Source organism: Brenneria sp. g21c3 (assembly GCF_040240345.1).
Classification (GTDB): Bacteria; Pseudomonadota; Gammaproteobacteria; order Enterobacterales; family Enterobacteriaceae; genus Brenneria.
Genome location: NZ_JBEIAB010000026.1, coordinates 1 through 46,475, shown reverse-complemented (window position 1 = coordinate 46,475; position 46,475 = coordinate 1). Strand labels below are relative to the sequence as shown.

35 protein-coding genes and 2 tRNA genes are annotated in these 46,475 nt (G+C 55.4%); 13 read left to right on the top strand and 24 right to left on the bottom strand.

What is annotated here, in order from left to right; genetic code table 11:
* Window positions 1–67: 67 nt before the first annotated feature.
* From ABRZ28_RS22780 to ABRZ28_RS22735, 10 genes are all read right to left on the bottom strand, one after another.
* On the bottom strand, window positions 68–1,294 hold the full coding sequence (locus ABRZ28_RS22780; protein WP_330521640.1) for a tyrosine-type recombinase/integrase: 1,227 nt from the start codon (window positions 1,292–1,294) through the stop codon (window positions 68–70).
* Between the two features lie 195 nt (window positions 1,295–1,489).
* Window positions 1,490–1,566: transfer RNA gene (locus ABRZ28_RS22775), tRNA-Arg, on the bottom strand.
* Window positions 1,567–1,798: 232 nt separating this feature from the next.
* On the bottom strand, window positions 1,799–4,162 hold the full coding sequence (locus ABRZ28_RS22770; RefSeq protein ID WP_330521639.1) for a penicillin acylase family protein: 2,364 nt from the start codon (window positions 4,160–4,162) through the stop codon (window positions 1,799–1,801).
* 10 nt (window positions 4,163–4,172) lie between these two features.
* Entirely contained in the window at window positions 4,173–5,150 is a 978-nt protein-coding gene (locus ABRZ28_RS22765; RefSeq protein WP_330521638.1) for an ABC transporter ATP-binding protein, read from the bottom strand.
* Window positions 5,147–6,139, bottom strand: coding sequence for an ABC transporter ATP-binding protein (locus ABRZ28_RS22760; protein ID WP_330521637.1), 993 nt, complete (start codon window positions 6,137–6,139; stop codon window positions 5,147–5,149). The genes ABRZ28_RS22765 and ABRZ28_RS22760 overlap by 4 nt, the downstream gene beginning before the upstream one ends.
* An 18-nt stretch (window positions 6,140–6,157) precedes the next feature.
* Window positions 6,158–6,940: an SDR family NAD(P)-dependent oxidoreductase gene (locus ABRZ28_RS22755; RefSeq protein ID WP_330521636.1), complete on the bottom strand. Its 783-nt coding sequence runs from the start codon at window positions 6,938–6,940 to the stop codon at window positions 6,158–6,160.
* A gap of 8 nt (window positions 6,941–6,948) precedes the next feature.
* Window positions 6,949–7,812 carry an ABC transporter permease gene (locus ABRZ28_RS22750; protein WP_330521635.1) on the bottom strand — a complete coding sequence of 288 codons (864 nt, stop codon included), beginning with the start codon at window positions 7,810–7,812 and terminating at the stop codon, window positions 6,949–6,951.
* A gap of 11 nt (window positions 7,813–7,823) precedes the next feature.
* The gene (locus ABRZ28_RS22745) at window positions 7,824–8,744 is read right to left on the bottom strand and encodes an ABC transporter permease (RefSeq protein ID WP_319605879.1); all 921 of its coding nucleotides are present in this window, start codon (window positions 8,742–8,744) and stop codon (window positions 7,824–7,826) included.
* A gap of 15 nt (window positions 8,745–8,759) precedes the next feature.
* Window positions 8,760–10,256 (bottom strand): ABC transporter substrate-binding protein, encoded by a 1,497-nt coding sequence (locus tag ABRZ28_RS22740; RefSeq protein ID WP_330521634.1) that lies wholly within the window; start codon window positions 10,254–10,256, stop codon window positions 8,760–8,762.
* Between the two features lie 58 nt (window positions 10,257–10,314).
* Window positions 10,315–11,247, bottom strand: a complete 933-nt coding sequence (locus ABRZ28_RS22735; protein ID WP_319605881.1) for a polysaccharide deacetylase family protein — start codon at window positions 11,245–11,247, stop codon at window positions 10,315–10,317.
* 493 nt (window positions 11,248–11,740) lie between these two features.
* Between ABRZ28_RS22735 and ABRZ28_RS22730 the strand changes: the two genes are divergently transcribed.
* Window positions 11,741–14,185 carry a DUF3772 domain-containing protein gene (locus tag ABRZ28_RS22730; RefSeq protein WP_319605882.1) on the top strand — a complete coding sequence of 815 codons (2,445 nt, stop codon included), beginning with the start codon at window positions 11,741–11,743 and terminating at the stop codon, window positions 14,183–14,185.
* Between the two features lie 54 nt (window positions 14,186–14,239).
* Here the strand turns inward: ABRZ28_RS22730 and ABRZ28_RS22725 are convergent, their stop codons facing one another.
* The 6 genes from ABRZ28_RS22725 to ABRZ28_RS22700 form a co-directional block, all read right to left on the bottom strand.
* Window positions 14,240–15,100, bottom strand: a complete 861-nt coding sequence (locus tag ABRZ28_RS22725) for a D-amino-acid transaminase (protein ID WP_319605883.1) — start codon at window positions 15,098–15,100, stop codon at window positions 14,240–14,242.
* 49 nt (window positions 15,101–15,149) lie between these two features.
* Complete coding sequence (gene dgcA / locus ABRZ28_RS22720; protein WP_319605884.1) at window positions 15,150–16,130, bottom strand: N-acetyl-D-Glu racemase DgcA; 981 nt, start codon at window positions 16,128–16,130, stop codon at window positions 15,150–15,152.
* A complete protein-coding gene (gene dgcN / locus ABRZ28_RS22715) occupies window positions 16,127–17,128 on the bottom strand; it encodes an N-acetyltransferase DgcN (protein ID WP_319605885.1) in 1,002 nt (333 codons plus the stop codon). Before dgcN ends, dgcA begins: the two co-directional genes overlap by 4 nt.
* 590 nt (window positions 17,129–17,718) lie before the next feature.
* Window positions 17,719–18,237, bottom strand: coding sequence for a phenolic acid decarboxylase (locus tag ABRZ28_RS22710; RefSeq protein WP_319605886.1), 519 nt, complete (start codon window positions 18,235–18,237; stop codon window positions 17,719–17,721).
* A gap of 199 nt (window positions 18,238–18,436) precedes the next feature.
* Window positions 18,437–19,903 (bottom strand): coniferyl aldehyde dehydrogenase, encoded by a 1,467-nt coding sequence (locus ABRZ28_RS22705; RefSeq protein WP_330521633.1) that lies wholly within the window; start codon window positions 19,901–19,903, stop codon window positions 18,437–18,439.
* A gap of 65 nt (window positions 19,904–19,968) precedes the next feature.
* Complete coding sequence (locus tag ABRZ28_RS22700) at window positions 19,969–20,997, bottom strand: zinc-binding dehydrogenase (protein WP_319605888.1); 1,029 nt, start codon at window positions 20,995–20,997, stop codon at window positions 19,969–19,971.
* Between the two features lie 222 nt (window positions 20,998–21,219).
* On the opposite strand from ABRZ28_RS22700, the gene ABRZ28_RS22695 reads away from it, so the two are divergent.
* From ABRZ28_RS22695 to ABRZ28_RS22685, 3 genes are all read left to right on the top strand, one after another.
* Window positions 21,220–22,101, top strand: a complete 882-nt coding sequence (locus ABRZ28_RS22695) for a LysR family transcriptional regulator (protein ID WP_319605889.1) — start codon at window positions 21,220–21,222, stop codon at window positions 22,099–22,101.
* Window positions 22,102–22,670: 569 nt separating this feature from the next.
* A complete protein-coding gene (gene alaC, locus ABRZ28_RS22690; protein ID WP_319605890.1) occupies window positions 22,671–23,885 on the top strand; it encodes an alanine transaminase in 1,215 nt (404 codons plus the stop codon).
* Between the two features lie 187 nt (window positions 23,886–24,072).
* Window positions 24,073–24,897, top strand: coding sequence for a prepilin peptidase (locus ABRZ28_RS22685; protein ID WP_330521632.1), 825 nt, complete (start codon window positions 24,073–24,075; stop codon window positions 24,895–24,897).
* Between the two features lie 177 nt (window positions 24,898–25,074).
* Here the strand turns inward: ABRZ28_RS22685 and ypdK are convergent, their stop codons facing one another.
* Window positions 25,075–25,149 carry a membrane protein YpdK gene (ypdK, locus tag ABRZ28_RS22680; protein ID WP_349824368.1) on the bottom strand — a complete coding sequence of 25 codons (75 nt, stop codon included), beginning with the start codon at window positions 25,147–25,149 and terminating at the stop codon, window positions 25,075–25,077.
* A 185-nt stretch (window positions 25,150–25,334) separates the two neighbouring features.
* Between ypdK and ABRZ28_RS22675 the strand changes: the two genes are divergently transcribed.
* From ABRZ28_RS22675 to ABRZ28_RS22655, 5 genes are all read left to right on the top strand, one after another.
* On the top strand, window positions 25,335–25,592 hold the full coding sequence (locus ABRZ28_RS22675) for a hypothetical protein (protein ID WP_319605892.1): 258 nt from the start codon (window positions 25,335–25,337) through the stop codon (window positions 25,590–25,592).
* A gap of 48 nt (window positions 25,593–25,640) precedes the next feature.
* On the top strand, window positions 25,641–27,023 hold the full coding sequence (gene dbpA, locus ABRZ28_RS22670) for an ATP-dependent RNA helicase DbpA (RefSeq protein WP_330521631.1): 1,383 nt from the start codon (window positions 25,641–25,643) through the stop codon (window positions 27,021–27,023).
* Window positions 27,024–28,223: 1,200 nt separating this feature from the next.
* The gene (locus ABRZ28_RS22665) at window positions 28,224–30,434 is read left to right on the top strand and encodes an EAL domain-containing protein (protein ID WP_330521630.1); all 2,211 of its coding nucleotides are present in this window, start codon (window positions 28,224–28,226) and stop codon (window positions 30,432–30,434) included.
* A gap of 4 nt (window positions 30,435–30,438) precedes the next feature.
* Window positions 30,439–31,416, top strand: coding sequence for an amino acid ABC transporter substrate-binding protein (locus ABRZ28_RS22660; RefSeq protein WP_330521629.1), 978 nt, complete (start codon window positions 30,439–30,441; stop codon window positions 31,414–31,416).
* 14 nt (window positions 31,417–31,430) lie between these two features.
* A complete protein-coding gene (locus ABRZ28_RS22655) occupies window positions 31,431–32,345 on the top strand; it encodes an amino acid ABC transporter substrate-binding protein (RefSeq protein ID WP_330521628.1) in 915 nt (304 codons plus the stop codon).
* 22 nt (window positions 32,346–32,367) lie between these two features.
* Here the strand turns inward: ABRZ28_RS22655 and ABRZ28_RS22650 are convergent, their stop codons facing one another.
* Window positions 32,368–33,768, bottom strand: a complete 1,401-nt coding sequence (locus tag ABRZ28_RS22650) for an aminotransferase-like domain-containing protein (protein ID WP_319605897.1) — start codon at window positions 33,766–33,768, stop codon at window positions 32,368–32,370.
* Between the two features lie 172 nt (window positions 33,769–33,940).
* Between ABRZ28_RS22650 and glyA the strand changes: the two genes are divergently transcribed.
* Entirely contained in the window at window positions 33,941–35,212 is a 1,272-nt protein-coding gene (gene glyA / locus ABRZ28_RS22645) for a serine hydroxymethyltransferase (protein WP_330521627.1), read from the top strand.
* Between the two features lie 141 nt (window positions 35,213–35,353).
* Here the strand turns inward: glyA and ABRZ28_RS22640 are convergent, their stop codons facing one another.
* Window positions 35,354–35,776: a SemiSWEET family sugar transporter gene (locus ABRZ28_RS22640; protein ID WP_319605899.1), complete on the bottom strand. Its 423-nt coding sequence runs from the start codon at window positions 35,774–35,776 to the stop codon at window positions 35,354–35,356.
* 1 nt (window position 35,777) lies between these two features.
* Window positions 35,778–37,187 carry a D-arabinitol 4-dehydrogenase gene (gene dalD / locus ABRZ28_RS22635; RefSeq protein ID WP_330521626.1) on the bottom strand — a complete coding sequence of 470 codons (1,410 nt, stop codon included), beginning with the start codon at window positions 37,185–37,187 and terminating at the stop codon, window positions 35,778–35,780.
* A 431-nt stretch (window positions 37,188–37,618) separates the two neighbouring features.
* Here dalD and ABRZ28_RS22630 point away from each other — a divergent pair, with 431 nt between their 5' ends.
* A complete protein-coding gene (locus tag ABRZ28_RS22630) occupies window positions 37,619–38,527 on the top strand; it encodes a DUF808 family protein (protein ID WP_330521625.1) in 909 nt (302 codons plus the stop codon).
* Window positions 38,528–38,928: 401 nt separating this feature from the next.
* Here the strand turns inward: ABRZ28_RS22630 and ABRZ28_RS22625 are convergent, their stop codons facing one another.
* From ABRZ28_RS22625 to ABRZ28_RS22610, 4 genes are all read right to left on the bottom strand, one after another.
* Window positions 38,929–40,503: a carboxylesterase/lipase family protein gene (locus ABRZ28_RS22625; protein WP_330521624.1), complete on the bottom strand. Its 1,575-nt coding sequence runs from the start codon at window positions 40,501–40,503 to the stop codon at window positions 38,929–38,931.
* Between the two features lie 224 nt (window positions 40,504–40,727).
* Window positions 40,728–41,126 (bottom strand): H-NS family histone-like protein, encoded by a 399-nt coding sequence (locus ABRZ28_RS22620; protein WP_319605903.1) that lies wholly within the window; start codon window positions 41,124–41,126, stop codon window positions 40,728–40,730.
* 652 nt (window positions 41,127–41,778) lie between these two features.
* Window positions 41,779–41,853 (bottom strand) — tRNA-Arg (locus ABRZ28_RS22615).
* A 107-nt stretch (window positions 41,854–41,960) separates the two neighbouring features.
* Window positions 41,961–42,890: a formate/nitrite transporter family protein gene (locus tag ABRZ28_RS22610; RefSeq protein ID WP_319605904.1), complete on the bottom strand. Its 930-nt coding sequence runs from the start codon at window positions 42,888–42,890 to the stop codon at window positions 41,961–41,963.
* Window positions 42,891–43,262: 372 nt separating this feature from the next.
* Between ABRZ28_RS22610 and mlaA the strand changes: the two genes are divergently transcribed.
* On the top strand, window positions 43,263–44,024 hold the full coding sequence (gene mlaA, locus ABRZ28_RS22605; protein ID WP_319605905.1) for a phospholipid-binding lipoprotein MlaA: 762 nt from the start codon (window positions 43,263–43,265) through the stop codon (window positions 44,022–44,024).
* Between the two features lie 370 nt (window positions 44,025–44,394).
* On the top strand, window positions 44,395–45,984 hold the full coding sequence (gene mqo / locus ABRZ28_RS22600) for a malate dehydrogenase (quinone) (protein WP_319605906.1): 1,590 nt from the start codon (window positions 44,395–44,397) through the stop codon (window positions 45,982–45,984).
* Window positions 45,985–46,475: the final 491 nt, after the last annotated feature.

The following is a 46,475-nucleotide window of genomic DNA, read 5'->3' as shown; positions in this document are numbered from 1 at the left end:
GCTGGCGAAACTCCGGGGTATATTGATTACGGGATGTCTTCTTCACAGATTTTGCTTGCGTCATGGTTCACCTTGTTAACGATTTTACTCGCTTAACAGCGTGTCCACCATTCGTGGGTAGGATCACCAGGCTATCAATAAAATCTCCATACCACTGCAACATCCCCCTCCGTTGTTCCAAATACTGAGCATGGTTGTACGTACCACGAATGGTGTTCTTATCCACATGAGCAAGCTGCAATTCAATCCAGGCGGTGTTATACCCTTGTTCGTGTAGTATGGTGCTCATCGTGTGGCGAAAGCCGTGGCCTGTCGCTTTACCGTGATAACCAATCCGTTTCAGTACTTGATTAATACTGGCTTCACTCATTGGTTTGGTAATGTCGTTACGTCCAGGGAAAACCAGGTTATAGCGTCCGGTAACCGCATAGAGTTGTTGCAGCGCATCAATCACTTGATCAGAGAGAGGAACGAGGTGAGGGCGGCGCATTTTCATGCGTTCTTTCGGCACTTCCCAGAGTCGTTTGTCAAAATCAAACTCTTTCCATTCTGACTGCCGTAATTCAATGGTACGAACGCCGGTCAGCATCAGGATGCGGGTTGCCAGTTGCGTGATTTTACTACCGGAGTAAGACGATAGGGCACGCAGGAAATCCGGTAATTCATCAGTCAGCAGGTGAGGGAAGTGTTCTGCTTTGGGCGGGGTTAACGCGCTGGCGAGTTCCGAGACCGGATTGTTTTCCGCTCTGCCGGTGACGATGGCGTAGCGAAATACCTGACTACAAGCCTGTCGGATCTTGCGTAGCTTATCGAGCACGCCGCGTTTTTCCAGTTTGCGTAGTGTGGTCAGCATTTCCAGCGGTTTGATCTCGGCGACAGGACGTTTACCGATATCAGGGAAGATATCGTTTTCAAACGCTTCCATCAGATCGTCAGCGTAGCCTTTAGACCAGTTAGGTCGTTTGTATTCATGCCACTCCAGTGCGACGGCCTTGAAGTTGTTTTCAATACCGGTTTGACGAGCCTGTTTTTCCAGCTTTTTTTGTTCACCGGGATCGATGCCATTGGCGATCTGCTTTCTGGCCTCATCCTTGCGCTGACGGGCCTCGGATAATGTGACTTGAGGATAAACGCCCAGTGCCAGCATGCGCTGTTTACCATCAAAGCGATATTGCAGACGCCAGTACTTTGAACCGTTAGGATGCACCATTAAATGCATTCCTTCCCCATCAGTGAGTTTGTAGGGTTTATCTGTGGGTTTTGAACTTCTCACCTTTACATCGGTAAGCGCCATATGCTGCCCTCCGTTGCTGGTTGTTGGTATAAGAATTCATTGAACGGGCTTGTACCATCACTTATACCAACAAATCCTACTTGATGTACGTAGATGTCGGTAGAGTCTGGTTGACTGAAAACAGCGAATTTATAGATAATTCACTGAATTTTAGGCATAAAAAAAGACGTCGGTTGACGTCTGTTTACTTCGAAATGGTACGCCCTACAGGATTCGAACCTGTGACCTACGGCTTAGAAGGCCGTTGCTCTATCCAACTGAGCTAAGGGCGCATACAGGCAGGGTTGCTGTGTAATGCGGTTTGGATTATACGGAGCGGGTAGGTTGAGTCAATGGCTTTTCTGCTTGTTGCTCAGATGGTAAGCAACAAGCAGATTATTTAGTCGTTTGTCCGCGGGAACGGTTGTCTTCAGGCAGCCCGGACAGCTATCGCTTTTGTTGCGAAACGATACCGATGTCTGTGGGCTGCCGGATGAATACGCTGCGGCATGGTGGACTCGCGCATTAACCCGGTTGCAGCACAATTCTTTGGCGGGTGTGGGCGGCGATCTTTTCCTCGCTGTAGAGCAGCGGAACGTATTCTCCCTTCGACCAGGGGCGCGCTAAATCCCGGTAATGGGCAGAGCGCGGATCGCCGGACTGGCCGGGGGCGTTGATACATACCGAGTTGTCCCAGTCGCCGACATCAATCACCAGGCGCACCGAAGCGCCCGCGGTCACTTTAAAATCGTTGATGCGATAACTGGCCAGCATCGGCGTCGAACGACTGCCGCCCAGCGGCAGCGGACCGGTGTTCCATTGCCGATCGGTTCCATGCCGGGTGCGGCTAACCGCATGTTCGAACAGCGTCTGGTGCAGCCGGCCCCATCGCCATTGCCGCGCCTTCTCGCCCATATGCCGGCGACATTCGTCCCCGGCGGCGCTCAGGCTATCGAATATCAGCCGGTTGCGCGCCCGTTCGGCATTGTCGCCGAAACGCGCGTCCGGCGTTTCAATCAGTTGCAATAGGCTGTCCAGATCGCCTGGCTGTAGCAGTACCCGTAACTCGGGATCCGGCGCCAGACGGGCAAGCAGCGCCGGACGCAGATGTTTCATCCACCAGACTTCAAACAGCGCCGCCGGGGCGCTGTCGGCGTCGATCTTATAATCCCAGTCTGCCAGCAGTCGGGTCGCCTGCCGCAGCGGCGCGCTGAGGTATTTTGGCCGTTCGATCTGCGCCAGCAGTCGGCACAGTCGCTGTGCCGGCAGCGAAAAAGTATCGTTTTGCAGCGCCTGTGCGGCCGTAATTGAATGCGCGCGATCGTCGGCCAGCACTTGCTTGATGCGCGCCGCCCGGCTGCCTTCAGCCCATTCGTGGCCGATGGACGGCGCGTCGGCGTCGCGGTCGGCCGGGATATTCATTTCGTTGGCGGTGGCGAAGAAGCCCGCGGGCGGATTGATGCTGCGCGGCAGCCGATCGGCCGGCAGATAACCGTCCCACTCGTAGCGCCCATCGCCCGGCACCGGCAGCAGACCGTGCCAATTGTGCCTGACCGGGGTAAATCCGGCGGTAAACCAGCCAATATTGCCCGCCGCGTCGGCGCAAACGTGATTCACCGACGGCGTTCCCCATGACGCCAGCGCCGCGCCAAACTCCGCCACGCTGGCGGCGCGCATGGCGGACAGGCTGCCGAGATAGGCGGCGGCTCCCTGCGACAGCCACACCGAGCGCAGGGCGATAGCGCGCTGGCGGGCCGGATCTTCAAATAATATCGGGCCATGACGGGTGAACGCGAGGGGCAGGGTCTGCGGGGCGTGGCCTTTGACGGCAAAGCTCTCTTCCACGCGTTCGATCTGCTGCCAACCGTCCTGATAACGGTAGCGATCCGCATCGCCCGGCTGAGTCTGATAGACGTACACATCTTCCTGATCGGCGCCGAAAATGGTCAGGCCGAAAGCGGTTTGACCATTATGGCCGAGGGAAATGCCGGGCGCGCTGGGTTCGCCGGCGCCGATGGCGTTAAATCCCGGCGCATGCAGATGCACCAGATAGCGCAAGGAGGGCGCCGCGTGGGCGCGATGGGGATCGCTCGCCAGCAGCGGCCGGCCGCTGGCGGTGCGGCTGCCGTGGACGACCCAGTTGTTGGAGCCTTCTTCGCTGACGGCTCGGACAATATCGCCCAGATCGGTGACTTCGCTCCACGCCGAGGCCTGATCCAGGGCGGCGTTCAGCCGGTCATCGGCAAAGCTTACCGGGGCGGTGGCCAGTTTGAACAGCTTCAGCGCCTCAAGAGGAATATCCGCCGCCGACAGCCCGTCCGCCAGTTGGGGTTCCACCGGCGGCGCGATGCCTGCGCGCAGTAAGTCGGTGGCGGCGTCGCTGCGCGCCAGCACGTTCGCGCGCAAAATCTCCGACGCGGCGTTGCGCGTCAGCGCGTGGGTGCGGATGCGCACCACGTCCTCCGGCAGCCAGCGCGCCGGTTGGGTGCCGAACAGGGCAAACTCCGGCGGCAGCCGCTCCGGTTGGCGTTCGCACAGGGCAATCCAGGCGTTGATGCCGGCAACGAAAGCGGTGCAGATCTCGCGGGCATCCTCGGCATAGGCGCGCCACTCGGCCGCCATATCGCCGCGAAACAGAAAATGGCGGGCGGCATGATCCTGCGCCAGATAGCCGGGGCCGAAATCGGCGGCCAGCAGACCGAGGCCGCGTTTGCGCCACAGATCCAACTGCCAGAGGCGATCGCGCGCGGCGTTAACGCCCTGAGCAAAAAACAGATCCTGTTGGTTGTCGGCGCGAATATGGCTGATGCCCCAGCGGTCGATGCGCAGTTCGCAGGCCGCCTTCAGTCCCGGCAGTGACAGCGTTTCAGTGTCGATAACGTGATTCATGGCAATCTCCTCAGGCATGATGACAGGCGACGCGGGCGCCGTCCGGCCGTGGCGTCAGCTCGGGGCGCTGCCGGGCGCAGAGCTCGGTGGCCATCGGGCAGCGGGTATGAAAAGCGCAGCCCGGCGGAATGCGGGCTGGACTCGGCAGTTCGCCGCTCAGGATAAAGCCCGGCCTGTTGCGCTGTAGGTCGGGATCGGCCTGCGGCACCGCCGCCATCAGCGCCCGGCTGTAAGGGTGTTTGGGGTCGGCGAAAAAGGTATCGCGCCGGGCGATTTCGACGAAGCGGCCGAGATACATCACCACCACCCGATCGCAGATATGGCGTACCACCGCCAGATCGTGCGAAATGAATAAATAGGCGACGCCGGTACGCCGCTGCAACGCGACCAGCAGATTGAGGATCTGCGCGCGCACGGAGACATCCAGCGCCGACACCGGCTCATCGCAAATCACCAGCGCCGGCTCCAGCGCCAGCGCCCGGGCGATCACCACCCGCTGACGCTGGCCGCCGGAAAACTGATGCGGATAGCGATCGGCATGCTCCGGCCGCAGACCCACCTGTATCAACAGCTTCTCCACCCGGGCGCGCAATGCGCCGCCGCGCGCCAGACCACAGGCCAGCAAGGGTTCGCCAATCGCCGCGCCGATGGTGGCGCGCGGGTCGAGGGAGAGCGCCGGATCCTGAAAAATCATCTGTACCTGACGGCGTATCGCCTTCAGCGCTTTGGGCGTCGCTCCCACCACCTGTTCGCCGCCGATCAGCACGCTGCCGGCTACCGGTTTTTGCAGGCCGACCAGCGTATTGGCCAACGTGGATTTGCCGCAGCCGGATTCTCCCACCAGCGCCACGGTTTCGCCGGCGGCGATATCCAGATCGACGCCGTTGACCGCCCGCACCACCGGCGCGGGCTTGCCGAACAGGTTGCTGCGGCGGCCGAAATGCACTTCCACATCCCGTACTTGCAGGATCTTTTCGCCGTCGCTCATCGCGCTACCCCGCTGATTTCCTTTATCCGTTCGCTATGCCAGCAGGCGGAGCGATGGCCATCGCCGCAATCAAACAGCGGCGGTCGTTCATCCCGGCAGATTGACGTCGCCAGCGGGCAACGATCGACGAAACGGCAGCCTTGAATAAATTGCTCCGCCGCCGGCACGCTGCCTTCGATCGTCGCCAGCAGGGACTTAGGCTCATCGTCGAGGCGCGGAACGCTGGCCAGCAGCAACGCGGTATAGGGGTGCGCCGGCGAGCGAAAGAGGGCATGCACCGGCGCGATCTCGGCAATACGGCCGGCATACATCACCGCGACATGGTCCGCCATATCCGCTACCACCCCCATATCATGGGTAATCAGGACGATAGAGGTTCCTCGTTCGGCCACCAGCCGCTTCATCAGATCCAGGATCTGCGCCTGTATGGTCACGTCCAGCGCGGTGGTCGGTTCGTCCGCCACCAGCACTCTTGGGTCGCAGATGAGCGCGATGGAGATCATAATGCGCTGACACATGCCGCCCGACAGTTCGAAAGGATACTGATGCAGACGGCGCTCGGGATCGGCGATACCGACCGCCTCCAACATCTGTCGCGCCCGTTCCAGCGCCGCCGGGCGCGAAACCTGATGATGAACGCGGTAGGCGGCGGCGATCTGTTCTCCCACCGTGGTCAACGGATCCAGGCAGGCGCCCGGCTCCTGAAAGATAATGGAAATATCCTTGCCGCGCGCGCGGCGCAACCGGCGTTCGGGCAGGGCGGCCAAATCCGTCTGCGCCAGCATGATGCGTCCGCCGATACGTCGCGCCGCCGGCGGTAAAAGGCCGAGCATGGCATAGGCGCTCAGCGACTTGCCGCAGCCGGATTCCCCCACCAGCGCCATCACCTCTCCGGGCGCGACGGCAAAGGAGACATCGTCCAGCACCCTCGCCCCGCCGATTTCAATCGACAGATTCTCTACCCGCAGCAGCGGCTCGCTAAGCGTCATATCTGTTCCTCTGTCGATTTAGCTCTGATCCGCGGCTGGCCGGGGGCGCTGATAGGCGCCGATAGCGTTGCCGCCGTCCACGCTGAGCACCGCCCCGGTAATGAAACCGGCGCGCTCGGAACACAGATAGCCAATGGCCGCCGGGGCGTCTTCCGGCCCGCTGGCTCGCCCCAGCGGGATGCGCGCCAGCATCGCCTCGACATAATCCGCTGACAACCGGCTGACTTCGCTGCCCGGCGCAAAGCCCGGCTCGACCACGTTAACGCGGATGCCGTACTCGGCCAATTCCAGCGCGAAGCCTTTGGATAACCGCTCCAGCGCGCTTTTGGACGTGCAGTAAGGCACCGAATTCTGGTTCATCTTGCGCGCGGCGCCGGAGGAAATGTTGACAATACTGCCTTGTCGTCCGGCGTCGATCATTAGCCGGGCCATTTCCCGCGTCAGCACGAACGGCGCGCGCAGATTGACATCGAATACGCGATCCCAATCGGCCAGATCCATCTCCAGCAGAGCGAAGCGCGTATAAATGCCGGCGTTATTAATCAGGATATCCGGCGCGCCCCAGGCCTGACGCACCAGAGCCACCAGATCCAACAGCGAGCGGTCATCGGTCAGTTCGGTGGCATGGCGTAACGTGGTCGCCGTATCCAACCCCAGCTCGCGCACCGCAGCCTCAAGCGCTTCGGCGCGGTTATCGCTCAGACAGAGATGGGCGCCCTCGCGGGCGAACCAGGCGGCAATCCAGCGACCGAAAATACCGGCGGCGCCGGTGATCACCACTTTTTTATTTGCAAATTCCATGTCAGACCTCAACGCAGACGGGAACGGGGGTCGAGCTGGTCGCGCAGCCAGTCGCCCAGCACGTTAACGGAAAAAACCAGCAGGAACAGGCAGGCGCCGGGAAACGCGACGATCCACCAGGCTCGCTCGATATACTGTCGGCCGACGCTCATGATCGAACCCCAACTGGACGCCGGCGGCTGGATGCCCAGTCCGAGAAACGACAGGCCGGCTTCCATCAGGATCATCAGGCCGAATTCCGCGGTAGCGACAATCAGCAGCGGACCGGCGATATTCGGTAAAATATGGCGCAGCAGAATACGCGTCGCGCCGGCGCCGGCCAGTTCGGACGCCTTGATAAACGGCAGATTGGCGATCTGTAGCGTCTGGGCATAGGCGACGCGGGTATAGCGCGGCCAGCGGGTCAACGCCAGTACCAGCACCAGCTTGAGAAAGCCCGGCCCCAGCACCGCCACGGTCAATACCGCCAGCAGGATCGCCGGGATAGACATCATGATATCCACCAGACGCATGATCAGCGTTTCGACGGCGCCGCGGAACCAGCCGGCCATCATGCCGAGCGTCACCCCGACCAGGGTCGACACCGTGACCGACAGGGCCGCCACGCTCAGCGAGACGCCGGCGCCGTACAGGGTGCGCGATAGCAGGTCGCGGCCCAGATCGTCGGTGCCGAACCAGAATGTTATTCCTCTGGCTTCAAAGCCCGGCGGCTTCAGCCGCGCCAGCAGGTTCTGCCGCGCCGGATCCAGCGGGGCTATCCAGGGGGCGAGGATCGCCAGCAGCACGATAACCGTCAGGATTAGCGCGACGATCAGCACGGAAAGCGGCACTGTTCGTCTGCGGCGTCCGACTGCCGGGTAAACGGATTGCATAGTACGGCTCCTCAGCGCGCCAGCCGGATGCGCGGATCGACCAGCGCATACACCAGATCGGCGAGAATACTGGTCATCACATAAACAAAGGAAATCAGCAGCACAATGACCTGAACCACCAGAAAATCCCGCGACTGAATCGATTGGATAGCCAGCTGGCCGATGCCGGGCCAGGCGAAAACCGTTTCGATAATCACCGCGCCGGCCAGCAGATTGCCGATTTCCAGCGCGGCGATGGTGATCACCGGAATGGCGGCGTTGCGCAGCACATGGCGCCGGACGATGACGGCGCGAGACAGCCCGCGGGCCAGCGCGGCCCGGACATACTCTTTGCCCAATTCGTCCAGCACCGCGATACGCGTCATGCGGGCGAAGGTCGACATCGAAATCGCGCCGAGCGCGATAGCGGGCATGATCAGCGCGGACCACTCCTGCGAGCCGGAGGTCGGCAGCCAGCGCAGCGTGACGGCGAAAACGAAAATCAACAAAATGCCCGACAGAAAGGTGGGTACGCTTTGTCCGGTGACCACAATGGCGGTCAATAGCCGCTCCAGCCAACCGCCGCGCCGTACCGCCATCAGAATGCCGATCGGAATGCCGAGACCGATGGCCACCAGCAGCGCGCCGGCGGCCAGCATCAAGGTATAGGGCAGTCTGGAGGCGACGATATCCAGCGCCGGCACGCGCTGCACCACGGAAATACCGAAATCCAGATGGGCCAGATCCTTGAGATAGGCCAGATACTGCACCCCCAACGGCCGGTCAAAACCAAGCTGATGGCGCAGGGCGGCAATCATTTCCGCGGACGCATCCTGCGGCACCAGCAGCAGGGTGGGATCGCCCGACAGGTGCATAATCATAAATACGATGGTCAGCACCCCGAGGATGGCGATAGCGGCATGCAACAGCCGTCCGGCGATGTATCTCAACATGGCGAGCCTCTCCCGCTAGGGCTTCCAGCGCATATCCGTCACGAACATCGCTTCGTTGGCGCTCGGCCGCCAGTCTAGATGTTTACTGGCGCCGTATACCACATAGGACTGATAGAGACCGATGCCGGGTACGTCGTCACGCAGGATCTGATAGGCCTGACGATATTTTTCCAGCCGCTGCGGAACATCAAGGATTGAGCGGGCGCTGTCCACCAGCGCATCGAATTCGGCGTTGTGGTATTTGGCCCACAGGCTGCCGCTGCGAAACAGCGGGAAGATCACGCCGTCCGCATCCTGACAGGCGCAGGACCAGGCGCCGAGCGCCAGACTGCCGGCATTGCCCGCTTCGCCCTGACGGCGTTTAAGGAAGGTCGGCTGATCGCTGGACTGAATTTCCACTTTAAGCCCGACATCGTTAATCATCTGCTGGATGGCTTCGACCATGGCGCGGCTGTAAACCGGCGAGGTCAGAAAGGTGACGACGGCGCCTTCGGCGTTGGCGGCTTTGACCAGCTCGCGCGCCTTATCCGGATCGAACGGATAGCCCTGCACCCGATCGGTATAGCCGAAGACCGGCGGCGCGCCGAGCACGTTCACCGGCGCGCCGTAGCCTTCCAGCAACGCATCGATCAGCGCCTGACGGTCGATAGCGTAGGCGATCGCCTGACGGACGCGGACATCGCGGGTCGGCCCCGCCTCGGCATTGATAAACAGATAGCCGATACGTTCGGTGGGCGCCGAGAGTACCTGCGTATCGGCGTTGGCTTTTACCGCTTGCGCCTGATCCGGCGGCAGATCGCGGATCAGATCCGCTTTGCCGGTCTGTAGGTCGGCGATACGGGTCGCCACATCGGGCACCGCCCGGAATACCACGCGCGGGAATGGCGGCGTCACCCGCCAGTAACGCTCGTTAGCCTGGAGTTCAATCTGTACGCCCTTTTGCCAGTTCACCAGGCGATAGGGGCCGCTGCCCAGAGGCTGCTGATTGAATTGCTGATCGCCGACCTTTTCCACATAAGCCTGCGGAACGATGGACAGCTTAACCAACTGCGCCAGCAGCGCCGGGTAAGGCGATTTGGTGGTTATCCGCACCCGGTTGGGGGCGATGACTTCGGCGCCGTCGATCTGATCGAACTGCGACAGCTGCGGGCTTTTCAGCGCCGGGTTGGTAATACGCTTGATGCTGTAGACCACGTCGGCGGCGCTGAGCTTGCTGCCGTCCTGAAAGCTGACATCCTCGCGGATGTCGAAATCGATAGTCGTATCGTTGACATAGGTCCAGGCGCTGGCGATTTGCGGTACGATCTTGCCCTCGGCGTCACGGGTCAGCAAGTTATCGAAGATATTGCGATAAACGCTATAACTGTCGGTATTCCACTGGAGATGGGGATCGAGCGTCGCCGCATCGCCCGGTAAATCAATGGTCAGGGTCTCTTTCACCGGCTGAGCGACGGCCAGCGTCGCCGCCAGCGCCAGGGCGGTCGCGGCGGCCCATTTTATTATCATAGACATGTTCGTTACTCTCTTCAGACCAGAAAACAGGGTTATATTCGCCGGCATGGCCGGAGGGTTACCGCGGCGTGTTGCGCGCCAGACCGGCGCCGGCGGCGCAGAACGCCGCCAGTTCCGCGTGGGTGGTAAACCAGACGTCGCCTTTGGACTGCGCCAGCCGGATGATCTCCTCCAGCAGGAACAAGCGCGAGCGATGGCCGGAATGGTGGGGATGAAGGGTCAACTGAAACAGGCCGCCTTCCTGATAGGCCATCTCCAATTCACGCTGAAAAATGCCCAGCACCATAAGGGGATCGCCATAGGGCCGGGCGGCGCTCGTCCGGTCCATGGCGAAATAGGGCGCGTCGTCGCGGATCCACTCCACCGGAATTTCGACGATGCCGGTCGGCAGACCATCCTCCAGCAGTTCGTAGGGCTCGTCGTCGGCCATCAGCGACGAGTCGTAAAGCAGCGCCATTTCGCGGGCGATGCCCAGCGTGGCCGGACTGAAATCCCAGGAGGCGGTACGCATGCCCACCGGCCGGCGGCCTGATAAGCGATCCAGCACATCGGCGGCCCGCAGCGCCAGATCGCGTTCGGCGACGGCGTCAAGGCGGGAATTAGACTCATGAATCCAGCTGTGCATAGCGATTTCATGACCCGCCGCCGCGACGGCGCGCACTTCGTCGGCGTTGATCAGCGCCGATACCGCCGGCACAAAAAAGGATGCCGGCACGTCGTATTTTTCCAGCAGGCGCAGGATACGCGGCATGCCGGCGCGCGCGCCGTACTGTCCCTGACTCAGACGTCCCGCCGACAGCCCGCCGTTACGCAACTCAAACGTCTCATGATCGGCATCAAAAGAGAGGGCGACGGCCATGCGTGCGCCGTTTTTCCAGACGGCGGGCTTCAACGACCGACCGGCGCGGACGCGATCCACCCGCTGTCGCCAACGTTCATCAGGCCACAGCCACGGCTTATCGTCCGTCAGACCCCCTCCTGACTGATGCATGTCATGTTTCCTTGTTGTTATTAAACGTTTGCAAAAAAATTAATAACGGCGCGGTATATTAATGAAATGGAATAATAAGGTGATTAATATAACCATATGAACTGTTTTGTGGTCAAGCAGTGACCGATGCGCGTAAAGGCCAATTTTTTCTAGCCTTATGCGGATGAGGAAAAAGTCGCTTCGCTGTCCAATCGCGTTAAGCGCCGGAGGGCGAACATGCTCGCCGCCGTTTGCGACGACAGCGGCCGGGCGCGGGTTTATTTCCAGCGCCCTTGATGTTTGTCTTACGTTTCAGGTCGGATCCCTGTAAAACAGAGGCGAATTCATCTTTATCTGCTGCGTTTATGGCGTCATTCTTTGTAAGTTATAGAGGGGCGGATGGAGTTGCGTCCGTCGCTGATACGCGGCATAGCGGGTAAAATCCAACCACGCTGGCGCAGGGTGGCCGTTTTGAACCTCCGCGATTTCTGTTGAACTTGGGACCTTTCAATTTATGCATACTTCGTTATCCGCATTATTGCGTATTTTTCTGTTGTCGATATTGATCGCGCCTGTCGGATATGCGACGGCGGCGGATCCGGATCCCCAGCCGGCGCAGACTGAGACGCCAGTAAAAATAAATATTGATGCTGAATTGGTGAACCTGCAAAAGCAGTTGGACAGCATTAAGCAGCAGGTGTCAGGCGCCAATAGCGATAGTAAATTCGGGGCGTTGAATGATACTACCCAGCAATTGGTCGGCAGCGCGGACGATTTGTCTACGGCGGTAACGCCGCTGCGGGCGCAGCTACAGGCCCAGTTGGACGTTTTGGGGCCGGCGCCGGAACCCGGTTCCAATATCAATGAAACGAATGAAGTGACGCGTAAACGTAATAATCTGAACGCGCAGAAGGCGAAGATGGATGCGCAGATTGAGCAAATCCAGGCGCTGCGGGCCGCCGCATCCAACCTTTCCGCGCAGATTGTTACGCTACGACGCAATGCGCTGAAAACGCAGTTGGCATTAAATTCAGGCAGTATTTTCGGCGCGCGCTTCTGGTCGCCGCTGGTAAATCCGCAGGCGGAAGATGTGCGCCGGCTCGGCGCATTTCAATCGCAGTTAAGCGACGCGCTGGCGACTTCCTGGACGCCTGAATGGCGGTATGGTTCCGCTTTCTTTCTGCTGGTCGTCGCCGCGCTGGTTACCGCCGGTCGTCGCTATATGGAGAAATACCTGACCTGGGCCGGGATTAATCTATTGCCGGAAGGACGCCTGAGACGAAGTTTTCTGGCGACGGCCAGCGTCATCTCGACCGTATTGACGATCGGCATCGCCGCGAATTTGCTGGACTACGTCTTTACCCGTCATGGTCAGGCGAGCGAGCGGGTGGAGTCGTTTCTGGATACGCTGACGCAGCTATCCGTTTTTTGTTCGATGATTGCCGGTCTGGGCCGGGCGTTTCTCTCCAATCAGCGTCCTTCCTGGCGGCTGCCGGCGATATCCAATCCGGTCGCGAAGGCGATGAATCCCTTTCCGGTCATTGCCGCGCTGCTGATTTTGCTGTTCGGCGTCATCGAACAGGTGACGGCTACGGTGGGAACATCGGTGTCGGCTACCATTATGGTGAATGGTTTATCCGCGCTGTTTCTGGCGCTGACGATCGGCATCATCGCGCTGCGCAGCGATCAGGTGCGTCGGCAGATGGTGAATGACGGCGCGCAACCGGAAGCGCGCTCAACGCTGGCCGGCATTGTTCATCTGGCGGTGCTGGCAACCACGTTCGCGGTGTTGGTTTCGCTGGTTATCGGCTATATCTCGCTGGCGCGTTTCCTGACCTATGAGCTGGTGTGGATCGGCATGGTTATGTCGTGCCTCTATCTGTTCTCGACGTTTATTGTCGACATCTGCGAAAGCGTTTTTTCACCCAACAATTCCAGCGGACAGCGCATCAAGAACTCGCTCAATCTCGACGATCGGCATCTGGCGCAGGCGACGGCGCTGCTTTCCGCCTGCGGCAAGGTCTTTTTGATTTTGATGGCCGCCGTCGCCTTGCTGAACGGGACTTTCGGCACCACCACCCCGCTGGAGCTGGTGCAGAAAGCCGTTGAAATATGGGGCGGCAAGGGGCTGGAAACGCTGAGCATCGTACCCGCCCATTTGGTGAACGCGGTGCTTTTCCTGGCTATCGGGGTCTACGTTCTGCGCTCGTCAAAGCGCTGGCTGGAGGATGAATTTCTTCCCAAAACCATGCTGGATCGCGGTATCCGGGCGTCGCTGGTGACGTTGTTCAGCAATATCGGTTATATCCTGATTATTCTGCTGACGCTGGCGACGCTGGGTATTCAGTGGAACAAACTGGCATGGATCGTCAGCGCGCTGTCGGTGGGTATCGGTTTCGGTTTGCAGGAAATCGTAAAAAACTTTATTTCCGGTTTGATTCTGCTCACCGAACGGCCGGTCAAGGTCGGCGATCTGGTGAATATCAGCGGCGTGGAAGGGGATATCCGGCGCATTAACGTTCGGGCGACGGAGATCCAACTGGGCGACCGTTCGACGGTGATTGTGCCTAACTCGCAGTTTATTTCGCAGAACGTGCGCAACATCACCATGGGGAATGCGCTTGGCGTGGCGACGCTGGCGTTGACGTTCCCGCTGGATATCGATCCCGAGGAGGTCAGAGCCATTCTGCTGGATGCCTACACGGAACATGAATCGATTCTGGACGCGCCCGCGCCATCGGTTACCTTCAGTCAGCTAACCCCGACGGGAATGGTGTTGAGCGTGACGGGCTATGTCAACAGCCCGCGCCTGGTGGCCGGGGCGAAGAGCGATCTGCTGTTTGATATTATCCGCCGCCTGCGGGCGTCCAATATTCCTCTGGCGGTGCCGCAGAGAATGGTATTGGAAAACCCTGTCGCCGGTTTGCCCGATGGCGCTGAGATTGAAGAGAAAGCGTAAAAATAAAGGCGCCCCATCAATGGCGGGCGCCTTGTCAGCGTAGCGGCCGGATTGCTATTTGACCTGCTGCTTCACCATTTCAATATAAATTTCCCGCAGGCGGCGGGTTACCGGGCCGGGTTTGCCGTCGCCGATGGTTTTGCCGTCGAGCTTGACCACCGGTAAAACGAAGGTGGTGGCTGAACTGATGAAAATTTCACTGGCGTGATAGGCTTCTTCCGGAGTGAAAAGCCGTTCCTCCAGTTTGATTTGATCATCCTCCGCCAGTTTCAACAGCGAGTGACGGGTAATACCGTGCAGAATATCGTTGCTTAACGGACGGGTCACCACGGTTTTATCGTGCAGGACGATATAGCAGTTGCAGGAGCTGCCTTCGGTCACAAATCCGTTTTCCACCAAAAAGGCATCATCGGCATGTTGGGAATGGGCGTACTCTTTCGCCAGGCAGGCCGCCAGCAGGCTGACCGTTTTGATATCGCGGCGGTGCCAGCGGATATCAGGGCAGGTGACGGCATGCAGACCGGTTTCCGCCTTCGGGTTTTCCAGCACGCCGCGCGCCTGAGTGAACAGCACCAGCGTGGGTTTGACCTCGGACGGAGGAAAGTGAAAGTCGCGATCGCCGGCGTTGCCGCGGCTTAGCTGCAAATAAATTGCGCCTTCTTCCATGCCGTTTTTTTCGATCAGAGCCTGATGAATCTCTTTCAGTTCGGCCGGCGTGACGGGCAACGTAAGCGACAATTCACGGCAGGAGCGCTGTAGACGCGCCAGATGACCGTCAAACTCGGCCAATTTGCCGTTCACCACCGCGGTGACTTCGTATACGGCGTCGGCGAAGAGAAAGCCGCGGTCAAATACCGAAACTTTGGCCTCGCTTTCCTGCACATATTGCCCATCGACATAAACAAGACGTTGCATTACAACACTCCTTAATCCTCAATAGTCTTTTCATGCAGCTTAACGCATTTTAGCCCCATAGCGCGGCCTCCGATGCGTGTATGCGGCTGCCGTCGTAACGCAATCCGTTGGCCCGGTCACGCTGTAATAGCAAAGGACCGTCCAGATCGACCACTTGCGCGCCCTGAGCCACGATAAAGGCCGGCGCCATCGACAGCGAAGTGCTGACCATACAGCCGACCATGATCTGCATGCCTTGCTCCAGCGCGCTGGCCCGCAGGCGAAGAGCTTCGGTCAGTCCGCCGCTTTTGTCCAGCTTGATATTGATCATGTCATAGCAGCCGGCGATCGCCGCCAGCGAATGGCTGTCATGACAGGACTCATCGGCGCAGATCGGGATCGGGTGGGGCAGGTCGGCCAATACGCCGTCTTTGCCGGCGGGCAACGGCTGTTCGATCATCGCCACGCCCAGCGCAGCCAGTTCCGGCACCAGTTTCAGGTAAAGTTCGGCATCCCAGCCTTCATTGGCGTCGACGATCAGACGGGCGGACGGCGCGCCGTTGCGCACCGCGGCCACTCTGGCCAAATCGTCTTTATCCGCCAGTTTCAGCTTGAGCAGCGGCCGGCCGGCGTTTTGCCGCGCGGCCTGTTGCATCTTCTCCGGCGTATCCAGCGACAGGGTGTAGGCCGTTTCCAGTACGCCCGGCGCCGGCAGATGCAAACGCTGCCAGATGCGCTGATAGTGGCGTTTGCATTCCAGATCCCAGAAGGCGCAGTCGAGCGCGTTGCGCGCCGCGCCAGCCGGCAGCCGGGTTTGCAGCTGTTCACGATCCAGACCGTGGCGAATATCGTCGCGCAGCGCGGCGATTTGCGCCATCACGCTCTCAATGGATTCGCCGTAACGGGCGTAGGGAACGCACTCGCCATAGCCGGTAACATCAGCGGAACGGAGAGCGACCACCACCACGTCGGCCTGAGTTTTACTGCCGCGCGAAATAGTGAATGTACCCTGTAGCGGCCAGCTTTCATGGAAGAGTTCGAGTTCGATCATAGGCTGGCCAATTGGTCGACGATGCGTCCTACGCCCTGGCGGAACGGATCCACCACCGGCAAACCGAATTTTTTCTCCAGGTCGGCCATCAGTTGTAATGCGTCCGCTTCGCTGAGCGCCGCCGTATTGACGGAGATGCCGACAAAACGCGCTTTAGGGTTCGTGAGATGGGCGACCGACAAATTCAAGGCCATACAATCGGCGATATCGGGAATCGGATAGTCGACGCCGCGCATGGTTTTGCGGGTCGGCTCATGGCACAGCACCAGCGCATCGGGCTGCGCGCCATGAATAATACCGGTGGTTACGCCGGCGAAGGAGGGGTGAAACAGCGACCCCTGGCCTTCAATCACGTCCCAGTGATCCGCGTCGTTGGCCGGCGCCAGCGTTTCAACTGCGCCGGCGGTGAAGTCGGAGACGACGGCATCAATGCTCACGCCCGAACCGCTAATCAGGATGCCGGTTTGGCCGGTCGCGCGGAAGGTCGCTTTGCCGCCGCGCGATAAAATTTCTTTTTCGATTGCCAGCGCGGTGTACATTTTGCCGCAGGAGCAGTCGGTGCCGACCGGCAGCAGGCGTTTACCCGAACGTTTGCGGCCATTGGCGACCGGGTAGACCTGCGACGGGTGGCGGACATCGAACAGGGAACGACCCAGTTTCGCCGCCAGTTCGCTGAGTTCCGGCACGTCGGCCAGGCGATTATGCAGCCCGGCGGCCAGATCCATACCGCTTTTCAACGCTTCGCTCAATACGGCGATCCATTGTTCTGAAATGATGCCGCCGCGGTTGGCGACGCCGATGACTAACGTTTGCGCCCCGGCCGCCCGGGCGGCGCTGATATCCATATCAGGCAAGCCGCAATCGGCATGACAGCCTTCCATGCGGTATTGACCAACACAATATTCCGGGTGCCATTGCTTAATCCCGATAGCAACCTTTGCTGCTAACTGATCGTGCGCGTCACCCAGGAATAATAAATAAGGTTTTCTGATATCCATTATTCATCCTCATAAGCACTAAGCGTAAGTCATTAATAAAGCGGTCGGATAAAACGTCATTGGCTATAAACATAATCTGCCGATTGATAATAACTGTAGCAATATAATTGTCAATAACTCCCATTGTTAAGTGATAACCTCTGATTTTTTGTCAGTTTAGTGGGGTTAAATTCAGGTTTTAACTGTTTTTATGGGATTAAATGTTGTCATTGTCTTTTATTTTAAAATCGTACGGTTTTTTATAAAATCGGCATGGGGATATTTGGATAAAATATTTTATCTCGTTGTTTTTTATTGGTTTTTCATTGTCTTGTTAATTGTTTTTATGCGCTAATTTGGTGAGCTGACTTATTATGGGGCCCCATAATAAAGCATCCGGTTTTTTTGTTTTTAATTTGTTAAGAGGAATGGTGTTTGCCGATGCCTGATATCAATAATTCTGATATTTTTACGCTGTGTCAGAAAAACAATTAATATCTCGGATCTAAATATAGAAATGGAATGATATGACCGGCATCGCCGGCCATTTGATCCGCGGTTGCCGACCGAGTGGTTAAACACGGCCGTCGTCAACCTCTATGGCGGGGATATCAGTTACGCCGCGCGGTATAACCCGCCGCGACTTCATCGGGCGCGCAATCAACCACCGTTTGATCGTCAGGGTCGCAATCTTCAACAAAGGTCAAGGCAGCAAATTCGTCGATGACCAGTTTCGGATAAGTGGGGCCGGCGTCGCGGTATTGACGCATCAGATCCAGATGGTCGTTCTGGAAACAGACGGTTCTTTCCGGGTGTTGGGCGATCCATTGCGGGAAGAAAATCACGCCGTGTATCGACCGCTCGGCGAAGTTGATGGCGACGCTGACGTCGGTGCCGGTGGGTTCATCCCAGGAAACCTTACACACCTCGTCGGCCAGCCTGACGAGATGGACTTCCTGATCCCGCACCCAGCGTCCGCCTACCATGCCGCTGTGAATGCGGTAATCCATGGTGCGGGCGTTTTTGATATACATCTCATACTGCCAGCCGTTATCGTAGGTGTAGATAAGGTGTTTGCCGATAAAACGGGTCAGGGTTTCAGGCCTGGTGGATTCGAAAGCATCACTCATGTTAAACGTCCTCTTATGTTGATTAAGGTGTGAATCACGGCGTATTCCGCTACTAATTAGAGGAGTATCAGAGGATTCAGGCGGTAATAACTATAGCAGCCAGACCAATCTCCGCGTCTGTGGCTCGCAGGTCGGCGGATTGACGCAGGCCGGTATGGCATTCCCCCGCGATGGCAGGGGAACCTATGGCTTTGCAGGATTAACCGTTGCCCATGGCGTTGAGCTGCTCATCCACAAACGCGCGGACCTCGTCGCCGTAGGGCGCGCGCATCGGGAGATTGGAATGACCCGCCGCGCTCTGAATAAATATCGGGCGGGCATGGCTAAAGCGTTTGAAACCTTCTATGCCGTGGTAGGCGCCGGTTCCCGACGCGCCGACGCCGCCGAAGGGAATATCATGGACCAGAACGTGGGATAGGGCGTCATTGATCACCAGCGCGCCGGAGAGGGTGTGGTTGCGCAGCCGGTCGATTTCCGCCTGGTCGCGACCGAAGTAATAAGCGGCCAGCGGGCGCGGCCGGCGATTGATGGCATTGATGCATTCGTCATAACTGGAATAGCCTTGTACCGGCAGCACCGGGCCGAAGATCTCTTCCTGCATCGCCCGCGCCGTATCGGGTACGTTGACCAGCAGCGTGGGCGCCATTTTATGTAATGCCTCGCTGTCCAGATTTTCATTGGCCGGGTTAAGCTCGACAATCTCCGCTCCCAGGTCGGACGCCTCTCTGACCAGTTCGTGCAGCCGGTTGAATGCCTTCGCGTTGATGATGGCGGTGTAGTCCGGGTTGTCTTTGAGCGTCGGGTAGGATGAGGCGATAAACGCCTGCGCGTGTGCGATGAACTCCCCGATTTTATGCTGCGGCACCAGAACGTAATCCGGTGAAATACAGATCTGGCCGGCATTAAAGGTTTTCGCCGTCAGGATCCGCTCGACGGCCTGACGCAGATCGCCGCTTTCAGAGATGATGACCGGCGATTTGCCGCCCAGCTCCAGCGTAACCGGCGTGAGATTCTCCGCGGCGGCGGCCATGATCTGCCTGCCGGTCGCGGTGCTGCCGGTAAACACCAGATGATCGAACGGCTGCGCGGAGAAAAAGGCGCCGGCGTTGTGACCCTGCACCGTCGAGATCTCTTCCGGGGAAAAGTGTTCGGCGATCAGCCGACACAGCAAACCGGAACCGTTCGGCGTGGTGCTGGACGGCTTGAGCACCGCGATGTTTCCCGCGGCGATCGCGTCCGCCAGCGGCCCAAAGGTCAGAACCAGCGGAAAATTCCACGGGCTGATAATGCCGACGACGCCCAGCGGTCGATAGTCGATAGAGACCTGGGTATCCGGAAAAGGCGCGCTGCGGGTTTCACTCTCTATCCAGTCGGGTAAATGGTCGTGGGCGTGTTGCAGCGCGGCGACCGACCCCAGAATATCGGAAATCAGGGTATTAATCGGGCTTCTGAAACCAAAGTCCTTGCTGTAAGCCGCCGCGAAATCCTCTTTATTCTCCTTTAGCAGGCGAATGGCGCGCAGCAGGCGATCCTGCCGTTGCGCGGCGGAGGGCGGCGAACTGCTGAGATGGCGCTTTTTGAGCGACGTCAGTAACCGGGTGAAATCCTCATAAGATGCCGGATGGTTATTGACGATGAGCGCCGCCGATGATGTTTGATTTGCCATGATGACCGCCTCTTATCAATGAGTTAGGGTTATTCGCAATAAAGACGCCGTTGTCCGGCGTCTTGTTAAGACCGTTTCTCTGTTGTGATGACGATGCGAAAACGGGCTTCGTTGCGCATCATTTTCGCGTATCCTTCCGTTGCCTGTTCCAGGCTTATCGTCTCGATTTTGGCGCGGATATTTTGCAGCAGGCTGAAGTCGAGCATGGTTTCGGATTCGCTCGGCGAGCCGGTGACCACGCCTTTAACCGAGCGCTCGCCGGCCAACAGCTCGCCCACGTTGATGCTGACGGGGTCGTTCCCTACGCCGACGATAACCAGGCTGCCGTGGGGATTCAGACCGCGCAGCAGCGGCCCGAACGTGGCCGGGTTCGACGCCGTGGCGATGATCACGTCCGCGCCGCCCAAGGCGATAAGCGCCTGCGCGGGATCGTCGGCCTGGCTATCAATATAGTGATGCGCGCCGAGTTCGAGGGCGAGCCGCTGTTTTTCGCCGCCGCGGGCAATGGCGATGGTGCGCAGGCCCATGCCGCGCGCATATTGGATGCCAAGATGACCCAGGCCGCCGATCCCCTGGATCGCCGCGGTCTGACCCGCTTTCACGCCCGACTTGCGCAGCGCGTTGAAGGTGGTGATGCCCGCGCACAGCAGCGGGGCCGCGCTGACCGAGTCCAGATCGTCGGGAATGGCGATAAGACCGTGTTGGTTGGCGAGCATGGCTTCGGCGTATCCGCCGTCGCGATGAACGCCGGTGACTTGCTGATTGGCGCAGTTGATAAAGTCGCCGCGCCGGCAGGATGCGCACTGTCCGCAGCGGCCGGCGAGATAACCGACGCCGACGCGCTGACCGACGCGCCAGCGCGGGTCGATACCTTCACCGCATTGCGTAATCCGGCCGATAACCTCATGCCCCGGCACTCGGGGGTAGGTTAAACCGGCAAAACCATAATCCACCGTAAAGGCGTCGGTATGGCAGATGCCGCAGGCTTCGACGGCGAGCAATACCTCGCCGGCGGCCGGGGTCGGCAACGGGCGTTCGACCAGTTCAAGTACGCCGTTGCCTGTCGCCTGTACTGCGCGATACTTACCGTTCATAGGCTGTATCCTTTTATTTTTAAGACGCGATGCGTCTGGTTCGTTAAGCGTTTAAACGCCATGACGTGCTGTACTTTCTCTGCTTCAGGACGTTGCGGGCAGGCCAATGCCGAAACTTGCGCGTCCGTCGGCATGATTTGCTCCCAGCTTCGCAATAAAATAGGGATAACGGGATAAATGAATCCGCGGGTCAGTCGTTGATAGCCAACAGGAGATCCGATAATGCCAATGCCGCAAACCACGCTTGAACAATGGGCGGTACTGCGTACCGTAGTCGAATCCGGCAGTTTCGCCAGGGCGGCGCAACAGCTCAACCGCAGCCAATCTTCGGTGAGCTATGCGATTAATCGTTTGCAGGAGCGGCTGGGGGTGGCGTTGTTGCGGATTGACGGCCGCAAGGCGCGGCTGACCGAGGCCGGACGCACGCTGCTGGCGGATGCCACGCCGCTGATCGAGGATATGGTCCTGCTGGAAGTGCGCGGCCGTTCGCTGCGGACGGGACACGAAGCGCAGGTGCGGCTGCTGGTGGACTGTATCTTCCCGCGTCCGTTGCTGTTTAAGGCGTTGAGCGCCTTTCAGCAGCAATATCCGACGGTACAGATAGATCTGCGGGAACTGGTGCGTCAGGCGGCGCCCGATCCGGCGACGCTGGCTTACGATCTGGCCATCAGTATGTGGGATATCACCAGCCGCAATGCCCGAAAAATGTTCGACGTCGAGCTGGTAGCCGTCGCCCATCATGCGCATGCGCTGCATCAGCGGGGAACCAGCCTGACGCAGGCTACGCTGTCGCGTTACCCGGTGGTGTTCATCCAGCATCACGATAACAGCCCGGCCGCGCTTCATACCTCGGCGATGAGCGGCCGCCAATGGCGGGTGAATACGGTGGAGGCGGCCATCAGCGCGGTGAACAGCGGTTTGTGTTATGGCTGGCTGCCTCGCCATTTGATTGCAACCGAACTGGAGCAGGGGCATCTGGCGGTGTTGCCGCTGCAAAGCGGCGCTTCGCGCCAGATCCCGCTGTGCCTGAGTTACGCCAGCCGGGAGCGCGCCGGCATCGCCACCCAGGCGCTGGCCGAACTGCTGCTGGCAGGCTGCGGGTAACGCGCGGCTTGCCGTCCCGCGACGATGCGGCGGCATGGCGAATTCGGTGGATAGGTATAAGTCGGTCATCTCAATTTACCCGCGACGATGTAGGGTGAAAAATATCCTATTCCGCCGGTAAAGAGATTAAAAACGGAATTTTTAGCCAGAAATCAATCTAAAAATTAGATTAGTTAACACAAAAAAAGCGTAATTGTTGCTATGAATTAACTTTCGGTAACATATCGTCAGCAGCAGGATAAACGGCGGAATAAGGTTAAAATAGGAGCAAAAACCGTTGGTTATACGCGACAGGGCGATCTGGCGAAAATGCGTGAACGGTCATCGTTACGCCCTTGGATTGCGCGGCGTCGACCCGCGCTGAGCGGGCGGAGCAGCCAGTTATCGGACTCCGGCGGATATCGTAAAATGTGACGGAGTTATCTGAATCGCCACCCGCGCGGCGGAAAAAATTTATCAGGCGCCGCTCGACAGATTATTCGAACTGGGATAGCTTAAACGACGGGCTCGCAAGTCGGGTTCCAGCGTCGCTCGGACGGTCCGGGCGCTCACGTTACTTCGAGGATATTATGGCTGATTCCCATTCTCCGCGCCGTTTTACGCGCATTGATCGTCTTCCCCCTTATGTATTCAATATTACCTCCGAGTTGAAAATGGCCGCCCGCCGGCGCGGCGAAGACATTATCGATTTCAGCATGGGCAACCCCGACGGCCCGACGCCGCCGCATATCGTGGAAAAGCTCTGTACGGTTGCTCAACGGGAGGATACCCACGGCTACTCGACGTCCAGAGGGATCCCGCGTCTGCGCCGGGCGATTTCGCGCTGGTATGCCGATCGCTATCAGGTGGAGATCGATCCGGAAAGCGAAGCCATCGTGACCATCGGTTCCAAAGAGGGGCTGGCGCATCTGATGCTGGCGACGCTGGATCACGGCGATACCGTGCTGGTGCCGAACCCAAGCTACCCGATTCATATTTATGGCGCGGTTATCGCCGGGGCGCAGGTGCGCTCGGTGCCGCTGGTTGAGGGGGTGGATTTTTTCAATGAACTGGAACGGGCGATCCGCGAAAGTATCCCTAAACCGAAAATGATGATCCTGGGTTTTCCCTCCAACCCGACGGCGCAGTGCGTCGAACTGGATTTCTTCGAGCGGGTTGTCGCGTTGGCGAAGCAGTACGGCGTGCTGGTGGTTCACGATCTGGCTTATGCCGATATTGTTTATGACGGCTGGAAAGCGCCGTCGATTATGCAGGTGCCCGGCGCCAAGGATATTGCGGTCGAGTTTTTCACCCTGTCGAAAAGCTACAATATGGCCGGCTGGCGCATCGGGTTCATGGTGGGAAATCAGGAACTGGTCAACGCCCTGACGCGGATCAAGAGCTATCACGATTACGGCACCTTTACCCCGCTTCAGGTCGCGGCGATCGCGGCGCTGGAAGGCGACCAGCAGTGCGTGCTGGATATCGCCGAGCAGTATCGCCAGCGGCGCAATGTGCTGGTGCGCGGCCTGCATGAAGCCGGCTGGATGGTGGACGAGCCCAAAGCCTCGATGTATGTCTGGGCGAAAATTCCAGAGGCCTATGCGCATTTAGGCTCGCTGGAGTTCGCCAAGCGTCTGCTGGCTGATGCGAAGGTGTGCGTATCGCCGGGGATCGGGTTCGGCGACTATGGCGATACGCATGTACGCTTCGCGCTGATTGAAAATCAGGATCGTATCCGCCAGGCCGTGCGCGGCATCAAGGCGATGTTCCGGGCTGATGGACTATTGCCTTCATCAAAATAGTCTGTCGCTAACGTCTACCCCGGTCTGTCGGCCGGGGTTGTCCTTTCAAGCGTTTTTCGTCCTCTTTTCATGATAACCGCGTACAGCCGCGCACTTTCCGCATAACGCCGGCTAAACCCGTTGGCGCCTGATACCGACTATGCAAGCATGCCGCTTGTGATGTCTGTATTGATTGCCGGAGCCTGACATGGAGTGGTTGACGACGTTAGCTGAAAGAACGCCGCAAGGGTGGCTGGGTCTATTGGCATTGAGCGGCCTGATGGCCGGCAGTTTTCTGAATGTGGTTATTTTTCGTCTGCCGATCATGCTGGCGCGCCGTTGGCGGGATGAAGCACGGATGCGGCCGGCGTTCGGGGATGAACCGGTCTTCAATTTGTGCCGGCCGTCTTCAGGCTGCCCGCGCTGCGGGCGACCGATCGCCATAAAAGACAATCTGCCCGTAGTGAGTTGGCTCTGGTTACGCGGACGATCGCGTTGCTGCCGGCAACCGATTTCCCGGCAATATCCGCTGGTTGAACTGGTTACCATGCTGGCCTATCTGTCTGCGGGCATGCTGTGGCCGCCGGGCGCGGCACTGTGGGGCGCGCTGATTCTATGGTCTTTTCTGCTGGCGTTGGCCGCCATTGACATCAATACGCGGCTATTGCCGGATGGTCTGACGTTGCCGCTGTTGTGGCTGGGGCTGCTGTTTAACCTGTTTGCCACCTTTACGCCGCTGGACGATGCCGTTATCGGAGCGATAGTCGGCTATCTGTCGCTTTGGCTGCTGTATTGGCTATTCAGATTGCTGAGTGGAAAAGACGCGCTCGGTTACGGCGATTTTAAATTGCTGGCCGCGCTGGGCGGTTGGTTGGGGTGGCGCGCGTTGCCCGAGCTGGTGCTGATTGCGGCGCTGAGCGGGTTGGTCGTCACCTTGTTATGGCGAGCTTTTCGCCATGAAAGCCTCGCGCAATCGCTGGCGTTTGGTCCGTGGCTTGCATTGGGGGGCGTGGCGGTTATGTCGCTGCGCTGAGGTAGCGGGGCATAAAGCGTGAAAACCGCGCTAATGAAAAAACGGGCTGAAAGATTGCTCTCAACCCGTTTACGACGCCTGAGTCGGCTAGTTTGTCATTTGTTGCACGACTTCCGCTTATGTGTGCATTTATACACTTGCCGTCGTTTTATTTTGTCCCTGTCAGGCAGTGATTGGTTATTCCAACATCAACATAAAGGCGCTCATCCAAACAACCAGACAGAATGAGATGCCCATAAAAAAATACTTCACCGATATATTCTCCAGAAGAAAACACGCCAGCAACGATCCCGATTGTGCGTTTTATTATGAAAGGGAAATATTTTGTCGTGGCATTCCACCATCGGATAAACATTTCCCCACTGTCATCACCAGGGCTCACACCAGTTATGACGGGATCGGCGCTCAATCTACGCTGAGTCAGGGGCCTAATTCAAGTGGTCATCGGCACTATATTTGCAGAAATAGCATTAAAAAGCGTTGGACGTATGCAGGCGTCATCCGGCGACAATCAGCCTCTGCTGATTATCATGCGCGAGGTCGGTCTGTTCTGGCGAGTCTCGCCGCGCCGTTTTATCGCGATTCTGAGCCGGAAGCGGCTTCTCCTCGATATTTTAACCGCCAATCGCCATGTAAATCGGGCAATAGCGATCTTCTCTGTTATCATTGCCGCAAATCACGCGTCGGTTCGTTGAACTGGCGTCGCCTTTCTGATGTCGCCTTTGGTAATAAGAGTAATCATTGTGAGTACAACCTCTTTTTCTTCCCTCGCGCTGCCGGCTGAGCAGTTATCCAACCTGAGCGAACTGGGCTATAGCGCCATGACGCCGGTGCAGGCGGCGACGCTGCCCGCCATCCTGAGCGGCGCCGATGTTCGCGCCAAAGCGAAAACCGGCAGTGGTAAAACGGCCGCGTTCGGCATCGGTCTGCTGAATCATATTGCCGTCGGGGAGTTTACTACCCAGGCGCTGGTGCTGTGTCCGACGCGGGAACTGGCCGATCAGGTGAGCAAAGAGCTACGCCGTCTGGCTCGATTTACGCAGAATATCAAGATCCTGACCCTGTGCGGCGGCCAGCCGATGGGACATCAGATCGATTCCCTGGTTCACGCGCCGCATATTGTTGTCGGAACGCCGGGGCGCATTCAGGATCATCTGCGCAGAAAATCGTTAGCGCTGGCCTCTCTGAAGGTGTTGGTGCTGGATGAAGCCGATCGTATGCTGGATATGGGATTCAGCGACGCGATTGACGATGTGATCGGCTATACCCCGGCTCAGCGTCAGACGCTGCTGTTTTCCGCGACCTATCCGGCGGAAATTGAGCAAATCAGCGCGCGGGTACAACGCCAGCCATTAAATGTCGACGTCGCCGATGACGGCGATGAGCCTGCGATCGAACAGCGTTTTTATGAGGTCGGCAAGGAACAGCGCCTTCCGCTGTTGATTTCCCTGTTAGGTGACTATCAGCCGGCGTCTTGCGTGGTGTTCTGTAACACGAAACGGGATTGCCAGAGTGTCTTCGAGGCGTTGGATGCGCGCGGCATCAGCGTGCTGGCGCTGCACGGCGATCTGGAGCAGCGCGAGCGCGATCAGGTTCTGGTGCGCTTCGCCAACCATAGTTGCCGAGTGTTGGTGGCGACGGATGTGGCGGCCCGGGGATTGGATATTAAAGATCTGGCCCTGGTGGTGAATTTTGAACTGGCTTTTGACCCAGAGGTGCATGTTCATCGTATTGGCCGTACCGGTCGCGCGGGCATGGAGGGACTTGCCGTCAGCCTGTGTACGCCGCAGGAAATGAGCCGCGCGCATCTGATAGAAGATTATCTGGGCATGCGCATTGACTGGACGCCGGCGACAGCGGTTAGCCGCAGTGAAGCGACGACGCTGGAACCGGAAATGATGACGCTGTGTATCGACGGTGGTCGTAAAGCCAAAATTCGTCCGGGCGATATTCTCGGCGCGTTAACCGGCGATGCGGGGTTAACGGCGGCGGAAGTCGGCAAAATTGATATGTTCCCGCTTCATGCCTATGTCGCTATTCGTAAAGCCAGTGCAAAACGGGCGTTGAAACAGCTACAGCAGGGCAAAATCAAAGGCAAGAACTGCAAAGTCAGGCTGTTGAAGTAAGCGTTCGGCAAATACCGTTCAGGCTGCGCGCGGGGCCTGAACGGATGTCTGATCTCATCTTCATCTCCCTATTTCCGCTATCTGAGCGATATTTCGCCAGTGAAAGACGGTAGGTAAACTGACGCATTGACTGTAAGCGGGCGAATGAGGTAAAAACTGAACAAGCGTGATAATAAATAGCTGCACCAATAAATCACCTTGCGCTGTTTTGATTGCAACATGCCGTGTCCCCAAAAAGTCGGACTGGCCATCGCAGAACGCCAACGGCGCGGCGATGAGAAAAGGATAGGGGGGGATAATACTGATACAACGCCTGTAGTTGTGTGGTAGTCTGAGGAAAAGCAGGGTTTTCCGGCTATGTCGCAATTGACTTCGGATCATGTTACGTAATGGGGAGAGTGCGGCAACATAAATTATTATTCAGATAGATCAATGACAAGCGAGGTTCGCAAACGTAACTGGCTTTGTCTGTCAAGCTACGCACGATATGTGTGTTTGTGGATTTGATTATGTTCATAAAACATCCGTTTTATTAAACAGGAATAATAGTTCATCTTGTTTTAATTTGTTTATATATTATTTTAATTCAATCTAGTATTGTAAATATATTAACACGTCGCCTTAATGCGAAAGACTTTCTTTCTGCCATAACAATAACTTCTTTCAAATAGTGTGTTGTAGACCTTTATTTTGATGGTATAAACAGGGAGAGAAGATGGGCATCATTATATTCGCTTCATTTGTTGTTAAGTCCCTATTTCGAGGTGCGGGACAAAACGCTACATTTTGAACAACGCCAGCGCTGACATGGGATTATAATGGCCTCGTAGCACGGCAACCGAATGACGAATTCGTCGGGAGCGAATCGACCGGCCAGTTATTGACCTGCGGTAACGACGGCATTTGCCGCGTTAGCCCTGTCGCTTAGCCGGCTAAGGAATTCGGGGTATCTGTCGGACGCGGATTTGAATGCGCTTATTGCGGCTATTCAAAACCAGAGATAGGTAAAACCATTTAGTAAATTAAATAACGCGAACAACGAAGAGAAGGATATAAGAATAGTCCTTCCACCTATCAATAATAGATGAAAGCGTTCCAAAATTTTCTTCTTTGACCGTACATGCTCTTTTTATTTTTTAACGGCAATCTATTTTACTCTTAACTACCTAAACATTTGTAACGGATGAAGAGTTTTGGCTGATGATACCCCGGACCAGAGTAACTGATGAATTTAATGAAAACATACCGGATGAGGAATGCGGCGCTTCCCCGTATCGTCGGCAACGTTGGCACCGTTCGATTTTAGGGCGCGTCACGCTATTTCTGCTCATCGGTATTATTGTTTCATATGGCGTCGGGGCGGCGGCGGGCTGGTTTATTGTCGATAAAAGCTCGCAGGAGCAGTGGCGACGTCAGGCCGACACTAACGCCCACATCATGAGCTATATCGTCCGCAGTATATATACGTCGGTGGTTGCCCGTATGGATGAATCCGGGCAGATCACGAGCATGGTGGCGGAAAGCTTTCTGGGCGATGACGAATCCATTCTGCAAACGGGATTCAATCCCGTCGATGTGCTTTCTCTGGCGGCCATGCAGACGAATAACCCTGTCTGGCTGTTCCAATATCGTGCAAAAGAGGGGTTTGTCAGCGTCACGGATGCAAGCGACGGCGAAGGCGGCGACATTCTGGCGCTGGAGGATCGCAAACCGGTAACGCCCGACAGCTTGAGAACCATGCTCTCCGGCTTTGTCTCGATTGACGGCAAAACCTATTTCGCCAGCGTGCTCCCCATTGTGGCGCCATCGGGAAAGTTGTTGGGCGCATTGGTAAGCAGCGTCGGCGAGAAGCCGGATCTTTACCGCATTCATAATACCTTGCTGCGCAACTCGCTTATCGGACTATGGATTGTACTGGTGGCGACGGGGCTGATTATCAGCCTGCTGATGAGGCAGTTTTTTCATTCCGTACCGACCCTGATTCAGGCTCTGACGCGCATTGCTCACGGCGATACCGCGAATGTGACGCCGATGCTGCAAAGAGATGATGAAATCGGCCATCTGGCGGTCGCCATCGAAAAACTGCGGCAGGCGATGGTGGAACGGGAACATCTACAGCAAATCAAAGACACCGCGCAGAAAATGGAATACATGGCCCACCATGACCAACTGACCGGCCTGCCCAACCGTACTTTTTTCAGCGGCGCGTTGGAAAACGCCATCGCCCGGCTGAAGCCGAAAAAAGCGCGTTTTAATCTGATGTTGCTCGACCTCGACTATTTCAAAAAGGTCAATGATACCTACGGCCATCCGGTGGGGGACTCCCTGCTGATTAACGTCAGCGAACGGATCTCCCTGTTGGTCGGCAATGACGATGTGGTCGCCCGGCTGGGGGGCGATGAATTTGCGCTGATTCAGCATGTTAAGGAAAAACCGATACAGGAAGCGCGACAACTCGCGGAGAAGATAATCTCGTCGATATCCGTACCGTTTTACTGTCAGGGACACGAGTTTTGCGTGGGGATCAGCATCGGCATCGCCAGCGCGCCGCTGCATGGCGAGACCTCGCCAATTCTGATGAAGAATGCGGACGTGGCGCTTTATGCGGCTAAAAACGCCGGCCGGAATAACTTTCACTATTTTGAATATGGCATGGCGATGCCGAGTTCGGTTCAGGATATTAAGGAGCTGGATATTGAAGGCGCCATGTCGCGCAAGGAGTTCGAGCTTTATTATCAACCGCTGATGCGCCTTTCGGACAATACCATTATTGGCTATGAAGCGCTGGTTCGCTGGCGCCATGATTCCCGACAATTGCTGATGCCGGATGTATTTATCGCGCTGGCGGAGAAAACCGGACTGATTGTTAAACTGGGCGAGTGGGTTATCCAACAGGCATGCCATGACGCCATGACGCATTTTTCCGACCATCAGTGCGTTTCCGTAAATATATCGGGGATTCAGGTTCACCATCGCGGATTAACGGAGATCCTGGCCCGGGCGCTGGCGCACAGCGGGCTGCCGGCTTCGCGCATCGAGATCGAGATAACGGAATCCATTTTGCTGGATCGTCAGGACGCGCTGCCGGTATTACAGCAAATACAATCCATGGGCATCGCGATAGCGCTGGATGATTTGGGTACGGGCTATTCATCGCTGGATTGTCTGGCCGATTTTCCCTTTAGCCGGGTCAAGCTGGATAAAGGGCTGGTCGCCGGCATGGAGGAGAGTGAATCGAAACGCGTTATTGTTCGCAGCATCATTGGTCTGGTTAATGAACTGGGGATGGAATGCATCGCCGAAGGCGTGGAAACCGAGCGGCAATTGACGCTGTTGCGTCATGTAGGGTGTGAATATGCACAGGGTCACCGAATAGGTGAAGCGCGACCGGTAACGGCGATAATAGGTTGAAACTATGCGGTATTTACTGAACGGCTCTCAGGTTCTGCTAAACAGATATGCACAGATGGCCTATCGGCTGACCGCACGTATTTTCCATGGGTCATGTCGACAGGTAACGATGGCCATGGTGCTGTTATTGCCGCTGCAACAGGCCGCAGCCGTCGAGCCGATGGATAATACGTTGACGCGGATCGCCCAGAGCAAAACGATAAAAATAGGCCACCGGCTGGATGAACCGCCTTTTTCCTACCGGGCCGACGACCAGATTGTCGGCTATTCGATCGATCTCTGCCTGCGCATCGTCGAAGGAATAAAAAGGTATCTGAAGCAGGATGATATACAGATTTTGTTTGTCCCGGTGACCACGGCGACGCGTTTTCCCCTGATCCGGCATCGCGGGATCGATCTGGAATGCGCCGCAACGACCAATAATCGCGAAAGGCGCAAAATGGCGGAATACGCCTATCCCCATTTCGTCTCGTCGACCCGTTTTGTCTCACTGAAGCGTAACGGCATCAGACGCATTGAGGATTTAGCCGGGCGCAGCGTTTCAGCGAGCAGCGGCTCGGTCAATCTTGAACAGTTGCATGCCGTGAATAGGCACAAAAAGCTCAATATCTCCATTGTATTGAAAAAAACAAATAAAGACGCCTTTGATCTGGTGGAGAATGGTAGCGTATCGGCCTTTGTGATGGATGATATTCTGCTGGCGGGGCGGGTGGCGATCGCTCCCACGCCGTCCGATTTTGTGCTGTCGGAAGATTACTTAAGTCGGCCTGAGCCCTATGGCATCCTGATGCCGCCCGGCGATCTGGTCTACAAGAAGGTTGTTAACGAGGAACTGCGGACTATTTTTACTCAGGGAGAAATAAACGCCATTTATGATAAATGGTTTCTTTCTCCTATTCCGCCGGACGGCGTTAATCTTCGCTTTCCTATGCCTCAGACCCTTAAGGCGTTTCTGGCGCAGCCGCAAGACTACCTTGATTAAAGGAGAGATGATCGATGTGCGGATACGGTAAACGCTTACGTCATTTTCTTATTGTCTTGTTTATCGTTACGGTCATGGAAAGCCATGCGTCCTGGGCCGCCAATATCATCCCCACGCTGGAGCGGATCCGGCAAACCAAGACGATAAAGATAGGCTATGGCGATTCTCTGCCATTTTCGTATATTGGCCCGACGGGCGAGGTTAACGGTTATTCCATCGATTTGTGCAAACGCATCGTCGATGCTCTCCGCATCCGGCTCGGGTTGGAAAAAATCAATATTGAATACGTGTTTCGCACGCCTTCCAACCGGGTGCGGCTGCTTACTAACGGCGCGATAGATATCGAATGCGACACCACCACCAATACGACGGAACGGCGGCGTAATGTGGCGTTTTCCATCAGTCATTTTATGGTGGACACCCGCTATGTTTCCCTGCGGAAAAATCACCTGAACACGCTGGCGGACTTACGTGGCCGAAGCGTCAGTATTGTGCTGGGAACGAACAATGTTGCTCAGATCAATCAGGTCAACCGGGAAAAGAAGCTGAATCTTTCCATCGTTTCCACGGATACTTTGCAGAAAGCCTTCGACATGGTTGCGCAGGAAAAAGTCTTTGCCTATGCCATGGATGATGTATTGCTGCATGCGATGGTCGCCCGCGCGCCCAATCCGCAAGCGTATATGATTTCCAGCGAGCCGGTGTATGGCGAAACCGAGTATGGTTTGATGATGCGTCATGGCGACGAGGGGTTTATCGATGCGGTTAACGACGCGCTGCGGCAGATTTACGCCGACAATGAGATAGAAGCGATTTATGCGCGCTGGTTTAAACAACCGCTTCCCGGCAGCGATATTAATCTTAACTTCCCGATGCGTGATAATCTGAAACAGCTATTCCGCGCCGCCGGAACGCCAGGCGCGCAATAACTATCCCTCAGAGCACTGCGTATTAAGCCGCCTGACACCATTGAGCCAGGTGTCGCAGCGCCTGATCGACCTCCTCGCTCCAACCAAATCCGGCATTAAGCCGCAGGCAGCGATCGTAACGCCGATCGGTTGAGAAAAGGTAGCCGGGCGCAATGCCGATGCCTTGCGCGCGCGCTTTGATAAACAGTTCGTGTGTCGGCGCGCAGTTCGGCGGCAGTTCGACCCATAAGACATATCCTCCCTGCGGTTTTGAAACCCGCGTACCGGGCGGAAAGTGATTTAACACCCCGTTGCGCAGCAGCGTGATTTGGCGTGCCAGCTCGCGTCGTAGTCGGCGCAGGTGAGCGTCGTAACCACCGGTTTTCAGAAACTCTGCGACAGCCGTTTGCGGCAGCATGGTGGTGCCCATGGTGGAGGTGTATTTCAGCGAGGCTATTTTTCGATTCCATTTCCCGCCGCTCAGCCAGCCGAGTCGGATCCCCGGCGCCACCGTTTTGGAAAAACCGCTGCACAGTATGACATTCGGGCTGAACGCGCGCAGCGGGAAAGGGCGTACGGCGCCGAACGCGGTATCGCCGAAGGTGTCATCCTCGATAATGGCGACGCCGTGCTCATCCGCCAGTTGCGTGAGACAGGCTTTTCTCTCGTCGGAGATAATGCCGCCGACCGGATTGTTGACGTTGGCGAGCGCGACCCAGGCTTTTACCACCTGTTGGCGGAAGAGGGCGGCCAACTGCCTGGCATCGGTTGTACCGCTGTCGTCCTGTTCGACTTCCACCACCCGCAGCCCCAGATTACGCAGCATTTGCAGCAGGACGAAATAACAGGGCGAGTCCACCGCCACGCTATCGCCAGGTTTGGTCACCGCGCGTAACGCCAGCGACAACGCCTCAAGGCAGCCGTTGGTGACAATGATCTCATCAGCCTTCAGGTTACAACCGTAGTCCAGCGCCCGGCGGGCAATTTCCGCCTGCAACGGCGGGTAGCCGGTTCCCTTGACCGGGTGACCCAGCAACTGTGGCTGACGGTAGCTGAACTGGCGCATCAGCAGGCTGATCTTGCGGATGGGATAAAGGCTGCTGTCGCCGTTAGCCAGATCCAGCCGCACGCGACAATCGCTGCCGACCATCGCCAGATGCAATTCGGTTTGCGGATCCAGCGGTGTAATCGTCACCGGTCGCAGCGGCGCGGGCGGCGCATTATCGGGCCGGCAAACATAAAAACCGGATTGAGGGCGGGCCTGAGCGTAGTGTTCGTCCTCAAGGGTGCGCAACGCCTTTAGCGTAGTCGTGACGCTTGCGCCATATTGTGCCGCCAGCTTTCTGACCGAAGGGAGCCGTTGACCCGGCGATAATGTTCCGTCGACTATCGCCTGTTTGATCCTTTCGGCTATCCATCGGTAGCGGCACGTCTGTTCTTCCATCTGTTCTGCCTCATATCGCACCCAACTGTTCATATCGTCGGGCAAGCTTTAGATGTACATTTTCTCCTACGCCAACGGCGAAAAAAAGATGATGTAATCATTTAAATATCAATTAATTATACCATAATCCAGCCGGCGTCGTTTGCCGCGGTTCGCGGTGTCGCCGCTCGTTATGGAGCATGAGATTTTAATGGAAAAACGCATGGAACTTTCAACTATCGACCCTGATATCGCGCCTTTGCTGACCCGTGAGCTGGCAAGACAGGAAAATAATATAGAGCTTATCGCATCAGAGAACTACGTTAGTCCGGCCGTGTTGGCGGCTCAGGGATCGGTACTGACCAATAAGTACGCGGAAGGTTATCCCGGCCGACGTTATTATGGCGGCTGTCATGTCGTCGATGAAGTTGAAACGCTGGCGATTGAGCGCGCAAAGTCGCTGTTTAATGCCGAATATGCCAATGTTCAGCCTCACTCCGGTTCTCAAGCCAACCAGGCGGTGTTTCTCACGGTGCTGAATCCCGGCGATACCATCCTCGGCATGGCGTTGTCCGATGGCGGTCATTTGACCCATGGCGCCGGCGTAAACTTTTCCGGTCGGATATATCGCGCTTTTTCTTATGGGCTGGCGCCGCAAAGCGCCGAAATTGATTATCAGGAGGTAGAGCGATTGGCAAAAGAACACCGGCCAAAGCTGATTATCGCCGGCGCGTCCGCCTACTCGCGCACTATCGATTTCGCCCGTTTCCGCCGTATTTGTGACGATATCGGCGCCTATTTGATGGTTGATATGGCGCACTACGCCGGGCTGGTGGCCGCAGGCGTTTATCCGTCGCCGGTAGGGATCGCCGATTTTGTCACCTCGACAACGCATAAAACGCTGCGCGGCCCGCGCGGAGGACTGATTCTGGCTAAAAAAGAGTTTGGCGCCGCAGTGGATAAAACGCTGTTCCCGCTTTATCAGGGCGGCCCGCTGATGCATATTATCGCCGCCAAAGCGGTTGCTTTTCGTGAGGCGGCGACGGACAGTTTCAAACGCTATCAGCGACAGGTCATCGCGAATGCCCGCGCGATGGCGCAGGTGCTTGACCAGCGCGGACTGCGCATTATTTCCGGTGGTACGGACTGCCATATGTTTTTAGTGGATCTGAATAGTAAAGGCATCAGCGGCAAAGCGGCGGAAGCGCTGCTGGAGCAGGCGCATATCACGCTCAATAAAAACGCCATTCCCGGGGATACGCGCAAGGCGACCGTGACCAGCGGTATCCGCATCGGCACGCCGGCGATTACCACGCGGGGATTCGGCGAAAAAGAATCGCGACTGCTGGCTGACTTGATCGCCGATCTGCTCGATGATCCGCAGGATGAAGCGGTACAAATCCGCGTTCGTGACGCGGCGCTGACGCTGTGCGCGCAATTTCCGGTATATGGCGCGGTCCGTTAAAAGAACGCAAGACGATTGATGCGGTTTGCTATGACTCGCCCTGTCGCCCGGCCGTTAAATTCAACCACCCGCCGTAGGCGAGTGGTTGATGAATATCGCTTTTCCGTCTTTGATGGGGTAAAAGCGCGCGGTTCTATTCGTTCAGACTTGCTTGCTTTTCAGTACCCCGGCCACAGACAGGCGATTTTGCGGCGAGGTTAAAGGCGCGGTTTTTACCTTGCGGCGTTTACGCGGTTTTATTTCACGTTCGTTATAGATTTTTAACCCCATAACCACCAGAGCCAGTAGCGTCGTGATGCCATTCGCCGTCATTACCGGCACATCCTGTACTTTAAAACCGTAAGCGGTCCAGCAGGAAACACCGAAGAACAACGCGGCATACATGCCCAATGAAATACCGGTGGTATCTTTGTTGCGAATAATGTGAACCACCTGCAAAAAGAAAGAACCGGTAGTCACCCACGCCGCCAGCGTACCCAGCGCAATCGACCAATGATACAGCGCCAGTATCGATAATGCTGCGGCGACAAATGTCCCCGACACAATCAGTAAGTGTTTTTTCATGTCATTTCCCCTTAGGTAATGCATGGAGGATCGTCTGAACCTCGTCAACGGCGGCGCGCAGATGGCCGGCGAACCCCTCCTGGCGACGAACCATGCCGAATAATGCGGACTGATTGGCAAATGCGGTCAGCGGATCGTCCGCGGTGAAAATACTTGCCGCATCAATGCTGTCAATCGCGCGATCGTCGTAGCTGAACGGCAGCGCGTTCTTGTGGTACTGCTGCATAAAGAGAAAAAACAGCGCGGGTAAACGTAATGTCGCCCGCGGCACTTTCCCCTGACGGTAACAATCCTTCAGGGTCGGAACGATAAAACCATGCAGCTTGGCGATGCTATCGGATGATACGCGCGCGACCGTATCGCGAACCCAACGATTGCCGAACCGGGCGAGGACGCTATCGCATTCGGCCGGCAGATCGAGATCGATAGCGCGCTGTTGCAGTGCAAAACCGACGTCTTGCAGAACGTAATCGCGGATCCAGTCGGTTACCTGTTGGGAAAGGCTTTCATCGATATAGCGTTTGCCCTGCAAGGCGCCGGCCCAGGCGATACCGCTGTGGCTGGCATTGAGCAGACGAATTTTGGCCTCTTCGACCGGCGTCACGTCGTCGACAAACTCGACGCCAACCTGCTCCAGCGCGGGACGTTTACCGGCAAAGCGATCTTCAATCACCCAGCGGGCAAAACTTTCGCAGGACAATGGCGCGGCATCACCGGTAATCCCTTGCCGTTCCAGACGTTCATAGAGCGCATCATCGAATTTCGGCGTGATGCGGTCGACCATGCTGTTCGGCGCGCTGGTGTGCTCCTTCATCCAGTCAATCAGATCGGAACGTTGTTTGGCGGCCAGAAACTCACGCATCCCCTGGGAAAAACTGTCGCCGTTCTGACTCAGGTTATCGCAGCAGAGTAGCGTGACCGGGCCGTTTTTTTGCTGCTGGCGAGCGGTCAGGATCAGCGTCAGCGCTCCGTATAAAGTATTTATTTCACCTTCATCGAGAAGGTCGGCCTTGATGGCGGGGTGAGATACGTCGAGATGACCATCGTCATCCAGGAAATATCCACCTTCGGTAACGGTGAAAGAAATAATTTCAGTGTCTGGGGCGGCCCCGACGGCGACGGTTGAAGCGAGACGACTATCCCATAGCAGGATTTGATCCACCGCATCTATGGTTTCATAGTTGCGTTCCCCTTCAGGAGAGATCGTTTCAAGTGTATAGCGGCCGTTTTGAGATTTGAGCTGTTGCAGCGTTTTTTGCGTGGAGCTATTGCGGATGTTGGATAACGCCATATGCCAGTGGTCGTCACCCTGTCGTCGCAACTGATTAAGATACCAGGCTTGGTGAGCCCGGAAAAATGCGCCTGCACCCAGGTGCAGCCAGGTTGAAGTATTTTTTGTCGATATAGGCAAACCTTATCCTTACTCCAGTGGAGATTATTTATCCACTGTTAAGGTTAACATTTTTTTTGGCATAATAAAAATTCACTACTTATTAGTTGGTTAGGTTAAATTTTGGCGTTTTTATAAACACTTTTCGGCTAACCAATAATCGATATTTTATCCATGCCGCGCTTGTTAGCCGGATTTCCCTTGCTGGCGGTTCAGTCGCGTATTTGTCTTTTTAACTAATTGATTTTTATTTGTTATCTTGGGGTTTTATCCGGCGTGTGTCGTCGCGCTTTTAAACGGCGGACGCAAAAAATCATCCCGCTAATGACCGCCACAAGAGGCCGGTAAGGCGCGAATGGGAATCCGCGAGGATTCCGTCTATGATGATTTTGCACCTGCGGGCTTATCTTTGCCCTTAACCTATTAAAATATGGACGAATGAGGAAAACACTTTGGCTGGAGCGAGTTTATTGACGCTTTTGGATGATATCGCCACGTTGCTGGACGATATTTCCATCATGGGGAAAATGGCTGTTAAAAAGACGGCCGGTGTATTAGGGGATGACCTGTCTCTGAATGCCCAGCAAGTGAGCGGCGTAAAGGCAAACCGCGAATTACCGGTGGTTTGGCGCGTCGCAAAAGGTTCTTTGCTCAATAAGGTGTTTTTAGTCCCGGTGGCATTGCTGATCAGCGCATTCGCTCCCTGGGCCATTACCCCTTTGCTGATGATTGGCGGCGCTTATTTGTGTTACGAAGGGGTAGAGAAAGTGGTGCATACGCTGCGCCACGGTAAAGAGGAAAAAACGCCGGAGGCCCGGCAGCAGCGGTTACTGGCGGCGGCTCAGGCTGATACGTCCGCTTACGAGAACGACAAGGTCAAGGGAGCGATCCGCACTGACTTTATCCTCTCGGCCGAGATCGTCGCCATTACGCTGGGCATTGTGTCCGATGCGCCGCTGCTTAATCAGGTTGTAGTGCTGTCGGGCATTGCGCTTCTGGTGACCGTTGGCGTGTACGGCATTGTGGCCGGTATCGTTAAGCTGGACGATCTTGGTATGTGGCTGGAGCAGCGCGCGTCTGCGATTGCCAACAAGGTCGGGGCCGGACTGCTGGTCTTGGCGCCGTTACTGATGAAATTCCTCTCTATCGTCGGCACGCTGGCGATGTTTTTAGTCGGGGGCGGCATTGTGGTGCATGGCGTGCCGCTGCTTCATCATACGATTACTGATTTTGAGGCGCGCTTCGGTGGCCTGACCGCCGTGCTGATGACGAATCTGGCTAATCTGGTCATTGGCGTTATCGTCGGTTCGGTGGTGTTGTTGGCGGTGGGGCTGATTTCCCGTTTACGTAATAAGGCATAGCAATGCCTTTCGGCCAGATTTCCTGCGCAGGTAGGGAATCTGGCGAATGTAGTTAACTGAAGGGGGCAAGTATGAGGCCGGAGATGAGTAAAGCGCATATCACCAGGGTAACGGCGCGGTATCGTTCATATACATAAATACGCCCGTCAGCAGAGAGATAATGACAATCAATATAACCGTGAGTCTCAAAAAAACGCTCCTCTAATGCAAATCATGTCTAGTCACTATCCGTCAGGATGACTACCTGAACCCACTATCGAGGATACGATTATAAAGATTATCGTCGCGTTGTTAATTTTTTTACGAATAAAAATTGAGGGGGAGAACAAAAAGTAGCCATCGATAAAAATCGATGGCGAGTGAAAAACGTTATTCAATGTCGTCTTTATTACTCTAAAATATTATAGATTTTCTCGTTTCCCAGCTATTAACTCTTCTTTGTTTTTATCCGGCAAATCACACATTTTGATCTCCTTATCCAGGCAGATAACGGCTTTTTCATTCCGGCTGTAAGGTTTCCATACCGGTAAACCTTGGCCATTAGGGTTGCCGCTGGTTGCGAAATTGACCCAATAGGAGGACATCGCGTTTTCCAGTGATTTATCGACGCCATCCCATTGCCGATTGAGTTTCGACTGGTTGTGCAAAACATAAGGCAGTTCACTTGAATGGAATACGCCAAAGTTTGGATGTTCCTGCCAGGGAATCGCTTTGCCGAAAAAGTATAAATAATTGGGCTGATGACCATAATGAATTCTAAGGTCCGCCATCCATTTCATTGCGTAAAGACGTTCATCCCGGAGAATATTTTTTTGAGTGACGGCAGCATCATGAGCAGCGTCAGCCTTGTACAAGGCATGAAACGTATCCAGGTGCTCGCCATAGTATTTTTTAGCATAAGAATTGAGATCGTTTACATTCCATTTGCCGTAATCGGACTCGCTTCCTCGCTCATCTTTATTCATGCCAGCCAGAACCGGGACATCATTCTGTCTGTTTTTTTGGTAAATATCGGCTATCTGCGTCGGCAATAATTCGCCATCAATGACCGCGCCCTTTATTGGCGTATTAATGGCGTATTTTTCAACCAGCTGATTAGCCGGCGCATTCCTCAGATCGTTTAAGGATGAATAGCCTGCGGATTTAGCCCATTGAGAAACCTTTCTTTCCGCATCGGCCCGGAGAATACCCAGGCTCTCTGCCGGACGTATGCCATAGTTGGAGATGGTGCTGCCAGGGGCGCTTTCCATGATGGCTTTGTTATACAAACCGTGAGCCAAAGGCGAGGCATTTAAAACAACAATCGAGTTAGCTCCCGCGGATTGCCCCATAATCGTAATATTATTACTGTCGCCGCCAAATTTATCTATATTATCTTTTATCCAATGCAGCGCCGCGATTTGATCAAATAGCGCGTAGTTGCCGGAGTTGCCTGATTCTTTCGTCAGCGCTTCATGAGCAAGGAAACCAAAGACGCCTAACCGATAATTAATGTTTACAAAAATAACGTTTTTGCGCGCAAGGTTCTCGCCATCGTAGATCGGCACGCTCCCCGAGCCTTCAACAAATCCGCCGCCGTGAATGAATACGATAACGGGCAGTTTATCTTTATTGGATTGCGCGGGGCTCCAGATATTGAGATACAGGCAGTCTTCACTCATCGGGCCTTGATGTAAAAATTCAGATGTCCAGGGAAGTTTATCGCCCGTCACTACTTTTTGCATACAGCCTGCGGCAAAAGCGTCGGTCTTTTTAATGCCGTCCCATTTGTTTACCGGTTGTGGTTTTTTCCACCTTAATTCACCGACAGGCGGCGCCGCATAGGGAATACCCTGAAATAGAGACAGTTGTTTATCTGCGGACAGCTTACCTTCTATCATGCCGCCGGTTACGTTAATGGGACCCTGGATAGCGCCTACGGCGCCAATTGAATATAAAGAAAAAGTAAGTAATAACCCTTGATACGTTTTTTTCATGATCATCATCGCTGTTAATAAACACCCGGTATTTATTTCACTTATCAAAATAAATATCCGTGATCTGATTCGCACTTTATTGGTGCAGAATTATATTGGCGTTAGGCGTTTTATTGGCGTGATAGTTTCTTTGCTAAATGATTTTGGGCGGTTATTTCTAAGAGAACAATCCGATATGCATACGCCACATTAAAAAGTGCGGCATATGCATATCGCGGCTTTGCTTAGAGCGCGAAGGATTCGAGTGATTTACCATTCTCAAGCGCTTCTTTGATAACTTTAGGGGTACGTCCTTGACCCGTCCATGTTTGTTCATTGCCGTTTTCGTCCGTATATTTATATTTAGCTGGTCTGGGACTGCGTTTCGCTTTAATCGGTTTTGATTTTACACTCTCTAATAGTTCCGAGGGATCAATGCCGTCTTCGAGCAATTTAGCCCGAATGGCTTCCAGTTTAGCCAGACGTTCAGCCTGTTCTTGTTGCACCTTGGTTTCTTCTTCCCGGCGATCTTCAACGATGGCAGTGAGTTTTTCCAGCATTTCTTCCAGCGTTGCCAAATCGATTTCACGAGCCTGCGCTCGTAGCGTACGAACATTGTTTAAGATTTTCAGCGCGTCAGTCATTTATTTTATCCTGTATAGTTAAAAAGACATTATTTAGCATACTCGATATTTTAGGATAAAACGAAGTGGTTATGCTGATATATACAGAAAAATTTATGCCAACAGGTATTCGCCTCTCTACAGGGTAATATTTTACGCGGATATTTTGGGCGGGAAAGAAGGGGAGGCGGAAAATCCAAGGATGTCATACCGGCATCTACTCGCGGAGTAAAGCGTAAAGCAGATAGGAAAAGCCTATTCATATATCGTTATAAATATAATGCGGTTTGTGTTTTTTTCGATCTAAAACTTTTTAATATTTAATGGGTTTGTATTTTAAATGATAGCTTATATCGCCTGTGCTTGCGTTTTAGCGGCGGTTTAATATGCTGAAAAAAACCGCGTTGCGAGAGAAAAGATAAAACCGCCGCTTTGCTCCGGCCCGGAGAAACTCGCCTGTACTCGAAGTATGACGCGTCTGTATCCAAACATATACATGACCCATATCCACCTCTCTCGGTACGTAGCGCGATGAATTATAGGGCGCGCGGACTGTCGTTTGGAATATCGCCAGCAAGATCGGAATCGGCGGTCGTGGTTGCCGAACGGCGAGGCGCCTATTGGCATTAAAATCAGCAAGGTAAAGTGATTGCTGCGATATGAGGCGCGTTTCTGGTGTCCCCGACTGGAATCGAACCAGTAACTAGCCCTTAGGAGGGGCTTGTTATATCCGTTTAACTACGGGGACGTAAGACCGGGCCATTATACTCATTTTGACCCGGATAATAAGCACTTAACCGCGCGTTTGCTTAAAGTGTCAGCAGTCAGTCATGTTTTTTTCTTTTCGCCGCGAGGTTACTTGCCCCGGCCTGCCGCTTCCTTACTGGTTTTCTTGCTCATGTCGTTACGGATTTGGGCATGGCTCATCAGGGCGAAGATAAAGGTGCCGCCGATGATGTTGCCAGCCAGCGTCGGTAGGGCAAAAGGCCAGATGAAGTCCTGCCAGGCAATGTTGCCGATAAATACCAGGTAAAAAATTTCCGATGCGCCGGCGACGATATGCGTGAGATTACTGAATGCGATCAGCCAGGTCATGATGATGATGACCCATATTTTAGCTGAGCCGGCGTGCGGTATCATCCAGACCATAGAAGCAATAATCCAGCCGGATACCACCGCGTTGGCAAACATTTCCGCCGGGGAATTCTTCATCACCTTCATGGATAGCTCAATGAGCGCATCGCGGGTGGCGCCATCAAAAACGGGCATATGGGTGAATGCCAGCGCGGCAAGCGCCGTGCCTATCAGGTTGCCGGCCAGCACCACTCCCCACAGCCGGAACAACAGGTAAAAATTATGCGAGGAGGGGTTTTGCATGATGGGCAGCACGGCGGTGACGGTATTCTCGGTAAATAGCTGCTGGCGGGCCATAATGACAATCACAAAGCCGATGGTATAGCCGAAACTTTGCAGTAAAAAACCACCGGGAACGCCCTCCAGATTCATATGCAGCATGCCGATGGCCATGAACGATGTTCCCATCGACAGACCGGCGGCAACCGCCGACCAGAACAGCGCCATGGCGTCACGCTCCAGCTCCTTCTCGCCTTCCTGACGAATTTCCTCATGTATGGCGGCGGCAGGCGAGGGCAGGGTGTTTTCATCAACCTCGATCTCTTTTCCCTGGCTTTTTTCTTCGCTTTCTACTTCTTCGACGTTTTTGCGATCATCATGTTGGTCGGTTTTTTCTTGTTGCGCGCGGTGTTTTTCCGATGTTTGATTCATCTTTACTCTCTCTGATTTCCTTCTTCTAATTGTGATAAGCGTAGCCGTTTTCAACACATAGGGTAGCGCGCGAGCGTCACCGGTTTGCGAACCCTATGCTATATTCTCGTCATATCAGTCAGAATTTTGCGACTGGATGTCGTCGTCGCTCCGCGCGTGATTGCCGCATTGTCTTTGGGGATGGATTGAGAATGGTCTGGTAAACGCGTTAAAGCGTATGAATGGACAAGCCAAAGTAGAAGCAGGGCAATAAAATGTTACACTGTCGACTGATATCCCGCCTTCGTTTCCCATGCGAATGGGCTAAGCAGGTACCGGGAATTCCCCATTCCCGGTCGCGGGTATAACGCAATATAATCAGGGAGAACAGATATGAATTACCGCCTGAGCGGGGTGGTGCTTGCCAGCGTGCTGCTTATCGGCTGCGCCAGTACCGGGGATGGGTCTCAAGACGGGCGTTCAGACCCGCTTGAAGGTTTCAACCGGTCCATGTTCAGCTTTAACTACAACGTGCTGGACCCTTATCTGGTAAGGCCGGCGGCCGTTGCATGGCGGGACTATGTGCCTTCGCCGGCGCGCAACGGGCTGAACAACTTTTTTGGTAACCTGTCGGAACCCGCGGCGATGGTGAACAACTTTGTCGAAGGTAATCCCTATAAGGCGATGATTCATTTCAACCGCTTTTTCCTGAATACGCTGTTAGGGATGGGGGGATTGATTGACGTGGCGTCAATGGCGAATCCCAAACTGGCAAAAGAGGAGCCTCGCCGTTTCGGCAGTACGCTGGGTAGTTACGGCATGGGCTACGGGCCGTACGTGGTGTTGCCCGGCTATGGCAGCGCCACCATCCGTGAAGACGGCGGCAATTACGTCGACACCCTCTATCCGGCATTGAGCTACCTGACATTCTGGATGTCGGCGGGCAAATGGGTGCTGGAAGGGTTGGAAACGCGGGCGCAATTGCTGGATTCCGACGGCCTGCTGCGTAACTCCTCCGACCCTTACCTGATGGTGCGTGAAGCCTATTTCCAGCGGCATGATTTCCTGGCCAGCGATGGAAACGCCACGCCGCCGGAGAATCCGAACGCGGCGGCGATTGAAGATTCTCTGGATGAAATTGATTCCGCCAGATAGCGGTATCTTTTTCCGTCTGCTGAAAGGCGCCTTCGGGCGCCTTTGCGTTTATCAAAGGGGCAAACGCGTTCCCTTTGCTTGAATAACGAGAGTTGTTTCGCAAACGTTACATCATTGTTGTTGGTTTATTTACTTACAAAAATGTCATTTCTCCCCATTGGTAACAATAATGTTACGCCGACAGCCAGAACGGACGCCTCTCTATGCTGAAAAGAGTCAGCCAACTGATTTTTTTGTTAAAAACATTATTAACAAAAGGGTCATAAATGATGGTTTTCACCATGAGGGCAAGCGTATGCTGACGGTAAGGGATGCGTGGAGAATCTATTTGCCTGCGATTATAAAAATTCAATGAAATAGAGATATAAGCATGAAAAAACTACTCACTATGATTTTATGTTTGGGTGTAGCGGGAATATCCCAGCAAGTAACAGCGCAAGAAAATAACGCGACGGAGAAAACCACGGACGTGGTGTTGATTGGCGGCGGGATTATGAGTTCGACGCTCGGCGCTTATCTGCAAGAGCTTCAGCCGGACTGGTCAATCGATATGATCGAACGTCTGGATAATGTGGCGGAAGAGAGTTCCAATGGCTGGAACAACGCCGGCACCGGTCACTCCGCCTTTATGGAGCTGAATTACACGCCGGAGCCTGAGAATGAAAACGACCCGGTCAATATCAGTAAAGCGGTAGAGATCACCGAAGCCTTCGAGATATCGCGTCAGTTCTGGTCATATCAGGTTAAAAACGGCGTGCTGCACGACCCGAATTCCTTTATCAACAGCGTACCGCATATCAGCTTCGTGTGGGGGGATGAAAACGCCCGCTTCCTGCATCGCCGCTATGAAGCGATGCAGCACAGCACGCTTTACCGTGGTATGGAATTCTCCGACGATCCCAATGTCATCAAAGAGTGGGCGCCGCTGATCATTGAGGGCCGCGACCCGGCGCAGAAAGTCGCCGCGACCCGCATGCCTATCGGCACCGATGTAAACTATGGCGAAATTACCCGCCAGTTGGTGAGTTCTTTGCAGAAAAAGCAGAATTTCGCCCTGCATCTCAATTCCGAAGTGCGCGATATCAAACGTAATGCGGATAACACCTGGAGCATCACTTACGCCGATCTGAAAAACGGTGAGAAAGAAAGCGTGGTCAAAGCCCGGTTCGTCTTTATCGGCGCGGGTGGGGCGGCGTTGCAACTGTTGCAGAAATCCGGGATTCCCGAAGCCGACGGCTACGGCGGTTTTCCGGTCGGCGGCGAGTTTCTGGTAACGGAAAATCCAGAATTAGTGAAACGCCATCTGGCGAAAGTTTATGGTAAAGCCTCCGTCGGCGCGCCGCCGATGTCGGTTCCGCATCTGGATACCCGTATTTTTGACGGTAAGCCGGTGCTGCTGTTCGGGCCGTTCGCCACCTTCTCCAGCAAATTCCTGAAAAACGGCTCGCTGTGGGATCTGATTGGTTCAATCACCTTCGCTAACGTCATGCCGATGACCCATGTAGGGCTGGATAACTTCGATCTGGTCAAATATCTGATCAGTCAGGTGATGATGGATGACGACGATCGCTTTGCCGCCTTACGGGAATATTTCCCCGACGCGAAAAAGGAAGACTGGAAACTGATCGTTGCAGGGCAACGCGTCCAGGTCATCAAGAAAGACGCGGATAAAGGCGGCGTACTGAAGCTGGGTACCGAGATTGTCAGCTCGCAGGATGGTTCCATCGCCGCCTTGCTGGGCGCATCTCCGGGCGCGTCCACGGCGGCGCCGATCATGCTGAGCCTGCTGAAAACCGTCTTTAAAGATAAGGTCGCGACGCCGGAATGGCAGGCCAAGCTGAAGGAAATTATTCCTTCCTACGATCAGAAGCTGGACGGCAATATTGAATTGACCAATAAGATCCGCAGCTACACCAGCAGCACCTTGCAGTTGAACTATATTGAAGTCAAACCGGAATAACGATCGAACGCATTCCCGAGAAAAGGCCGCGCAAGCGGCCTTTCACCTTTTCAGTATTTATGCCCGCCCGCCAATGGCGACTTGCGGTGTCGGCCGCAAATTCCCCTTACCGATCAAAGATTCCCTCCCCGTATCTGTCCGTCCTGCTTGCGTAATCTGTCGTGATGAGCGCTTTAATTGTCTGTAAGATCGAAACGCGGCTGTTTCGCCTTACTCTTCATTTTGTAATAATGATAAACAATATTATTAACGTTGTAATAATTTGATTTTAAATGATATTTTAAATATTTTTTCATCAAAATCGCTTGCCTGACTGATCATATTTTCGGCATAATGCGCGCCATAAAATTTCTCAATGGACATGAAAAGGAAACCGCATGGAGCGCAATTACGCCATACCCTCGTCTTTTTCTTCGTTAACCGCCACGCTCGCCCGTTATCAACTGTCCGTCTTTGGCTGCGCCGACCTGGACGTGGAGTCCTTTACCGCC

Coding starts and splice junctions, on each gene's coding strand:
- ABRZ28_RS22780 (WP_330521640.1), bottom strand. CDS start 1,294: ATGGCGCTTACCGATGTAAAGGTGAGAAGTTCAAAACCCACAGATAAA.
- ABRZ28_RS22770 (WP_330521639.1), bottom strand. CDS start 4,162: ATGAATCACGTTATCGACACTGAAACGCTGTCACTGCCGGGACTGAAG.
- ABRZ28_RS22765 (WP_330521638.1), bottom strand. CDS start 5,150: ATGAGCGACGGCGAAAAGATCCTGCAAGTACGGGATGTGGAAGTGCAT.
- ABRZ28_RS22760 (WP_330521637.1), bottom strand. CDS start 6,139: ATGACGCTTAGCGAGCCGCTGCTGCGGGTAGAGAATCTGTCGATTGAA.
- ABRZ28_RS22755 (WP_330521636.1), bottom strand. CDS start 6,940: ATGGAATTTGCAAATAAAAAAGTGGTGATCACCGGCGCCGCCGGTATT.
- ABRZ28_RS22750 (WP_330521635.1), bottom strand. CDS start 7,812: ATGCAATCCGTTTACCCGGCAGTCGGACGCCGCAGACGAACAGTGCCG.
- ABRZ28_RS22745 (WP_319605879.1), bottom strand. CDS start 8,744: ATGTTGAGATACATCGCCGGACGGCTGTTGCATGCCGCTATCGCCATC.
- ABRZ28_RS22740 (WP_330521634.1), bottom strand. CDS start 10,256: ATGTCTATGATAATAAAATGGGCCGCCGCGACCGCCCTGGCGCTGGCG.
- ABRZ28_RS22735 (WP_319605881.1), bottom strand. CDS start 11,247: ATGCATCAGTCAGGAGGGGGTCTGACGGACGATAAGCCGTGGCTGTGG.
- ABRZ28_RS22730 (WP_319605882.1), top strand. CDS start 11,741: ATGCATACTTCGTTATCCGCATTATTGCGTATTTTTCTGTTGTCGATA.
- ABRZ28_RS22725 (WP_319605883.1), bottom strand. CDS start 15,100: ATGCAACGTCTTGTTTATGTCGATGGGCAATATGTGCAGGAAAGCGAG.
- dgcA (WP_319605884.1), bottom strand. CDS start 16,130: ATGATCGAACTCGAACTCTTCCATGAAAGCTGGCCGCTACAGGGTACA.
- dgcN (WP_319605885.1), bottom strand. CDS start 17,128: ATGGATATCAGAAAACCTTATTTATTATTCCTGGGTGACGCGCACGAT.
- ABRZ28_RS22710 (WP_319605886.1), bottom strand. CDS start 18,237: ATGAGTGATGCTTTCGAATCCACCAGGCCTGAAACCCTGACCCGTTTT.
- ABRZ28_RS22705 (WP_330521633.1), bottom strand. CDS start 19,903: ATGGCAAATCAAACATCATCGGCGGCGCTCATCGTCAATAACCATCCG.
- ABRZ28_RS22700 (WP_319605888.1), bottom strand. CDS start 20,997: ATGAACGGTAAGTATCGCGCAGTACAGGCGACAGGCAACGGCGTACTT.
- ABRZ28_RS22695 (WP_319605889.1), top strand. CDS start 21,220: ATGCCAATGCCGCAAACCACGCTTGAACAATGGGCGGTACTGCGTACC.
- alaC (WP_319605890.1), top strand. CDS start 22,671: ATGGCTGATTCCCATTCTCCGCGCCGTTTTACGCGCATTGATCGTCTT.
- ABRZ28_RS22685 (WP_330521632.1), top strand. CDS start 24,073: ATGGAGTGGTTGACGACGTTAGCTGAAAGAACGCCGCAAGGGTGGCTG.
- ABRZ28_RS22665 (WP_330521630.1), top strand. CDS start 28,224: ATGATACCCCGGACCAGAGTAACTGATGAATTTAATGAAAACATACCG.
- ABRZ28_RS22660 (WP_330521629.1), top strand. CDS start 30,439: ATGCGGTATTTACTGAACGGCTCTCAGGTTCTGCTAAACAGATATGCA.
- ABRZ28_RS22655 (WP_330521628.1), top strand. CDS start 31,431: ATGTGCGGATACGGTAAACGCTTACGTCATTTTCTTATTGTCTTGTTT.
- ABRZ28_RS22650 (WP_319605897.1), bottom strand. CDS start 33,768: ATGGAAGAACAGACGTGCCGCTACCGATGGATAGCCGAAAGGATCAAA.
- glyA (WP_330521627.1), top strand. CDS start 33,941: ATGGAGCATGAGATTTTAATGGAAAAACGCATGGAACTTTCAACTATC.
- ABRZ28_RS22640 (WP_319605899.1), bottom strand. CDS start 35,776: ATGAAAAAACACTTACTGATTGTGTCGGGGACATTTGTCGCCGCAGCA.
- ABRZ28_RS22625 (WP_330521624.1), bottom strand. CDS start 40,503: ATGAAAAAAACGTATCAAGGGTTATTACTTACTTTTTCTTTATATTCA.
- ABRZ28_RS22620 (WP_319605903.1), bottom strand. CDS start 41,126: ATGACTGACGCGCTGAAAATCTTAAACAATGTTCGTACGCTACGAGCG.
- ABRZ28_RS22610 (WP_319605904.1), bottom strand. CDS start 42,890: ATGAATCAAACATCGGAAAAACACCGCGCGCAACAAGAAAAAACCGAC.
- mlaA (WP_319605905.1), top strand. CDS start 43,263: ATGAATTACCGCCTGAGCGGGGTGGTGCTTGCCAGCGTGCTGCTTATC.
- mqo (WP_319605906.1), top strand. CDS start 44,395: ATGAAAAAACTACTCACTATGATTTTATGTTTGGGTGTAGCGGGAATA.